This window comes from Bacillus sp. DWP3-1, from assembly GCF_049896565.1.
GTDB lineage: Bacteria > Bacillota > Bacilli > Bacillales > Bacillaceae > Bacillus.
Genome location: NZ_JAFCUN010000001.1, coordinates 400610 through 458280, shown reverse-complemented (window position 1 = coordinate 458280; position 57671 = coordinate 400610). Strand labels below are relative to the sequence as shown.

General features: G+C 40.4%; 55 protein-coding genes (2 of these 55 running past the window's edge). 10 read left to right on the top strand and 45 right to left on the bottom strand.

Annotated features, from left to right (window positions below):
* Together ACP7A0_RS02300 and ACP7A0_RS02295 are read right to left on the bottom strand one after the other, a co-directional pair.
* Positions 1–354: the 5' portion of an undecaprenyl-diphosphatase gene (locus tag ACP7A0_RS02300; protein ID WP_066030866.1), read on the bottom strand. 228 nt of this gene lie to the left of the window's left edge; only the first 354 of its 582 coding nucleotides appear in the window; the start codon lies at positions 352–354; the stop codon falls past the left edge of the window.
* 141 nt (positions 355–495) lie between these two features.
* A complete protein-coding gene (locus ACP7A0_RS02295) occupies positions 496–1038 on the bottom strand; it encodes a GNAT family N-acetyltransferase (RefSeq protein WP_106071501.1) in 543 nt (180 codons plus the stop codon).
* 206 nt (positions 1039–1244) lie between these two features.
* Between ACP7A0_RS02295 and ACP7A0_RS02290 the strand changes: the two genes are divergently transcribed.
* The gene (locus tag ACP7A0_RS02290) at positions 1245–1706 is read left to right on the top strand and encodes a macro domain-containing protein (protein WP_060596379.1); all 462 of its coding nucleotides are present in this window, start codon (positions 1245–1247) and stop codon (positions 1704–1706) included.
* A 271-nt stretch (positions 1707–1977) separates the two neighbouring features.
* Here ACP7A0_RS02290 and ACP7A0_RS02285 read toward each other — a convergent pair whose 3' ends face one another.
* From ACP7A0_RS02285 to ACP7A0_RS02260, 6 genes are all read right to left on the bottom strand, one after another.
* On the bottom strand, positions 1978–2451 hold the full coding sequence (locus ACP7A0_RS02285; protein ID WP_426004107.1) for an antitoxin YezG family protein: 474 nt from the start codon (positions 2449–2451) through the stop codon (positions 1978–1980).
* Positions 2451–4373 (bottom strand): T7SS effector LXG polymorphic toxin, encoded by a 1923-nt coding sequence (locus tag ACP7A0_RS02280; protein WP_426004105.1) that lies wholly within the window; start codon positions 4371–4373, stop codon positions 2451–2453. The genes ACP7A0_RS02285 and ACP7A0_RS02280 overlap by 1 nt, the downstream gene beginning before the upstream one ends.
* 202 nt (positions 4374–4575) lie before the next feature.
* Entirely contained in the window at positions 4576–5724 is a 1149-nt protein-coding gene (locus tag ACP7A0_RS02275) for an MFS transporter (protein WP_375567682.1), read from the bottom strand.
* Positions 5725–6087: 363 nt separating this feature from the next.
* Positions 6088–6366 carry an ArsR/SmtB family transcription factor gene (locus ACP7A0_RS02270; RefSeq protein ID WP_189293827.1) on the bottom strand — a complete coding sequence of 93 codons (279 nt, stop codon included), beginning with the start codon at positions 6364–6366 and terminating at the stop codon, positions 6088–6090.
* Positions 6367–6436: 70 nt separating this feature from the next.
* The gene (locus tag ACP7A0_RS02265; protein WP_106047828.1) at positions 6437–7618 is read right to left on the bottom strand and encodes a CynX/NimT family MFS transporter; all 1182 of its coding nucleotides are present in this window, start codon (positions 7616–7618) and stop codon (positions 6437–6439) included.
* Between the two features lie 239 nt (positions 7619–7857).
* Positions 7858–10191, bottom strand: coding sequence for a molybdopterin-containing oxidoreductase family protein (locus tag ACP7A0_RS02260; protein ID WP_426004102.1), 2334 nt, complete (start codon positions 10189–10191; stop codon positions 7858–7860).
* Positions 10192–10392: 201 nt separating this feature from the next.
* Here ACP7A0_RS02260 and ACP7A0_RS02255 point away from each other — a divergent pair, with 201 nt between their 5' ends.
* Positions 10393–11271: a LysR family transcriptional regulator gene (locus ACP7A0_RS02255; protein WP_426004100.1), complete on the top strand. Its 879-nt coding sequence runs from the start codon at positions 10393–10395 to the stop codon at positions 11269–11271.
* A 639-nt stretch (positions 11272–11910) separates the two neighbouring features.
* On the opposite strand, the gene glnA is transcribed toward ACP7A0_RS02255, so the two are convergent.
* The 5 genes from glnA to spoVK form a co-directional block, all read right to left on the bottom strand.
* Entirely contained in the window at positions 11911–13245 is a 1335-nt protein-coding gene (gene glnA, locus ACP7A0_RS02250) for a type I glutamate--ammonia ligase (RefSeq protein WP_060596374.1), read from the bottom strand.
* A gap of 59 nt (positions 13246–13304) precedes the next feature.
* Positions 13305–13715 (bottom strand): MerR family transcriptional regulator, encoded by a 411-nt coding sequence (locus ACP7A0_RS02245; RefSeq protein WP_106038717.1) that lies wholly within the window; start codon positions 13713–13715, stop codon positions 13305–13307.
* A 91-nt stretch (positions 13716–13806) separates the two neighbouring features.
* On the bottom strand, positions 13807–15087 hold the full coding sequence (locus ACP7A0_RS02240) for an aminotransferase class I/II-fold pyridoxal phosphate-dependent enzyme (protein ID WP_426004097.1): 1281 nt from the start codon (positions 15085–15087) through the stop codon (positions 13807–13809).
* An 18-nt stretch (positions 15088–15105) separates the two neighbouring features.
* Positions 15106–16368: a GTPase HflX gene (gene hflX, locus ACP7A0_RS02235; protein ID WP_060596368.1), complete on the bottom strand. Its 1263-nt coding sequence runs from the start codon at positions 16366–16368 to the stop codon at positions 15106–15108.
* A 121-nt stretch (positions 16369–16489) separates the two neighbouring features.
* Positions 16490–17449, bottom strand: a complete 960-nt coding sequence (gene spoVK / locus ACP7A0_RS02230; protein WP_034662129.1) for a stage V sporulation protein K — start codon at positions 17447–17449, stop codon at positions 16490–16492.
* A gap of 320 nt (positions 17450–17769) precedes the next feature.
* Here spoVK and ACP7A0_RS02225 point away from each other — a divergent pair, with 320 nt between their 5' ends.
* Entirely contained in the window at positions 17770–18528 is a 759-nt protein-coding gene (locus ACP7A0_RS02225; protein WP_060596366.1) for an N-acetylmuramoyl-L-alanine amidase, read from the top strand.
* Positions 18529–18595: 67 nt separating this feature from the next.
* Here ACP7A0_RS02225 and ACP7A0_RS02220 read toward each other — a convergent pair whose 3' ends face one another.
* From ACP7A0_RS02220 to ACP7A0_RS02180, 9 genes are all read right to left on the bottom strand, one after another.
* Entirely contained in the window at positions 18596–19213 is a 618-nt protein-coding gene (locus tag ACP7A0_RS02220; RefSeq protein WP_060596364.1) for a hypothetical protein, read from the bottom strand.
* Between the two features lie 84 nt (positions 19214–19297).
* Complete coding sequence (gene nrdF, locus ACP7A0_RS02215) at positions 19298–20278, bottom strand: class 1b ribonucleoside-diphosphate reductase subunit beta (protein WP_060596362.1); 981 nt, start codon at positions 20276–20278, stop codon at positions 19298–19300.
* A gap of 17 nt (positions 20279–20295) precedes the next feature.
* Positions 20296–22398 (bottom strand): class 1b ribonucleoside-diphosphate reductase subunit alpha, encoded by a 2103-nt coding sequence (gene nrdE, locus ACP7A0_RS02210; RefSeq protein ID WP_066030874.1) that lies wholly within the window; start codon positions 22396–22398, stop codon positions 20296–20298.
* Positions 22358–22750, bottom strand: a complete 393-nt coding sequence (gene nrdI, locus ACP7A0_RS02205; protein WP_008360380.1) for a class Ib ribonucleoside-diphosphate reductase assembly flavoprotein NrdI — start codon at positions 22748–22750, stop codon at positions 22358–22360. The genes nrdE and nrdI overlap by 41 nt, the downstream gene beginning before the upstream one ends.
* Positions 22751–23015: 265 nt before the next feature.
* The gene (locus tag ACP7A0_RS02200; RefSeq protein ID WP_060596360.1) at positions 23016–23228 is read right to left on the bottom strand and encodes a hypothetical protein; all 213 of its coding nucleotides are present in this window, start codon (positions 23226–23228) and stop codon (positions 23016–23018) included.
* A gap of 79 nt (positions 23229–23307) precedes the next feature.
* The gene (locus tag ACP7A0_RS02195) at positions 23308–23634 is read right to left on the bottom strand and encodes a YmzC family protein (protein WP_106030919.1); all 327 of its coding nucleotides are present in this window, start codon (positions 23632–23634) and stop codon (positions 23308–23310) included.
* 161 nt (positions 23635–23795) lie between these two features.
* Positions 23796–24017 (bottom strand): RNA chaperone Hfq, encoded by a 222-nt coding sequence (gene hfq, locus ACP7A0_RS02190; RefSeq protein WP_003211269.1) that lies wholly within the window; start codon positions 24015–24017, stop codon positions 23796–23798.
* 25 nt (positions 24018–24042) lie between these two features.
* Positions 24043–24999 carry a tRNA (adenosine(37)-N6)-dimethylallyltransferase MiaA gene (miaA, locus tag ACP7A0_RS02185; RefSeq protein ID WP_106071503.1) on the bottom strand — a complete coding sequence of 319 codons (957 nt, stop codon included), beginning with the start codon at positions 24997–24999 and terminating at the stop codon, positions 24043–24045.
* Between the two features lie 69 nt (positions 25000–25068).
* The gene (locus ACP7A0_RS02180) at positions 25069–25470 is read right to left on the bottom strand and encodes a YmaF family protein (protein WP_060596355.1); all 402 of its coding nucleotides are present in this window, start codon (positions 25468–25470) and stop codon (positions 25069–25071) included.
* Positions 25471–25574: 104 nt separating this feature from the next.
* Between ACP7A0_RS02180 and ACP7A0_RS02175 the strand changes: the two genes are divergently transcribed.
* The 4 genes from ACP7A0_RS02175 (at position 25575) to ACP7A0_RS02160 (ending at position 27186) form a co-directional block, all read left to right on the top strand.
* Entirely contained in the window at positions 25575–25826 is a 252-nt protein-coding gene (locus ACP7A0_RS02175) for a spore coat protein (RefSeq protein WP_426004090.1), read from the top strand.
* A 113-nt stretch (positions 25827–25939) separates the two neighbouring features.
* Complete coding sequence (locus tag ACP7A0_RS02170; RefSeq protein ID WP_340876015.1) at positions 25940–26482, top strand: TetR/AcrR family transcriptional regulator; 543 nt, start codon at positions 25940–25942, stop codon at positions 26480–26482.
* Between the two features lie 2 nt (positions 26483–26484).
* Positions 26485–26802 carry a DMT family transporter gene (locus ACP7A0_RS02165; RefSeq protein WP_426004088.1) on the top strand — a complete coding sequence of 106 codons (318 nt, stop codon included), beginning with the start codon at positions 26485–26487 and terminating at the stop codon, positions 26800–26802.
* Between the two features lie 15 nt (positions 26803–26817).
* Positions 26818–27186: a DMT family transporter gene (locus ACP7A0_RS02160; protein ID WP_034662159.1), complete on the top strand. Its 369-nt coding sequence runs from the start codon at positions 26818–26820 to the stop codon at positions 27184–27186.
* Positions 27187–27233: 47 nt separating this feature from the next.
* Here ACP7A0_RS02160 and ACP7A0_RS02155 read toward each other — a convergent pair whose 3' ends face one another.
* Together ACP7A0_RS02155 and ACP7A0_RS02150 are read right to left on the bottom strand one after the other, a co-directional pair.
* Complete coding sequence (locus ACP7A0_RS02155; RefSeq protein WP_034662163.1) at positions 27234–27683, bottom strand: OsmC family protein; 450 nt, start codon at positions 27681–27683, stop codon at positions 27234–27236.
* A gap of 77 nt (positions 27684–27760) precedes the next feature.
* Positions 27761–28495, bottom strand: coding sequence for a poly-gamma-glutamate hydrolase family protein (locus tag ACP7A0_RS02150; protein ID WP_034662166.1), 735 nt, complete (start codon positions 28493–28495; stop codon positions 27761–27763).
* A 584-nt stretch (positions 28496–29079) separates the two neighbouring features.
* Here ACP7A0_RS02150 and ACP7A0_RS02145 point away from each other — a divergent pair.
* Entirely contained in the window at positions 29080–30405 is a 1326-nt protein-coding gene (locus tag ACP7A0_RS02145; protein ID WP_426004085.1) for a S8 family peptidase, read from the top strand.
* 90 nt (positions 30406–30495) lie between these two features.
* On the opposite strand, the gene ACP7A0_RS02140 is transcribed toward ACP7A0_RS02145, so the two are convergent.
* From ACP7A0_RS02140 to ACP7A0_RS02130, 3 genes are all read right to left on the bottom strand, one after another.
* Complete coding sequence (locus ACP7A0_RS02140) at positions 30496–31644, bottom strand: Rap family tetratricopeptide repeat protein (RefSeq protein ID WP_260336065.1); 1149 nt, start codon at positions 31642–31644, stop codon at positions 30496–30498.
* 165 nt (positions 31645–31809) lie between these two features.
* A complete protein-coding gene (locus ACP7A0_RS02135; protein ID WP_034662173.1) occupies positions 31810–32559 on the bottom strand; it encodes a poly-gamma-glutamate hydrolase family protein in 750 nt (249 codons plus the stop codon).
* 312 nt (positions 32560–32871) lie between these two features.
* Positions 32872–33345, bottom strand: coding sequence for a CarD family transcriptional regulator (locus tag ACP7A0_RS02130; protein WP_034662177.1), 474 nt, complete (start codon positions 33343–33345; stop codon positions 32872–32874).
* Positions 33346–33913: 568 nt separating this feature from the next.
* Here ACP7A0_RS02130 and ACP7A0_RS02125 point away from each other — a divergent pair.
* Complete coding sequence (locus tag ACP7A0_RS02125) at positions 33914–34312, top strand: hypothetical protein (RefSeq protein WP_034662180.1); 399 nt, start codon at positions 33914–33916, stop codon at positions 34310–34312.
* 125 nt (positions 34313–34437) lie between these two features.
* Entirely contained in the window at positions 34438–34974 is a 537-nt protein-coding gene (bslA, locus tag ACP7A0_RS02120) for a biofilm surface layer hydrophobin BslA (protein WP_426004082.1), read from the top strand.
* Between the two features lie 208 nt (positions 34975–35182).
* Here bslA and mutL read toward each other — a convergent pair whose 3' ends face one another.
* The 18 genes from mutL to ymfI all read right to left on the bottom strand — a co-directional run.
* Positions 35183–37084: a DNA mismatch repair endonuclease MutL gene (mutL, locus tag ACP7A0_RS02115; protein ID WP_106072730.1), complete on the bottom strand. Its 1902-nt coding sequence runs from the start codon at positions 37082–37084 to the stop codon at positions 35183–35185.
* 20 nt (positions 37085–37104) lie between these two features.
* A complete protein-coding gene (gene mutS, locus ACP7A0_RS02110; RefSeq protein ID WP_106038720.1) occupies positions 37105–39681 on the bottom strand; it encodes a DNA mismatch repair protein MutS in 2577 nt (858 codons plus the stop codon).
* A gap of 124 nt (positions 39682–39805) precedes the next feature.
* Positions 39806–40351 carry an outer spore coat protein CotE gene (gene cotE, locus ACP7A0_RS02105; protein WP_003212450.1) on the bottom strand — a complete coding sequence of 182 codons (546 nt, stop codon included), beginning with the start codon at positions 40349–40351 and terminating at the stop codon, positions 39806–39808.
* A gap of 476 nt (positions 40352–40827) precedes the next feature.
* On the bottom strand, positions 40828–41262 hold the full coding sequence (locus tag ACP7A0_RS02100; RefSeq protein WP_003211238.1) for a RicAFT regulatory complex protein RicA family protein: 435 nt from the start codon (positions 41260–41262) through the stop codon (positions 40828–40830).
* A 1-nt stretch (position 41263) separates the two neighbouring features.
* The gene (gene miaB, locus ACP7A0_RS02095) at positions 41264–42790 is read right to left on the bottom strand and encodes a tRNA (N6-isopentenyl adenosine(37)-C2)-methylthiotransferase MiaB (RefSeq protein WP_060596336.1); all 1527 of its coding nucleotides are present in this window, start codon (positions 42788–42790) and stop codon (positions 41264–41266) included.
* A 157-nt stretch (positions 42791–42947) separates the two neighbouring features.
* Positions 42948–44129, bottom strand: a complete 1182-nt coding sequence (locus ACP7A0_RS02090; RefSeq protein ID WP_106071507.1) for a glycine C-acetyltransferase — start codon at positions 44127–44129, stop codon at positions 42948–42950.
* Positions 44126–45190 (bottom strand): L-threonine 3-dehydrogenase, encoded by a 1065-nt coding sequence (gene tdh / locus ACP7A0_RS02085; RefSeq protein WP_066030885.1) that lies wholly within the window; start codon positions 45188–45190, stop codon positions 44126–44128. The genes ACP7A0_RS02090 and tdh overlap by 4 nt, the downstream gene beginning before the upstream one ends.
* Positions 45191–45364: 174 nt before the next feature.
* A complete protein-coding gene (locus ACP7A0_RS02080) occupies positions 45365–48409 on the bottom strand; it encodes an efflux RND transporter permease subunit (protein WP_426004077.1) in 3045 nt (1014 codons plus the stop codon).
* A 202-nt stretch (positions 48410–48611) separates the two neighbouring features.
* The gene (gene spoVS, locus ACP7A0_RS02075; protein WP_003211281.1) at positions 48612–48872 is read right to left on the bottom strand and encodes a stage V sporulation protein SpoVS; all 261 of its coding nucleotides are present in this window, start codon (positions 48870–48872) and stop codon (positions 48612–48614) included.
* A gap of 201 nt (positions 48873–49073) precedes the next feature.
* On the bottom strand, positions 49074–49868 hold the full coding sequence (locus ACP7A0_RS02070) for a TIGR00282 family metallophosphoesterase (RefSeq protein ID WP_034662209.1): 795 nt from the start codon (positions 49866–49868) through the stop codon (positions 49074–49076).
* Between the two features lie 88 nt (positions 49869–49956).
* Positions 49957–51519 carry a ribonuclease Y gene (gene rny, locus ACP7A0_RS02065; protein ID WP_003211958.1) on the bottom strand — a complete coding sequence of 521 codons (1563 nt, stop codon included), beginning with the start codon at positions 51517–51519 and terminating at the stop codon, positions 49957–49959.
* Positions 51520–52019: 500 nt separating this feature from the next.
* A complete protein-coding gene (gene recA / locus ACP7A0_RS02060) occupies positions 52020–53060 on the bottom strand; it encodes a recombinase RecA (RefSeq protein WP_034662211.1) in 1041 nt (346 codons plus the stop codon).
* Positions 53061–53236: 176 nt separating this feature from the next.
* Positions 53237–54487: a competence/damage-inducible protein A gene (locus ACP7A0_RS02055; RefSeq protein ID WP_060596326.1), complete on the bottom strand. Its 1251-nt coding sequence runs from the start codon at positions 54485–54487 to the stop codon at positions 53237–53239.
* 16 nt (positions 54488–54503) lie between these two features.
* On the bottom strand, positions 54504–55085 hold the full coding sequence (pgsA, locus tag ACP7A0_RS02050) for a CDP-diacylglycerol--glycerol-3-phosphate 3-phosphatidyltransferase (RefSeq protein WP_066030887.1): 582 nt from the start codon (positions 55083–55085) through the stop codon (positions 54504–54506).
* A gap of 75 nt (positions 55086–55160) precedes the next feature.
* Complete coding sequence (locus ACP7A0_RS02045) at positions 55161–56072, bottom strand: helix-turn-helix domain-containing protein (protein ID WP_106038724.1); 912 nt, start codon at positions 56070–56072, stop codon at positions 55161–55163.
* Positions 56073–56095: 23 nt separating this feature from the next.
* Complete coding sequence (locus ACP7A0_RS02040; protein ID WP_003211480.1) at positions 56096–56887, bottom strand: DUF3388 domain-containing protein; 792 nt, start codon at positions 56885–56887, stop codon at positions 56096–56098.
* 131 nt (positions 56888–57018) lie between these two features.
* The gene (locus ACP7A0_RS02035; RefSeq protein ID WP_003211590.1) at positions 57019–57276 is read right to left on the bottom strand and encodes a DUF3243 domain-containing protein; all 258 of its coding nucleotides are present in this window, start codon (positions 57274–57276) and stop codon (positions 57019–57021) included.
* Positions 57277–57349: 73 nt separating this feature from the next.
* Positions 57350–57671 carry the 3' end of an elongation factor P 5-aminopentanone reductase gene (ymfI, locus tag ACP7A0_RS02030; RefSeq protein ID WP_106038725.1) on the bottom strand. Its footprint extends 407 nt past the window's final position, so only the last 322 of its 729 coding nucleotides appear in the window; the start codon falls outside the window, past its right edge — the gene reads right to left on this strand; it ends in the stop codon at positions 57350–57352.

Genomic DNA, 57671 nt, shown 5'->3' with positions numbered 1-57671 from the left:
CCAAAAGATCAGACAAACAGAAAAAATAAAGATGGTATGATCACTCGGAAAAGAGTTATTTACTTCCTTTTGAATCAAAAGATTGACATGACTCATTTCGGCAAAGGGCTGCTGGTTGGAATAAAAAATTCCTGCAATTTTGCCAATTAACTCTGCCAATATGAAAGTAAATCCGGCAGATACGACCACCCGCCTATTGGTTCTGCTCCGATTTTGAAACCATATGAACAGACACATGAGCGCTGCTAACAGCACTGTATATTCAGCTAGTCCAATGAATAACGGATTCAAGTAACCATGATCGATACTGAGCTGATTCACCCACCTAAATAAATCTTCATTATATCCCTGCATCTCATTTCATCCCTTTTTCCTCGATTTATGACAAGGATAATTGAAATGAGATGACCGCTCCATCGATCGAACGAACAAACCATGGAATCATATGACATGTTTGTCACTTTGCTGTCACCTGCACATCATTCACTGAGTGCTCTATAGAGAGTGATGCTGCTCCCATTCCTTTTTTAGCAAAGCATATTGATACGTGTTTTCATATTTAGGGGTGCCGTCCTCATAAGTAGTAAATGAAATAAACTCAAGAAAAAGGCCTTCTTTCCGCATGCCTAATCGCTCACATAATGCCTGTGAACGGACATTATCATCTTCTACATAGGCATAAAGCCGCCTTGCTCCCTTTTCTACAAATAAATAGGTCAAGAATGCTTCAGCACTCTCACGTGCATACCCCTTTCCTTCATATGCTGCATTGAAATTCCAGCCGATTGAATACGTATCAGGCTCCTCTTTTAAATGAAACAACTCACCGATAATTTGTTGACTTTCTTTTAAACAAACCGCTACATATGAATGATCTTCTTTTCTCTTTTGCACTTTAGCCACAGCTTCTTCTAATGAAAAAATTCGATCACTAAGAAAACAATTTACTCTTGGATTAGACAAGTACTCCAGCATCCCTGCCGCATCTTCATCACAAAACGGTCTAAGAATTAAACGATTCGTTTCTAATTGATTCATAAATGACTCCTCTTTGCATCATTTCGTGTTTTCTAGTCTCTCCATATTTTAGATGACATGCACCAGCTTTGACAATCAAGTTGTTGTGAAGTGTCTTCAAATAAACGAAACTCATAAAAAGCATTTTTGCTATTAAATAATTTGATCAAAACTGATAAAATAGAACATAAGTTTCTATTTATTTTATTAAAAAGGGGTTACTTGATATGATCAAAACAGTGGATGGTAACATTTTAGAGGCAAGTGAAGACATCATCTGTCACCAGGTGAACTGTAAAGGGGTCATGGGCGCTGGATTAGCCAAACAAATCAAAAGCAAATACCCCAATGTATACAAAGAGTATAAACAATTATGTACAGAACAAGGAGATGACTTGTTAAGCTCCGTTCAACTCATCACAACTAATGACGGAAAAACAATTGCCAACTTATTTGCTCAAACTGGATACGGAAGAAAAAGAATGCAAACTGATTACGACGCCCTACGCAGCTGCTTACAAAGCCTAAAAGACACAGTAACCCATTCACATGAAGAGAAAAACCGAACTTCCATCGCCATTCCTTACGGGATAGGCTGCGGACTGGCGGGCGGCGATTGGACGATTGTGGAAGACATGATTGAAGAGGTATTGGGTGATTGTGAAGTGACGGTTTATTGGTTTCGATAAAGTGAAAAGAAAGATTTAATTAGAAAAGAATATTGTGTTTTTCGATATTTTTGCTTTCGTGAATCGGTTTCTTTGACATGCTAATCAATACACAGTTGATTCCATATGTATTGATTTTTATTTTGTTGCTAAGTGTGTCTGTTTTGTTATTGATTAATAGGGGGCATTATTGAATAAGAGCACCATTTCTGCTTGGAATGATGCTCTCAATATGTTCTCTAGTCTTTATTTCTTTAATCTATCAAAACGAATTTTATAACATCTCTAAAAGTTACTCCAATGTAGAGAAGTATTTTACTAAATGTTTTTTACCAGAATTACTTTTAGGTATAATACCTAGATGATTATATTTCCAAATAGTTTTTCTTTCATGAGGGTTTGTATTCAAAAGGTCATCATAATTAAATTCTATATTAAAATGCCCCGTTTCATCAAATATCATTGTGAAGTTTGTCCAAGGTTCTTGACCATTTTGTTCAAACTCTCTCTTAAGTTCTTGGATACAGTCAACTAATTGATGCCATCTTTCTTTGTATTCATGTTCACTCACTTCAAAAAGTTCAGTGATCTCATGACTATATACCAGTTTACCCTCATTTTCTTTAGATGAAAAATAAAAGTAAACAGTTTGAGAACCTTCAACTACCTCACCATATAAATACACCTTTCCCCATTCAATTGGTATTGTTCCCACTACAACATCAACTATCTCTTTATATAAATGTTCTATTTTTTCTTCATTCATTACTTTTTACCTCCATACACATTGTCGAACCTTTTGATTTCCCATTCATCATCACCGATTTTATATTTAATATCAAAAGTTTCTGGGCGTAGAGAATCCGCTTTATAGTTAGGTGTAATCTTCACTTTAACTTCATCACCATTTTGAAGAGCATCAGCCCAAGTATTTTCAAGCTTTTTCCACTCACCTTTGTTTAAATTCCCATTCATCGGCACAAGATTATCAATATCTCCAGATCCTTTAAAAATTGAAGCAATTAAATGCCCACCATCATCATCTAGTAATCTGTCAGGCTTTCCTGAATTGGATTGAGCGTATTGGTTTCTTTTGATCTCTCCGTATTTTAAATCACTTGCTTCGACTTTGACAATCCTTCCGTAGTGGTCGGTTGTGTAGGTGTACCCTTGCTTTGTTGAATAAACGACATTTGGTTTTAATACTTTTTTACGTTTCCACCTCACATAGTGGTCTCCGTAACTGACAACGGTTGGCGGTGATTTTGGTGCTGGTAATCGTCTGCCTGTCTTAGAGATTCCGTATCCTGAATTGTTGTCTAGACGCTTCGCCATGGAGAGGAGTTTATTTTTGAGATTTTCTCCGTCAAACACGTTATATGGCAACTTCGGGCCACCAGCCATTTGAAACTTTGGTGAATATGGCAATAGGCTAGGTATAGAGACTCTTTCTATTGATTTTGCTCCTTGTTCAAGCCCTTTCTTCACTGTAGTTTTGGCCGCTGTTGTCCCTGTTTTTGTAATGGCTCCTGCCCCTTTAGAGCCAAAGACGATTTCTGCTAAAGAACCAGTCGCATAGGCAAACCAGTGTGACCGAGAATACGCATCACCATCTATGACTTCTTTTTGGAATGAGTCTGAAATTGATTTTCCAATCGCTTTCGATGTTTCGATTGGGTGAGAAACAGCCGTTACGACTGATTCAACGGCACCTCCAGGGTCTGTTACAAGATCGTAGATGCCAACAACTGTATCTTTTGCCACATCATATAGACCAACTGCAGCACCTTTTACACTATCAACAAATACCTCTGATGCTTCTTCCTGCGCTTTGATTTGGAGCAGCTGGCTGTAATACATTTTTTGATCGTAAGAAAGATTTTCATATCCAATTTCGTCTACAATCTCAAAGTATTTCTCTACTGATATACACGAAGGATCATTGAGCTTTTCTTTCAATTCTTTGATTCTTCGTTTCTCTTTTTCTTCTTTTTTCACTTTTAAGTAAGCTTTCACCTGTGCATCAATTTTATCATGATTCTTGTACACATCTGTTTCATGAAATGCTTTTGCATCATAATACATGGGCTGAGCGTTCTTACCTTTTCCTGTAGCAGCCATCATTTTTGTATAAAAAGTTGCAAGATGTTTCTCAATCGCTTCTGATTTTGCGTATTCTGTTTTTAGGGCATGATCTAATGTATGTATAGCCTCAATTGCATCTTTTCTTTTTTTGTTCGCATCATCTAAGTGCTCGTCTACTTTTTTACTGGAAAATGTCTGCAATTCAATCAAATCACTAATATCGTCAAAAATAGCCGTAAGGGCTTCTTTTTGTTCCTTCACCATATCTTTATTGTTCTGAATGCCTTGCTTCAATTGAGCGTCTAAGAAGTGCTCGTCAATAAATGTACTACCGCCTAATGATTCATCATCAAGCTTTCCTTTCACTCCATCTAAAAAAGCCTTTTGCATATCGATAAAATCAAGATAAGTGTCCGTGTATAGTGCAAGATCATTATAAAAAGCTTTGATATTATCTGCACCTTTTCCAGTAAACTCGTCACCTAATCCCGATACACTTTTTAATGCTTTTTTCACAAGTTTCATTTCTTCTTGAAGCTCATGATAGGCCTTTGACCTCTGTTCGACAGCTGATAGTAAAGATGGAGCATCTAATATTTTCATATAAAAAAGACTCCTTTTATGGAATATTCTTTTATTAGAATACCATAAGGAGTCTGACACTTTAATCCACTTTATCGTTTTTTAACCAATTATCCTCCAGAGCTGCCTTTTGATGCGACTGTTTGGACATCATCATGTAGAAGTTGAATCAAACCACTTGATAATAGATTTTTATTTTATACAAAGAGTGCTCTGAGTTTCTTTAGACTGTTTTTCGTTTAGATAGAAAGTTGTCAACAACAGTGACTAAGACAGCAATAGCAAGGGTAAAAGCCCCAATCCAAGGAAGATAATTCAACAAACCATTTTTTACAGCAATACCGCCGATACCAGCTCCACCTGCCATTCCAAGTTGTCCCAAAGCACTGTGTAAACTAAGCACAATACTTGCTGCAGCAGGAGCAAGACTTATTAGCTGAAATTGTATTGGCGAACCGGAAGACCAAGCTGCAAGCGCCCAGAAAATAAGCAATACATAGAAAAGAAAAGCAAATTGACCGATAAATGGGAATAACAATAGTGCAATAGCGTGGAGTACCATTCCTCCAGTTAATGTCCGAAATGCTCCCCACTTATCTGTACTAAAACCTCCTAATTGGGCTCCAATAGCACTAGCAATACCAAATATAAAGAGAGCTGTCGTTACCCCATGGTTACTCATTCCGAAAATGTCTAGGAAATATGGCGAAATGTACGTAAATACAACCGAATATGCACCTAACCATAGAAAAGTGATAAGCAAGTATGCTGCGATACGTGGTTTCATAAAAAATTTAAACTGCTCACGCAAAGGTACGGGTTCTTCAGCGACTGTTTTTGGAATAGCGAACAAAGTTAAGACAGAGAAAAGTAATCCTACTACACCAAGTCCAATGAATATGACATTCCAATCATAATGTGAAGCCACAACTCTACCTATAGGTACACCTGCAACCAAAGCAGAACTTTGTCCCATAATAACTGTAGCAATCGCACCTCCTTGCTTTCCTGGAGCTGCTAAAACTGCTGCAAGGGTTAGAACTGTGACTTGCATAACACCAGCACTAAGGGCAGAGATTATTCTAGCTGCCATTAGCATTTCATATCCTGTAATCATCGCGATAAGAATATTTATGACAGAGAAAACGGTTAAAGCATAGACAAGAAGTTTTTTTCGGTCCATTCGAGCAAACATAGCAATTAGAAAGGGTGTCCCTGCACCAAAAGCTACTGAAAACACAGTGATTAACTGTCCTGCAGATGAAACTGAAATGTGATTGGCCTCAGCAATTTTGTCTAAGATTCCTGCAATCACATATTCTGATGTACCATTAAGAAAACTAATGGCAGCTAATAAATAAATTTTCCACATATTTGACAAAATAATTCACACCTTTTATTTCTATATTTCTAGAACAATAGATTTAAGTTCAAAAACTAACCGCACGTTTAAAAAATTAATGAGAAAGAGCTACTCCTTGCACGTGGGTAGATTGACCTTTATAGTTTTTTATTTAATGTTTTAAAAAAATGACAAACCATGAATTTAAAGCGATTATGATAACGATAGGTGATTGCTTTAGTGAATTTTTCTAAAGTACTAGTAATAGATAGACTTAGAAGTCCCAATAAAAAACCGAAGATAGCATACCAAGCAAATCAGCCATAATCGAGAAAAGTGAAACTATACCTTTTTTGCATATCTCTGTAAGTGCAGAAACACAAAAAAGAGAAATCACGTCATCACATATGGAGCATACTTTCTGATCAACTCACGGTCTAAGATGTAGTATACATATGTGCTCTCTTTATGAGTACTAAGAAGTCCACAATCAGTTAACTGTTTTAAGTGATGTGATAAAGTTGATCCAGCAATTGATTCAAGTCTTATCCCGATATCCGAACAACATAAATTTGCTTCATTAACAAGCAAACGAGTAATTTTTAATCGTGTTGGTTCACCGAGTGCTTTATATATTTTAACCGCTTGCTGTAAATTCGAGTTATTCTCCATTATTATCACCCCCTTTCTGAATAAATACATCATATGAGTACAAGCTAACCTTACAGTTACAAGAATAGATTTATTTCACAGATAACCCCTCTTCTTTAGCATGAGCTGGCTTCGTGATTTTCCATCCCAGTAACATAACAATGAAACCTAAAAGTATAAGAACATATAATGTCGGAACGAAGCTTCCTAGACAATCATGAAGAAAGCCGATTATAAATGGGCCCACTGCACCAATCATATATCCAATTGCTTGAGTCATTGCTGACCAAGTACTTGCTTCCATAGGGGACGATGCCTTATCTATCGGTAATAATAAAGTTAGTGAGACAAGACCACCACTACCAACCCCTAAACATATACTTGCAACAATAGGTGTCACGTTTGTAAAACATAAAAGGGATAAGCCAGTCATTACACTGAGGGTAAAAATTGTAATCCAAAGTCTTCTACTTGGTAGCACCCTCAAGAGACTAGGCAATAAAAGAGTAGCTGGCAACTGTGCAATCATAGCTATTGTACCTACAAGACCACCAAATGCTGACGTCCATCCTTTTTCCTCTATGATGGCTGGCAGCCAAGCTGCAAAACAATAAAACATAAGAGTGACAAGCCCTACAAAAGAGGTTAATAACCACGCCTTTTTATTTTTTAATGGCAAGGAGGCATTTCTCTTTTGTGATGCTGTATGTGTATGAGAATGTTTAATGACCATAAGCCAAAGTGGAACAGCGATTAGAGCAAGAATACTCCAGAATGCTAATCCGTTTTTCCATGAATTATTAAGCCAGTGTTGAAGTGGTGTCGTTAGCCCAATAGAAATGGATGCTCCAACTACCATTGAAGTAGAATATATGCCTATCATGGATGCTGCCTTCTCCGGAAAGTGACTTTTAATGAAACCAGAGAGTAAAGGACTTACAATCCCAATTCCCGCGCCAATGAATAAAGCCGTTATCAATAGATAGACTGACGAATTTGTAAAGACACGCGAAAACGTTACAATACCTATAAAAGCGATAAAGAATGTGATGGTTTTCTCTGATTGATAGCGATTTGCTAGACGCCCAGCGAATAACGAACAAAAACCAAAACATAATAAAGGAATAGATGTAAGTAGACTAGCCGAAGCAGAACTCATACCTAATTCATTTGTTATTCCGTGCAAAACTGGACTAACTGAAGTTATACCAGGCCTAAGATTAAATGCAGCTAATATAAGTGCAAATAGAAATAATCTATTACGATTGATCATATTTGTTACCTCCGATACTTTTCTTGATGTGCAATCCTATTTAATGGTACATGAAGTCACAGCATAAATAAAATGCATATTAATCATATAATATATAACAAAATTGATATGATAATTTCAGTATAGAAGCAATCTGCTGTTATGTAATGCAGATGAAAAAAGCTGAAGCCTCCAACGTTAGGAGTCATCAGCTTTTTAAGCTTACTTTTTTCTATTCTTCAATTAGGGAAAAGCATTTATCATATCCTATGAATCTGGCATCGATAAGATTTTAATGGTTCGGAACCTGATATGAGGTCGATCTCATCTGTACCTATTAATTGATTCACATTTGCACCTTCTACTGAAAATGGATCAAATCCAGCTAATTTTAGTTCATCACACTCATCCCACCAGCCCGCTTGAGTATATACCGTACCCAAGGGTATACTTTCTGTCAGTCGAGCGACTGCCTTCATCCTGCCATGAGGAGAGGCTAAATAAATCCATTCACCTTCATTTAACCTATACACTTGAGCTGTTTGGGGATGGATTTCAACAAAAGGATCGGGATGCATTTTCCTTAGTCTAGCAATATTACGATGCTGGCTATGACAAAAACCTTTTAATTTAAATGAAGAAAGAACTAACGGAAAATCATTAGATTGATTCTGATAATGCGGAACAGTTAATGGTTTTTCAAATTGGGGCAGTGGATCATACCCATGCTCTAATAAAAACTCGGAATAAATCTCCAGCTTTCTTGTCGGGGTAGAAAAGCCTTTGACTCTTTTATTTATTTTTTCTCTATATTTACAATATTTTATTTTTAGGGGCACAGACAGACCTTCAGGATGAGATCGAAGTTGGTCTAATGTTACATTCACTGGTTCAAGATAGTCATTAAACGCTTCCTCAATATTTCCATTCCAAAACTCTTCTTGATAACCCATTTCTAACGCTATATCCATGATTATTTGCAGATCAGGACGAGCTTCCTCAGGAGCCTTTGACATTGCAGGTTTGTATTGAATATGTTGAGCCGTTTGTAAATTCCCCTCAAAACCCGCCAACAGACTCGGGGACTCCCATGCGTGTGCAGCAGGTAACACAATATCTGCAAACCGCGTCATTGGACTATGAAACATATCAACGTGCACATGAAATTCTAATTTTTTTAAGGCTTTTATCATATTCTCGCTTCCTGGGTTTTGAGTGACCATATTACCCCCAAAACTTAATAACCCTCTCATAGAATACGGGGATTCGTTTAATACAGCATGAACAAAATCATACCCTGAAGCAGATATCTTTGGAGCACCTAAAGGTCTCTGATCTAACCCTAGACGCTTCTGCTCTTGTGAAGGTGGTAATAAATCTTGACCTTTTATTAAGTTTACTGGTAAAGATGGGAGGACAATATTCCCCCCTTGCTTATCAAAACAACCAGTCAGACTATAAAGGATACATAATGCTCGATTGGTTGATGAACTATTTACATGCTGTTCTAAGCCATTCCATGAATAATAGGCGATCGGATTTTCTTGGCATAATAAACCCTTAAGTTCCGTTAATTTCTCAGCTGGAATACCCGTTATTTTTTCTACATGTTCCATTGTAAATGAAGAGACTTGTTTCAATAATTGAGAAAAGACGGTTTCTGAAGAAACATTCTCATTTTCGTATTCACCTGAAAGTAAAATATGTTCTGACCATGTCTCGGGATCTTCCCGAGTATCGATTTTAAATGGCTTCTGTTTCTGATCAAGAGCTAAAAATTCATATGGCTGATGATGTTCCGGGCGAAGGAATTTTCCCGTTCGCTTATCCACTAAGAAAGGAGCATTAGTCCAGTGGAGCAGAAATTGCTCATCATATGAATGGTTCTCAATCAAAAACTGAAGACACCCTAATATTAAAGCGATATCAGTTCCATGATTCGGAGCAATCCATAAATCTGCCGCAGCAGCTGTCGTTGTTCGGCGTGGATCGATTACTACTAGTTTACTTCCTCTTTTTTTGGCTGCCATCAGCCTTTTCCAAGTCTGAAGATTCGTATCTGCTGGATTGTGTCCCCATATCAATATCAAGCTAGCATGTTCAAAATCGGGTTGAGGCAATCCAACACCATATGTGTATTTTGATCCCTCGTCCCTTGCCCACTGGCAGACATTGGTATGAGAAATATAGTTGGGGGTGCCGTATAGATTCATCAAGCGCTGCAAATATGGCCCCCAGCTAAAGCTTCCGCTTGCACCAATCGTTGGAAAAGTGTAAGAAACAGTTTCTGCCCCTGTTTCAGAACGAATCTGTTTTAGTTTATCTGCGATGGTTTGGATGGCTTCTTCCCATGTGATTTTTTCCCATATCGGGTCTTGCCCCTTTGGGTTAGTTCTCTTTAAAGGAAAAAGGATACGATCAGGGTGATTGACGATTTGAGGTGCTGCTGCTCCTTTTGGACAGATTCCCCCATTCGGATGATTTTTATCCGGAAGCACCTTTACTAACTGATCATTTTCTGTAATGGATATAACTCCACATTTTGAAACGCATTGCGAACAAAATCCCGCTCTTCTTTTTTCACTAGTACTCATCATACTTCTCTCCTTTTTAAGATTGAAGTCATTGGTCAAAAAACTAGGAATCTTTTCGGGCGAATGATGGAGCATACATGGGATAATTAACCTCACTTATTGTCTCGGATTATATCTTGAAGTTCTATTTTCTTTTATGGTACATTAAGTTTCAATACAATTAAAATGCATATTAATCATATAGGAGATATCAAAAAAGCTATGAATAGATCACAAATTCAACTGATTGTCCAAATTTCTGAAACAGGAAGTTTTACAAAAGCCGGTGAGGAATTACACATGACACAGCCGGCGGTAAGTCGAGCCGTAGCAACAATTGAATCGCAACTAGGAACAAAGTTAATTGAAAGAGATAAGAAAAATGGGTTGTTTTTCACAGATGTAGGGGAGCGTATATTGGTTATTTTCAGAAAGATTCTGAGTGAATTACAAAAAGTAGATGAATTAGTTGCAGCTGAACAAGGATTAGAGATTGGGAAGTTACACATTGGAGCCTACCGAACTGCTTGTACTAGATTTGTTCCTAAAATCATACGTGCAATGGAGAATCAATATCCCGGCCTAGAAATCAAACTTTCAGAAGGGAGTGTAGGTCAAGTTAAAGAGTGGTTACGTTCTAAATGCATTGATGTTGGCATTATTATTCCTCCTGATAAAGATTTTGATACCGTACATTTAATGAAAGATCAACTGATTGTACTTATGCATTCAAGCCATCCTTTATATCAGAAAGAAACAATAGGTATTCCCGACTTACAAGGTGAAGATATACTAATGGGAAAAGGGGGTTATGAGGTACAGGTTCATGATTTATTTAAAAAGTATAACTTGACTCCTAAAGTTCGGTTTGAAATGGAGTATATAGAGACAGGATTAAGTATGATACAAGAAGGTTTAGGAATAACCATTACAACTAAAAAAAATATTTGGTCGCTGCCAGACCAAGTCGTTTTTCGTGAATTAAAACCAGATACGTTCAGAGATATCAATATAGCAGTGCTAGATATGAAAGATATATCAAAAGCAACAGATGCCTTTATTCAAACAGCTCTTACGCTTTTTACTAACAAAGATGTTTAAATGTCGCTCAATATTTTTCAAGAAAAAATTTATAATATAGTACCTAAATAAGTGACCTTTTTCCTTATTTCTGATATTGTTCTATTTCGCTGTGTTAGACAACTTAGCAACCTACAGCATATAAAAAACCAACACTTATTATATAACCAGCTACCCCTTACCTACTTCAGTAAGGGTTCTTTGCTATTTTTTGATTGGACAGGCAAGCTTACTGCAGTAGCTACATAAATTATAGGTTGACCGTCTCTGTTTGAGTAAAATTCAGCATCATGAAGTTTAATTTCAAGGAAACTATCATTTACATTTTCCAACTCAAAATTCCCTAGATTCTCTTTCTCTGCTGCCCTTCAAAGAAAAGATATTGATTTGAAGAATCGAACCATAAAGAAATCACTATTTCCAAAGAAAACCTGGTGAAGAAGCATTCGGGTAACATCTGATATTTATCTCATATCATCAAAAAAATTTACAGGATTCAATGAATAAATATGAAGAGTATATCTCCAAGATCATGGAGTGATTTTTTCATCATTTTTTTGTGGGTGAATTGTGGGTGATGCCTGTTTTATTTTAAAATATAAGAAACACCCACAAAAACAAAAAACCCCTGAAACCAATGGCTCCAAGGGGTTTTTATTATTAATACTGAGACATATACTGATCGCGTTCCCATGGGTGTACTTGGGTGCGGAACATATCCCATTCGATTTCTTTTGATTCGATGAAGTGTTCGAATAGGTGATCGCCTAGTGCGTTGATCATGACTTCGTTTGATTTGAGCAACTCAAGTGCTTCTGCAAGTGTTGCAGGTAGGTCAGAGATGCCGTTTTCAAGGCGCTCTTCTTTGTCCATGACATAAATGTTTCTGTCGATTGGTGCTGGTGCGTCTAGTTTATTTTTGATTCCGTCAAGACCTGCTGCAAGTAATACGCTTAGTGCAAGGTATGGGTTTGCAGATGGGTCTACGCTGCGCACTTCTACACGTGTGCTAATGCCGCGTGATGCAGGGATACGGATCAATGGGCTGCGGTTTTGTGCACTCCATGCCACGTAGCAAGGTGCTTCATAACCAGGTACAAGACGCTTGTAAGAGTTAACCGTTGGGTTTGTGACCGCTGTGAAGCTTGTTGCGTGCTTGACGATACCTGCGATAAAGTGTCTAGCAGTCTCGCTTAATTGTAAATCTGCTTTTTCATCAAAGAATGCGTTTTTGCCATTTTTGAATAATGATAGGTTACAGTGCATACCAGAACCGTTTACACCGAACAATGGTTTTGGCATGAATGTCGCATGAAGACCGTGCTTTCTCGCAATCGTTTTGACAACGAGTTTGAACGTTTGAATGTCATCACAAGAACGGATGGCGCCTGCATATTTGAAATCAATTTCATGCTGTCCAGGTGCTACTTCATGGTGAGACGCTTCAATTTCAAAGCCCATTTCTTCAAGCTCAAGCACGATATCACGGCGGCAGTTTTCGCCTAGATCTGTTGGTGCAAGGTCAAAGTATCCACCTTTATCGTTTAGTTCAAGCGTTGGCTCGCCTTTTTCATCTAATTTAAATAAGAAGAATTCTGGCTCAGGTCCAAGGTTGAAATCACTAAATCCTAGTTCTTCCATTTCCTTTAAGACACGCTTTAAGTTATTACGTGGGTCTCCATCAAATGGTGTCCCGTCCGGCTTGTAAATGTCACAAATAAAGCGTGCAACTTTACCTTTTTCTGCTGTCCAAGGGAAAATAACAAATGTGTTGAGATCTGGGTATAGATACATATCTGATTCTTCAATACGTACGAAGCCTTCAATAGATGAACCGTCAAACATACATTTGTTATCGAGAGCTTTTTCTAACTGGCTCACAGGAATTTCAACATTTTTAATCGTTCCGAGAATGTCTGTAAATTGCAGACGAATGTACTTTACGTTTTCCTCATTTACTAATTTTACGATATCTTCTCTTGTGTATTTTGCCATTTCGTAAAACTCCTCCCCTACAAAAGGTAAAATTGTATAGCAATGCTTTTGCTAATTCGTTAACGGAAGAACCTTGACATATCCCCCTGCCTAAAGGTCGTTCCTTGTTGGAAACGTCCAGCCTGAATGAGTTCCTTCTTCAGTAGCTTCCTGAGTTCATCATCTGTCAAGTTGTGCTTGGCTGTGGTTTTCTCCTCGGTCTTTGTGTCAGACGCTGGATGTTCTGCCTCAGCTTTGGCAAAAAGTTTTTTGATTCCTGCCATGTTTACACCTTGTTCGATGAGGTTTTTAATTTCTAGTAATTTATCAACATCATGGAAAGAAAATAATCGGCGATTCCCATCACTTCTTGCTGGAAATACTAACCCATTTTCCTCATAATAGCGAATTTGCCTTGCAGATAATTCTGTTAGCTGCATGACAATCCCAATTGGGAATAAAGGCATTGAGCGGCGAATGTTATCACTCATCTCAACTGTCTCCTCCTCTTTGCTTAAATTTATTATATGTCATGTTATATTATGTGTCAACGAAATGTTAGGAATATTAACATGGATTTTTTTATCGAGCAGGTATGTCGATAAAACCTTGTTCCAATAAGGCATCTACAGCACTGCAAATCGCATTTTTCACATGGGCATACGTGAGTCCGCCTTGAACGTAGGCTGTATAAGGCGGTCTGATCGGTCCATCGGCTGACAATTCGATACTAGCTCCTTGGACGAAGGTGCCCGCTGCCATGATGACATCATCCTCGTAGCCCGGCATATAGCTCGCATGCGGTGTGACGTGACTGTTGATCGGAGATGCATATTGAATCGCCTGGCAGAACGCAATCATTTTGTTAGGATCGCCAAATTCGACTGATTGAATCAAATCCGTTCTTTTCGCATTCCACGCTGGGTTCGTTTGGAACCCGAGCTTCTCAAGAAAACGAGCCGTGAACACTGCGCCCTTTAAGCTTTGAGCCACAACATGCGGTGCTAAGAAAAATCCTTGATACATTTCCTGGAGCGCATACAGCGATGCACCCGCTTCACTGCCGATGCCCGGAGATGTCATTCGATAAGAACAAGCTTCTACCCATTTTTCTTTTCCAACGATGTAGCCGCCTGTTTTGGCAAGGCCGCCGCCTGGGTTTTTAATGAGAGAACCTGCCATAAGATCCGCTCCCACATGACATGGTTCTTGTAATTCAGTAAATTCACCATAACAGTTGTCCACAAACACAATGATTTCTTCATTGATCTCTTTTACAAATGAAATCATTTGCTCGATTTCTTCTATTGTAAAGGAGGGTCTTGAAGCATAGCCTTTCGAACGCTGAATGCCGATGACTTTTGTTTTCGAGGAGATCGACTCTTTTACTTTGTCATAATCGACGGATCCATCTTGCCTTAAATCAATGGCCTTGTAATCAATCTGGAAATCTTTTAATGAGCCTGTCCCTTCTTTGCCGCGGATCCCTACAATTTCTTCTAGCGTATCGTATGGTTTTCCTGTCATATAGATCAATTCATCGCCAGGTCTCAGCACACCAAATAACGCAATGGAAATCGCATGTGTGCCGGAAATGATCTGCGGACGCACAAGGCCGCTTTCTCCTCCGAAGACATCTGCGTAGATCTTTTCTAACGTGTCTCTTCCCATATCATCATAGCCATATCCAGTTGTCAGGTTAAAGTGAGAGTCACTGACTTTATACTTTCGGTAGCTTTCAAGCACCCGCCACTCATTTTGTTCGCTCTTTTGATCAATTTGCTGATGCACGTGTAAAATGTCTTGTTCTGTTTCTGCTGCTACTTTTTCTAAAATACTGCCGTGTTTTAATGTATGAAACATCTTGATTTAATTCCTTTCTTACAACATATACTTCTTGATTTGACCTAATATGGTCTGCTCCTCACCACTAAACCCGGTGATGTCATAAAGTTCTGCTTCTTTTTGAAATTCTAGTGATTCCACGAGCGTTTCTGATTTTAATGCGGAGATGAGCTTTCCTTCATAAGCTGGAATCTTCACATGATATGGCTTTAAAAAGGTTTTTTTCAGTTCAGCCATGATATCCGCTTTTAACCGTTTCACATCTTCTTCGCGTCTCGCACTGATTAACAGATGACGATGCTTTGAAGATGGGATGAAATCTGGTCTGATTTGATCTTCTTTGTTATAAACCGTCAGCATCGGAATACGGTCTGCGTCTAGTTCTTCTAATAGCTCATGAACCGTCCGTTCGTGACCTTCGTAATCCTCATTAGAAGAATCGATGACGTGAAGCAAATAATCAGCTTCCTTCACTTCTTCAAGAGTGGAACGAAATGCCGCAATCAGTGTTGTTGGAAGGTCTTGGATAAAGCCAACAGTATCTGAAATCAGCACACTGTAGCCAGATGCTAATGTCATCTTACGTGTCATTGGATCAAGCGTCGCAAACAGCAGATCCTCTTCATGACTATCTGCTTCTGTTAATTGATTAAACAAAGTAGATTTTCCGGCATTCGTATATCCGACAATGGCAATTTGGAACACCCCATTTTTCTTCCGGCGTTCCCGGTATCTTGTACGGTGTTCTTTGACTGTAGATAATTGCCCGTTAATTTCGTGAATGCGGTTTCGAATATGGCGTCTATCTGTTTCAAGTTTTGTTTCACCTGGACCTCTTGCGCCAATTCCGCCTCCTTGTCTTGAGAGGCTGATCCCTTGTCCACTTAGTCTTGGCAAGGCATACTGAAGCTGGGCAAGCTCTATTTGCAGCTTCCCCTCTCTTGTACGAGCCCTTTTTGCAAAGATGTCTAAAATCAATTGTGTACGATCAATAATTTTCACATCTAAGGCAGTTGCCAAAGCTTTTAGCTGACTTGGAGACAGTTCGTCATTAAAAATAATGACATCACATTCGAATTCCTCGCAAAGCACTTCAAGCTCTTCTACTTTGCCTTTACCGATATATGTTGCGCTGTCTTGTCTATTTCTCTTTTGCGTCATCACGCTGACAGCTTCACCGCCAGCTGTTTTGGTTAAGGAAGCTAATTCTTCCATTGAGTATTGAAAGCGTTCATCCGTGACATGCGGCAATTGACAGCCGACAAGGATCGCTTTTTCTGTCATTTCATGTTCATTCAACGTCAGTTATTTCCTTTCTGTACTTAAGTTTTCAGTAGTACCATCATACCAAACACATCACACGTATACCACTATTCGGATGGTTTATTTTAGTATCTCTTTATAAAAAGGATACGCCATTTTAAGTAGGCGTATCCTCTTTCATTTGCAGATCGTGACTTTTAATCGTGAGCAAATCTTTTTTATCATAATGATCCACAAGCAGAAGTCTCATCGCTTGGGTTCGAATGGCCTTTTCAATCGTGTTTCGCACAAACCGGCCGTTACTGAATTTTGCAGGGCTTGTGGTGCTTTTAATGTGCATTAAATAATCTCGCAGCTTCCATTCAGCTTCTTGCGTAAATATATATTCTCTGTCAGCCATCATTCGTTTGGCAATGTCCATGAGCTGATCGACAGTATAATCAGGAAAGCTGATATTGATTGGAAATCTTGATTGCAGGCCGGGGTTTAATGATAGAAAATGATCCATTTCCTTGGAGTAGCCAGCAAGAATGAGAATGAATTCGTGCTGTTTGTCCTCCATATGTTTTACTAGGGTATCAATCGCTTCTTTCCCAAAATCCTTTTCGCCTCCGCGGGCAAGAGAATAGGCTTCGTCGATGAACAAAATGCCGCCTAGTGATTTTTTAATTAACTCCCTTGTTTTTTGCGCAGTATGACCAATGTACTCTCCGACAAGATCTCCGCGTTCCGCTTCAATTAAGTGCCCCTTTGAGAGGACATTCATTTCAAAGAAAAGCTTCCCGACAAGCCTTGCAACCGTTGTTTTCCCTGTGCCTGGATTCCCTTTGAACATCATATGAAGCGCTTGTTTGCCTACCTTTAACCCTTGTTCCTGCCTTTTTTGATTGACAAAGATCCAAGCATAAATCTCTTTTATGTTTCGTTTCATTTCATCCATACCAACAAGGCTGTTCATTTCACGCTCTATTTCCCGTAAGATGCTGTGTTTTGCCTCATTTTTCTGCAAGGCTTCTAGGTATTCTGCCTCTGAATCTGCATCAACCAATACTTGCTTTTGTCCGTTAAGTATAATATTGATTTGGCCGTTGTTTTTATATGTGACAGCTCGCTCCAACGTATTCACCTCTCGCTCTTCTCTCTTTATTCTATTCGGGTGGAGCTGTAATCGTGACAATCGCCCGCTTAAGCCCAAGTTTGCTGTCAAAATGACCCGAGATACCGAATATTGTAGGGATTTCTGCGGTTTCCCAGGAAATGATGTGCTATTTCCATTGTATTCATCCAATTTAGGCGGACAAACCAACAATTTGCTTTTTCTTAGAAAAATGTAGCTTTCTCATCACAAATTGTGCAGAAAAGAGTCTCAATGATTTCCGCATATTGTACAGGCAATTCTTCTATTTTCTCATAAAATAAAGACGAGGTGATGAATAGATGGTGAAAATTTTTATTGATCCTGGCCACGGAGGAACAGATTCTGGAGCTGCTGCAAATGGACTTTTGGAGAAAAACATCACACTTCAAATCGCACTTTTACTGAGAGATATCATGATTAGTGAATATGATGGGGTTTCCGTCCGCTTAAGTCGTTCAATTGACCAATCCGTCACTTTGTCCCAGCGTACAAATGCGGCAAACAGCTGGGGAGCTGACTATTTCGTGTCTATTCATATTAATGCAGGCGGGGGCACAGGTTTTGAAAGCTATGTGTATCCTGGCGTTTCAGCACCGACCACCACGTATCGCAATGCCCTTCATGATGAAATTGTTCGCTCGGTGGATTTTGCCAACCGCGGCAAGAAAACAGCGAACTTCCACGTTCTTCGAGAAACTTCTATGCCCGCTATTTTAACAGAGAATGGTTTCATCGATACGACAGCTGATGCCAATAAGCTCCGCAACGCGACCTTCCTTCAAGGCATCGCTCGCGCTCATGCCACTGGATTAGAGAAAGCCTTTCAGCTGAAAAAAAAAGCAGGTAATCTTTATAAAGTACAGGCTGGGGCTTTCAAGGTGAAAGCCAATGCGGATGAATTAGCAGCCACACTTAAATCCAAAGGCTTTGACGCCTTCGTTGTATTAGAGGGCGGTATGTTCCGAGTGCAAGCTGGGGCTTTCCGCACAAAACAAAATGCGGATGACCTCGTCGCAAGATTAAAGCAGGCCGGTCACGACGCATTCGTTTTCCAATAAGCTGAAGCTGTTATAACGAAACAAACCGGCTCAAGTCTGCTGCTGAGCCGGTTTGTTATTGATTCATTTATGCTAAAATGTTCACGACAAATTGAGACCACGTTTCAAGTCGATCGAAGTATTCGGGCTTTTTCAAATCGGATGCTTTCATCCATTTTCCTGAGATTTGATCTGTTTCTTTCACTTCTACATGAGCACCTGGAGATAATTCAAGCGCTGATAACAGGCCAATGTGCACACGGCCAACACTGTTGTCATCATCATTAATTAATCCAAGGGTTTTCATCTCAAGTTTGTCTTCTTCTTGAATAGAAAGTTCCTCGTCTAGCTCACGATCCGTATTTTCTTTTAGAATTTCAGCAAAGTTTTTTCCTTCGATAAAATTCATGTGACCACCAAAGCCAAGAGATAACTTATGATGCAATCGAGTCTCTCCGCCGCCTTGAAGCCTTTCATATACATACACTTCGTCCTCACGCTTAATCACGACATAAGGAATCGGCTGCTTGAAGTCAGGATTTTCTTCCGCATCGCCTCTGCGCATCTGCTTGAAGTGCTCTTCGATTTCTTTCATAATGGTGTTGATTGTTTTCTCTTCACTATTCACACCATTAAACGCAAGCGTTTCGTTTTGGAACACGCGTGCGCGCGGTGCAACTAGTATGATTTCATCCATTTTTCCCATGTTCGGTAACCTCCAGTATGTAACGCATTGTATGAAATGGCAAAAAGCCAAAACGAGTGATGCGTTTTGACTTTTACGCCTTACTTATGATTCATCTCCAAAGAAGAAGTCGTCATCTTTTAACGGCTCAACCGTCGCTTTTTTGTAGCCGTTCCCTTTCATTGAGAAGAAGTCATGCGATTTTGTTTTTGTATTGAGTCCGTTCAATACAATTGGATTGATCTCTTCTTCTTCAAAGTAAGGGGCAAATCCAAGGTTCATTAACGCTTTATTGGCATTGTAACGAATGAACTTTTTCACATCATGCGATAAATTGACTTGGTCATATATATCTTCCGTGTAATGAAGTTCATTTTCATAAAGCTCGTTCAAGAGGTCAATCGAGAAATCATAGAGCTCTTTTTGCACTTCAGGTGTTTGTTTGTTGTAAATTTCTTGCGCTAATAATCCAACGTACACACCGTGAATCGCTTCATCACGCAAAATCAAGTTGATGATTTCACCACTTTGCATGAGCTTTCCTTGTCCATAGAAATAAAGCGGGTAGTAAAAACCACTGTAAAATAGGAAGCTTTCTAAATAAACAGAAGCAACCATTGCTTTAAAGAGGGAAATCGGATCGTCCTTTTGAATCGAACGGTATAAACTGACAATCATATCTGCTTTCTTTTGCAAGAATTTATTTTTCTTGACCCATTCAAACACTTCACTGATCGTTTCAGTTGGCGCGAGGGTCATGAAGATATTTGAGTATGATTTTGCATGTACCGCATTTTCCATCATCGCCATAAAGTTTAATACCGCTTTACGCTGATGGCCTTCTACATGTTCAGCCACAATCGGCATCCCTGTATTTCCTTGTTCTGTATCAAGTAAAGTCAGGCCAGCAAGTACCTTCATGTACGTATCTCGCTCTTTTTCACCTAAATATTTCCATGTTAAGAGATCCCCGTTTAAGGAAATCTCTTCAGGAAGCCAGAACTGCTTCACATTTTGGTTGTAAAACATTTGTGTAAAATCGTCTTCGTGTTTTGACCAGTTGGCTGCATCATAAATTTTTGTCACGTTAAACTCTCCTTTAATCAAACAACACAAGAAAGACAGCCTTCCTGCCCTGTATCCTTCGTTCTTGCATAATAAAGTGTCTTAATGCCTTTATGGTGTGCATACAGATCGATGCGGTTTAAGTCACGCGTTGTCATCGTATCTTTCAGGAATAGTGTAAAGCTGATTCCTTGATCGACGTGCTGCTGAATCGTTGCGATCATATCGACCACTTTAAACATGTCCATATCGTACGCTTCTTTATAGAAGAACCAGTTCTGCGCTGAAAGACCTGGCATCGGGTAATAGGTTTTGCTGTTGCCGTATGTTCTTTCTTCGATACGTTCCATAATTGGCATAACAGAGGCTGTGGCCGATTGCACATAAGAAATGGAACCTGTTGGTGCAATACATAAGCGGTAGCTATGGTACATGCCATTTTCCGCTACAAAGTCTTTGAGTGCTGCCCAGTCTTCTTTTGTTGGAATGTGCATGCCTTCAAATAGAGCTGCTGCTTTTTCTGTTTTTGGTGTGAAATCATTCTCCACGTATTTATTGAAGTACTCACCCGTTGCATAGCCAGAGCCTTCATAACGATGGAATGTTTCTCCTTTTTCTTTTGCAAGCTCACTTGAGCGTTTAATTGAATAATAGTTCACCATCATAAAGAACGTATTCGCGAAATCTCTTGCTTCTTCACTTTCATAGGCAATTTGGTTTTGAGCCAAATACCCGTGAAGGTTCATCGCGCCAAGTCCGATTGATTTCATCGCCTTGTTCGCTTTTCGAACAGCCGGTGCATTGCGAATGTCTGTTGTTTCAGACACAAGTGTTAGTGAGTCTGTTGCAAGTTTGACCGTTTTTTCGATCGATTTGTTTTTCATGACATTCATGATATTTAATGAACCAAGATTACAAGAAATATCAAGACCAATTTCATCTTCTTGGTCATAGTCCGTGTAAGAAGAGACCTCTGAAGCCTGAAGCACTTCTGAGCAAAGGTTTGAGAATTTCACTCGTGAAATATGGTTTAATGCATGCTCTCTATTCACATTATCTTGGAACATGATATATGGATAGCCTGATTCTGAGCGAAGAACAGCCAATTTTTCAAGAAGCTTTCTCGGATTGACTTTTTCTTTTTTGATTTCCGGGTTTTCTACAAGCTCATCATACATTTCTTCCATGTCCATCTCATCAAGATGCTGTCCATATTCTTTATAGACTGTGTGCGGATAGAAAGTGTAAGCTGTTTTATCTTCTCTTGCCAGCTCGATAAATTTGTCCGGGATGACAACTCCGATGGACAATGTTTTCACACGAACATCTTCATCAGCAGAGATTTTTTTTGTATCTAAGAAATCATTGATATCTCTGTGGAAAATATTGAGGTAGGCACTGCCTGATCCTTGTCTTTGTCCCATTTGATCTGCATATCTGAATGCATTATCAAGAAGCTTCATCACGCCGACGACACCTTTTGTCGCGTTTTCAACATCTTTGATTGCTTCGCCTTTTGCACGAAGTTTTGACAGGTTCAAACTGACGCCGCCGCCTAGTTTTGAAAGCTGCATTGAAATATCAATCGCTCTTGAAATATCGTTTAATGAGTCATTCACTTCAAGCAAGAAACAGCTCACAAGCTCACCGCGTCTTTTACGTCCAGCGTTTAAGAATGTTGGTGTACTTGGCTGGTACTCCTGATTGATCATCAGTTCTACAAACTCAAGTGCTTTTTCTTTATCTCCGCCCGCAAAGAAAAGCGCTACAACTGAAATGCGGTCTTCATAGCGTTCAAGGATTTTCTTTTTATCATTTGTTTTCAGTGCATAGTCGTTGTAAAACTTAAACGCACTCATGAATGATGGGAATCTAAATTTCTTCGCATATGCAGCTTCGAATACTTCTTTAATATCTGCCATGCTGTATTGTCTTAAAAATTCTTCCTCATAGTAGTCGTTTTCTATTAAGTAATCAATCTTCTCTTCTAAGTTGTGAAAGAAGACCGTGTTTTGATTAATATAATCTACGAAATAACTATGTACAGCTTCTTTGTCCTTATCAAACTGAAACTTTCCTTCTTTTTGAATCATAATCTCGTTATTTAATTGTATCCACTTTGGAACCTGATTTTGTGACAATTCTTTCTACCTCCTGTGTAAACAATTCAACATCCCTTTTTGTTCCGCTTAGTTCAAAGGTGTGCAAAATAGGAACTTGATATTGTTTAGAAATCGTATCGGCGCTTTTGGCAAAATTATCTCCCCACACTTTGTTTCCACTCACCGCTACACCTAGTAAAAGGTGGGCATTTTTCTCTAAAAAGGACTGAGTGGTACTAGGGACTTGTCCAAATCCTGTCGTAAAGGTGACGAGAATAAACGGCGTATCCAAAAACTCTTCTCCAGTCAATTTTCGTTTGTCTGTAAAAGGGGTCTTGTCCAAAAAGCGTTGAACATTTCCTGTTTTTGAATCAAATACGATTTGAATCAATTCCATCACGACCTAGTTTTTAGTATTGTTGATCATTTCGTTATTCTCTATATATAGTATACTATGTTTTTTCAAAACACAACATATAGATGTTCGAAACGAAAAAAATCAACCAACCCGGCCGAACATTCATAGCCGAACTCGTACGTTCAAATAAATAGAGCAGAACAGGATCTAAAAATAGACTGCTCTACTCCCTATTCAACTGAAACCGAAATCTATCATAACACGAAAAAAAATCGCTTAGTAGACTAGACTTTTTGTTTTATTTTTTGTAGGCATCGCACTGTAAATCTTCTGACACTTCTGTAATTTCCACTTCAACACCTAATTCTTTTAGCACCGCTTCAAGCGCAGAGACGATTGAAGCTTCTCTGACTAATTCTTTCCCATTTACAGAAACGCTTGTTCCATATTCGAAACAGGAGTCGTCTTCACAAGTTTGTTCCCAGTGATTAATTTTAATTTTGTGTGCCATGAACTCATCCTTTTCTGTCTAGATGTCTGATGCATGATTATAGTGTAGCGACTTCACATTCATTTGTAAATTTACGTGCTTACTCTTCAACAGAATCATCATCATATTCCTCGTCCCATTCATCTATGTACTTCGTTTTAACGAGGGTCAGTTCTCCCTCTTTTTCATCAAACCGGTACACATGTACTTCATCATCTTTCACAACAGCAAAGTGATTATTTTTTAGTGCAACAGCTGATTGTAAAAGGCCCTCTATATGTCCATTATCATCTTGATTAGCATAGTTATGCGAGCTTTCCTGTCTCGATTCAATGTTTGAAATGGCGCACGATCCAAATAAGACAACAATCCCAATCAATAAAAGGATCACTCTAATCCTTCTTAATTCAAGCTCTGCATTTTCCATATCGCTTCCCTCACCTTTCTTCATATCCAATAAGGGATTATACGTAAAATAGACAGAAAAGTTTCACGGCATGCAAAATAGCCCCTCTGCACTGACAAAAAACGTAGCGGGTTCCGGCCGGTTTATTCGCAGATGCATGGGGCTATTAGGTCGAACATATCCTATTCTAATTCTAGATTTACATTCTTTTGAGGTGCAAATGTAGAAATGGCGTGTTTATAAATAAGCTGCTGCTTCCCTTCTGTTTCAAGCAGCACCGTGAAATTGTCAAACCCTTTCACTTGACCGCGAAGCTGAAAGCCATTCAGTAAGAATACTGTGACAAAGGTATTGTCTTTACGGATTTGATTCAAAAATTGGTCCTGAATATTAATCGGTTTCATGTTTCGTCCTCCTTGATTCTGATAACTACAGTTTCGCTTTAAGTTCAAGCTTTCCTGCTATATATGCGAAAATTTCCTCTTTTTTGTCTGAAAAGTGGCAAGGCGGTGTCATGTCGAACCAAGTGACATCCATTTTATTACGAAACCACGTGAACTGACGCTTCGCATATCTGCGGGAATTTTGCTTTAATTGCCGGGTGGCTTCATCAAGTGAGCAGTCACCTTGAAAATACGCATACAGCTCTTTATAACCAATCGCTTGAACCGATTGACAATCCTTCAAGCCAGATTGATAAAGTGCGCTCACTTCCTCAATTAAGCCTTCATCTATCATCATATCAATTCTTTGGTGAATGCGCTCGTACAAAAGCTCTCGATCCATTTTCAGCCCAATGAAGGCTGTATCATAAAGAGGAACTTCTTGATGACCGTTTTGCATCTCCGACATTTTCTGACCTGTTGTATGGATCACTTCCAGCGCCCGGATCACGCGGCGGACATTATTCGGATGAATGGCTTTTGCAGCATCAGGGTCTACTGCCTTTAGCTTTTCGTGCAGCTGAAGGGGGCCATGCTGCTGTTCAAACAGCGCCATTTCTTCTCTAAAAGCAGGATCACTTTTCTCGTCGGTAAATGTATAATCATATAAAACAGATTGGATATACAAACCTGTTCCGCCGACAATCATGGGTGTTTTCCCTCTAGCGGCAATCTCTTTGATTTTCAAACGGACCAGCTGCTGAAATTCAGCTGTAGAAAAGGATTCGTCCGGCTCTTTAATATCAATTAAGTGATGCGGGACACCATCCATTTCTTCAGGGGTGATTTTAGCTGTTCCAATGTCCATTCCTTTATAAATCTGCATAGAATCACCGCTGATAATTTCTCCATTAAATGCTTTGGCTATATGAATGCTCAGTTTTGTTTTGCCGACAGCCGTCGGTCCTACTAATACAATCACTGGTTGTTTCGTTTTTTTCATAACATCACTCTCTTTTACAAACTGCCTACAGTATAGCATAACTTCTCATTCTCTCCTATATAGGGCCTATCACCAGCCGAGTGGTTCATTTCCGACCACTTCGTATGTTTTTCCTTTTAAACGGTGCGTATGCGTTGGCCGCTCTTCGTCCGGACTATAGACGACTCCTCCATACGGAATAGGGACAGAATCGTTATAGGCAGAAAACGTGACTTCCTCAATCTCGTGATAGTGCGTACCATCCACTCTCGGTATCGCAGGCCCTGTGATGCCGTAGTATCTGTGGAAATGCCCCCTCTCAAAAGAGGTGATCCCGCGATAAAAATGTGTATGCTGATCTGTATTGCTTCCATTGACAGGCTGAGAAATGCCTTCTATTAAATGATAATGCTCCTCTGTTACATCCGTTCGTGCTTTATAGGCATGAGCATGCGGCGGGCATTTTGCCCAATCAGATGGATACAGGCCCATTTTTTACATTCCTCCTTATAATAGGCGTTCACCCAAACACATATAGGCCAATCGAATACACTGATGTCAGTTACAGTGATTTTATGTGAGAGGAGCCTTTTTTTATGAATTATTTTGATGCACCGCCATTTATGCAAGAAGACATGAGAAGACCTTTTGGTTTTGGACGCCCGGGCTTTGGGTTTGGGAGACCTGGATTCGGTTATGGTAGACCTGGATTCTTCGGACCTCCATTTTTAGGTGGTTTTGCTGGAGGTCTACTTGCTGGGTCTCTGCTTGCGCCAGGATATGGATATGGATATGGGTACCCTTATCCGCCGCCTTATCCGCCATATGGACCATACCCTTATTATTAAATATGACGTTTTAGTGAAAATATCTGTTCATCAAATGAATCGATTGACACACTCGTTTTTGATGGGTTAACATTTACTTTACCGACCGTTCAGTAAAGTAGGTGTTTTTTTTTATGTCTAAAACCAAAAAAGAGCAAATCTTTGATGCAGCTGCCCGCACGATTTTAGAAGAAGGATTAAGCCAGCTTACCCTTCAGCAAGTGGCAGAGCATGCACATATGACCAAAGCCGGCCTGCTTTATCATTTTGCAAGCAAGGAAGAGCTCATCCAAAAAATGAATGAGCACGCGATTCTTTGCTTTCGTCAGCAGCTCGAAACGTATCAAGAAACTTACAAACACGAAAAAGCGCCTTATGTACGTGCATATTTATTGGCCACATTACATGATGTTGATCATCAAAATACGACCCAGCTATGTACAAGTATGATGGCTACCATGTCATTTGATGAAGCGTTATTGAAGCCTTGGCGTGATTTTTATGCGGAGTTCAAAGCGAAAGCAGCTGAGGAAATAAACGACCCTGCATTGAGTCAGCTAATTCGACTCGCATGTGATGGGATATGGTTTTCAGAAATGTTTCAGCTTGAACCGCTGAATCGAGAAGAAAAAACCCTTTTACTTCATCGGATTTTACACCTATTAGAGGAGGGATGATCATGATCCTCGGATATCTTTTTCTGGCTGTGGCCATTTTTTCAGAAGCCATTGGCGCCGTGATGTTAAAACTCTCAAATGGCTTTACGCGCTTTAAGCCTAGCGCTGTCGTTGTTGCTGGCTATACACTTGCATTTTATATGCTGTCATTGACACTTAACATCATTCCGCTTAGCATGTCTTACGCAACATGGTCTGGGGTTGGTACAGTCCTCACGGCTATTTTTGGCGTGCTTTTTTTCAAAGAAACCTTGAACCAAAGAGCAGTCATTGGGATAGTGATGCTTGTCTCAGGGGTTGTACTTTTAAATATGTCATAAAGGATGTGGGAGATCATGAAAGGAATGCTCTATTTAACAGGAGCCATTTTGACGGAGGTTTTTGGCAGTACGATGCTGAAGCTTTCACAAGGTTTTTCGCAACTGCTGCCGAGTATTGGGGTCCTGATCGGATTTGGCTGCGCCTTTACCTTCCTCAGTTTGGCACTTAAAACCATTGACCTTTCGTCTGCTTATGCGACATGGTCTGGCGTTGGAACAGCACTCACTGCTCTTATCGGACTCGTGCTGTTTAACGAAACCATTCACATAAAAGGCTTCATCGGCCTTGCACTTGTGATATGCGGCGTGATTGTCTTGAACCTGTCCAAAAAACAAAAGGAAGAAAACAAAGAACAAATCGATCAAACCGAATGGACGTCATAAAAAAAGTCATTTTCTCCATTTAATAAGAGAAAATGACTTTTTTGTTTTTACCCGCCAACTTGAATGGTTTCTTCTAAGGAAATGGCCACATTTCCTTGAACAGCTCTTGAGATCATACATGAGCTTTCGGCTTTATGCGCGAGCTTGCGGGCCAGCTCAATATCTTGCGGGGAAGCGGATTGTTTGAGGATGATGACAGGCCGGTGAATGATTTTTTCATATGTAAACACACCATTGGTCACATCTACGACAGCCTCAGAACTCATCGTTAGATCCTCTTTCTCTAATTGGCTCCGCTCCATCATAGCGGCAAGTGTAATAATATAACACGTAGCCGCTGCACCTAAAAGCATCTCATCTGGATTTGTTCCAATGCCGGGACCGTCCATTTCTTTTGGAATTGAAATCTTCGTTTTTAACTGTTCACATGAGATTGTACCCACATCGTTACGCAGACCAGGCCAGCTCGCCTGAAGATGAAAATGATGACGCGCCATATTCGTCTCTCCTTTTATTATCACTTTTTATAGTGTAACAAGAATTCACGCTGCTTGTCTTAACATGTGCACCATCTTTATGTATATTCCTCATCCAGCACTGTCCGAATCGCCCTGACATACCGGTAGAACGTCTCGTTTTTTGTACTCGACCGCCGCCGAAAGTCAAAACTGTCAAATAAAGCTTCACGCTGACTTCTACTAATCTCTAGCTGTACACTTTGCCCTGTTTTTGTAAGATTATTAATATTATGATTGCTTGTTCCGCTCAGGGTTGCGTGTGCGACAGCCAGTTCAGCAGAAAATCCGTTCCGCTCTAATGAGTTCACAATTTTTTCTGCACGGTCGTAATCTGTTCCGCCAACGAGAGTATGGTCAATTCCTTCCTCACCTTTGTATCCATGAACTGCTAAGATATAATCGTGTGCTTTTGCCTGCGCGACGCCGACTGGCTCATCAAAGTTTGTGCTTGTAATATGAAGTTCTGACGCATTCTCTCTTAAGCCTTCAAACAAATACGTAGAGAAATCATTATCGAAAAAATGGACGATCTCGCTCACGCCGCCTTCAATCCTCCCGCCATGGGGTGACATCACTAGAAGACGGCTTCCAGGCACTGGGTTGGCTGTAATCTGATAGCTGCTTGTTGATTCGTTTTCTTCCAGTTCTTTAAAATTGCGATAAATATCATTTGAACCGCTTTCGTCTTCCCCACCTGATGACACTGGCTCATCATGTTCCTGTGCTTGCATTGTATAATAAACGCCCCATCCGATCGCAAGCAGGAGAAGCAAAGCAAAAAACTTCTTCATTCCCGTTCTCCTTTAACAGATTTCTAAGCCGTTTCTATGATTTATATTGAATCATCATTTCTTTTCATTTTTTCCACTTTTTCTCTTCAAATTTGATCATAACACTCTAGATCATGAGATTCCTCAAAAATAAGATAATTGCATTTATATACACAGAAACGCCTCTCCTCTTTGAAAACAGAGTTAGAATAGTATGACAGACAAATGAAGTTATGTTTAAAATGGCCTAGTTCTATCCAGTCTGTTTTCTTTAATTCGGCTTGTATTTATATGGATTTGATTTTTTTCCTCTGTGACAAGCCACATTTGTATGAGCATTGACCCTGTTTATCCCCCCCTTTTTTCTGCAAAATCGATTGTTTCACCGGTTCTCTTTGAAGAACTCTCCCACCTATCATCGGCAGATTCTACATGTTTTTCACCTTTTTCTATTATTTTACAAAATGTAAGCGCTTTTCTTTTTAAAGAGAAATCAGTCAGCCGCCAATATAAAGAAAAGGAGGGGCATGAATCCGAACCAAGCAGCTCTCATTCTCATAACGTAATAGTGTACAAGAATGGATAGCTAGAATGGAGGGCATTACATGTTTGGATTTTCTATGGTGCAAATGGTCAGAACACATGCTAGTAAACTGGATCAGCCTTTAAGAGAAACCGTCCTTCACCTTTATAAACCTTTTAAATGGACGCCATGCTTTCTTCATCGTTTCTTTGAAGGAAGATTAAAGAAGAGAAAGAAGCTTCGTGTGATCATTGAATTTAAGGAAGGTGCGGTCGAAGCAGGTATTCAAAGCGCAAAACAGTTCATGAAAAAAAATAGAAAAACAAAAATTAAACGGCACTTTTCACATATCGACTGCTGCGCTGCTGACCTAACACCGGATGCTTTAGAGGAGCTGTTAGCGAATAGTGAGCATATTCGTAAAATTTATTTAGACCGGAAAGTTCATGCACTTCTGGATATGGCCACACAAGCAAGTCATGCTGATGAAGTCATCCGAAACGGTACAACCTTAACAGGGGAAGGTATTACGGTCGCTGTCATTGACACAGGGATTTATCCGCATGAAGATCTAGAAGGAAGAATTCGCGATTTTGTGGATTTAGTCAAGCAAAAAACAAAGCCTTATGATGATAACGGGCATGGCACTCACTGCGCTGGAGATGTAGCTGGAGACGGAGCTGCCTCAGATGGCTTGTACAAAGGACCTGCTCCAAAAGCTCATTTAATTGGCGTGAAAGTGTTAAATAAACAAGGGGCTGGATCACTTTCTACTATTATAGAAGGGGTTGAATGGTGCATCCAGTTCAATGAAGATCACCCTGATGATCCGATTCATATTATGAGTATGTCACTAGGCGGAGATGCCCAGCGTTATGATGACGAACAAGACGATCCGATGGTGCGCGCTGTCAATGCTGCTTGGGATCAAGGCATTGTTGTATGCGTCGCTGCCGGAAACTCTGGTCCTAACAGTCAAACGATTGCGAGCCCTGCCGTCAGTCAAAAAGTTATTACGGTTGGCGCTTTTGATGACCGGAATACACCAGAATCAAACGATGATATCGTGGCACCATTTTCGAGCAGAGGCCCTACTGTTTATGGTGAAACAAAGCCTGATATCCTTGCACCAGGAGTGAACATCGTCTCTCTCAGATCACCAAGGTCCTTTCTAGATAAACTCGATAAATCAAGCAGAGTCGATGACGATTACACGGCGTTATCTGGCACATCTATGGCAACACCGATTTGTGCTGGTATTTGCGCTCTTCTATTAGAGCATTCACCAGATTTAACGCCCGATGATGTCAAAACCCTGTTAAAAGAAAATACAAGCAAGTGGTCTGGAGATGACCCGATGATTTACGGAGCAGGTGCCATTGACGCAGAAAAAGCCATCAAAGAATAAATTAAAAAAGCCCTTTACGTTGATTCGTAAAGGGTGTTGTTTGTCTGTTATTACGTGTGAAGTCTTTCATCTACTTGAGCAGCTGACATGTTATGCTTCGTTCTCATACATCTCATCTCCTTTTTGAATGTGCGTACGCGCTTCGATCACAATCTCAAAAAAAGTGGAAGATTCCTTGTACATGTCGCGTTCCTTATAATAATTAGCCGCATCAAGTGCTAATTCCTCTAAATCAGCAAACATTTTTTTGCTTCGCAGACCAAAAAGGGCCGACCTTAATTGCTCACAGCTGTCTTTTTCTATATAAAGCGCCTGCAAAAATTGGAATTTCAACTGATAAATTTCATCTTCCAATAAACAAGCCTCGTTCATTCCTTTACGTATAGCCTCGCCCGCCCGCTGGATATCTCCGAGTTTAAAACAAGTAAGGGCAAGTGAAAATAATGATTTGATCATCGTGGATGCTTGATCTTTTTGATAAAGGGAAATGGCTTGTTCAAAAAAGACAGTCGCTGTATGATACGTTCCCATACTATAATGACAAGCACCTAAGTTATTAAGAGCCATCGCTTTAAAATAAGATGTGCATTCTTGCCGTTCCATCGCTTCACAGACCTTTAACGCTTTTTCTAAATAAGGAAGCGCTTTTTGGTGCTGACTCACATCAATCCAATTACCTGCCATGACAAAATCACATTGAATGCTTCTTTTTCCATAAAGCTGATGTTTCTTATAAATGTCTCTCGCCTTTTTAGCATAATGCATGGAGAAATAAGTTTGTTTCATATGATAGTATACTTCAGCGATTTTATAGTAAAATTCCGCTTTTTCAATCTCATCTGTCACTAAGATCAGTTGATGTTCCGCATGCTTGTAATAGGAAATAGCCTCGATATACCGGCGCTGGATAAACGCATACATTCCATGGAAAAAATGAAAGTAATAGCCGAGCAAGCCTGTCATCTCATCTTCTCCATCTTCCATTTCTTTCGGAAAAGACACGGCTTGAAGCGTTTCACTCCCTGCATGGACTGGCGTTAAATGCTGAAGCATCATTTGATGGCGAAAATCCATTAGAGAATAATATAGAAGTAAATCTTGATCCTCTTCCATCTCATGAATTTCTTCTTCAACAAGGCGCTTCATATCGTTTGCTTGTTCGACTTCAAATTTGCAAATATGCGTGTACCATTGATTGATCTTTACACCTACTTCGGAAGATGGTATTTTGTGTGCCATCCACTTCAGCCCCATTCTATCATATCAAACTGATAACTATTATTTTACATAATTTATGTTTTTAAGGCAAATTGTAAGTTATTACATAATTTATGTTCATTTCTCATATTTCTATCTTTTTTACCAAGTTTAAATAGAGTACTTTTGCCCATCAAAACGGTTTTTCTACGAAGATGGGTCAAATTCTCTTAATACTTCTTTTAAAGCACTGATATAACGTCTGAATGCTTTTTTCTTTCCTTTTCTCGTATCAAAATTGTCGAAAAAGGCTTCTCTCTGCGCCGTACTAATTTCTAGCTGAACACTTTCACCACTCGCATTTCGATTATTAATATTTTTGGGATCTGTTCCTGAAAGCCGTTCGCCTTCTTGCACCATTTCTGCAGAAAATCCTCGATCCTTTAATTCTCGTACAACTGCTCTTTGCATTTTTTCGTTTGTCCCGCCAACTAGCGTGTGTCTTTTATCACTTTTATAGCCGTGGATAGAAATGGAGAAGGGGTACGTTTTAATCATTTGAACCAATATCGGTTCATCAAACTTGGTGCTTGTAATATGCAAATCACGATTATTGTCTTGTTTTGTTCCTTCAAACAAATACGTAGAGTACTTTTCTTGAAATGCTTCTACAATTTCACTTGTTCCTGGTTCAATTTCCCCTCCATGAGGAGAAAAGACGAGTAAATCACTTCCACCCTTTTCGTGAAATTCTATTTCATAGCCTTCTCTTTCATGTCGGATAAGCTGTTTAAAGCTTTCATATTGATCCCCTTTTTTTCGCTCTTTTTGATACTTTTCTACCTCTTCTTGATATTGTTTTTGCTCTTTTTTTTCTTGAACAGAATGGCTGCATTTCACCATTAAAAGAGCACACAGGATCAGAAAGATGAATCCACATATCAGTAGCCTTTTCATTTCACCGCTCCTTTTCATTCTCTTAGGTGTCATCTTATCGCATTATTTTACTATCAATGGCTAACAGAATTCAAAGGTTGTCCGGCTCATTTGAACGAATCAGGAGAACTTACCTGTTTTTTATGCTGCCCTAGGTATTTCTGACTTCTTTGAATCATTCGTTGCTTGAATAAAAACTGCATCGTATGACCTTATTTTAGCTTTAGTTAAAATCACCTACAAAAATGGACATATTCTTCTGATTTCAAACAAAAAAAGCCGTAAACAAAAGGTATGCCCTTCTGTTTACAGCCAATTACTGTATATCCATCATTAAACTCTTAGTTCATTCTCTAAAGCTGAAAGGACTTCATCTTGCGACAGTCCTTGTGCAAGAGAAATCTCACTCACTAACATGCCTCGTGCATCTTCAAGCATCTTCTTTTCACTTGAATTTAATGCTTTCTTCTGATTGCGTCTCATCAGATCTTTGACAACGTCTGCACCATCTTCGATCGCACCTGTTTTTAGCTTTTTCAGATTTTCATCATATCTTTGCTTCCAAGTAAGCGTGTCGTCGTTTGTTTCTTCTGCAAAATTGTTCATCACAACTTTCAGCGTTGCTTGATCTGCTACCGGACGTATACCTAGTTGATTGATTCTGCCTCTTGGGATCATCATCTGCATATTCGGCATTTGAATCAGAAAATATTCCTCCGTCTTACCTAAAATCTCTTTTTCTTCCATTCCTTCAATCACACCGGCACCATGCATAGGATAAACAATTTTATCACCTATTTGAAACAAATCCGCCACCTCCGAAAGTATTCACATTATGATTATAACACATTTCATCGGTGGATAAAAATTTATATTCTATCATGTTATTTTAGCACTAGTCAATTCTTTTTATTTGAGTTTTTCAGAAAAAGCCTTTTTTTACAAAAAAAGCGCCATCATCCAGTCCCCTTGTCTTATTCTTGCATATACTAGCATTGAGTCACATTTAGGAGGGATGACAATGTGCAAATGCAAGTGCAAACATTCCCACTCAAACTGTTATAAAAAGCATGACGATCATTGCCATGAGGATCCATGTAAAGAAAAAAAGTTTCATCATAAAAAAGATAAATGGTTTGAGAGCGATTTCTGGGATACTTCTAGAAGCTACGATCCCTATTACTGTCCTAAAAGTGTCTGCAGCAGCTGTAAGAAGCGTCGTAGAAGAAGACATGGCTTCTCATATTAGCAATTGACGCTTTCACCTGCTTTTCGTTTTCCCGGCTGAAAAGCCGGTTTTTTTCATATGGATAGGCTCATGAAACGAGTAATGCTCATAGGATATGGCAACCTGACATAAAGGATGAGATATCAAATGAACAATATGAATAGCCCAATGAATCATCATCACCAAGAAAATCCCTATCATACATTTGAGAATGTGTATACAGCCAATCATGAGCATGTGGTCGCGCCAAACATGCAGGATCCTATGAATATGCCAAAGCATGATCATACCGGTAAAAAAGATATGTACAGCGGACACTATCCGCATCATCATTCAACCTATTCGCCGTTTCCAAATCAGCATGATGCCTTTTCACATGTTCCAATGAAAGATCACCATCATCTTGGCCACTATGGTGGATACGGAATGATGCCATATCATCCATACGGATATCAAGATATGCATATGATGATGCCAAATCAGCAAATGACAGGCCATGGTTATGGAATGAACCAACCTAATGCGTTTTTCCCCCGTTATTACTAAACAAAGTGAAAAAATAAGGGTATAATATACCATTTAATACCATATAGGAATATGGTAACCTTATAGGTAAATAATGGGTGTAATCATCTATTATTTGCCTATATTCAACAAGGGGGAAGGAAAAAATGAAAAAAACATGGACAATGATCATGATCGGAATGCTTACACTGGTCATGGCACTATCGGTACCGATTGCCGCATCCGCAGAAGGAGTCAAAACGGAGGAAGACAAAGCATCAACCAATGCAAGACCAGCTGAACTTTATGCAAAAATTACAGGTACAAGTAAGCAGGAATGGTCTTTTTCTGACATTGAGCTGACATACCGCCCAAATTCTATTTTAAGTATCGGTGCCATTGAGTTCACATTGCCTGCAGGCTTTCAAGCGACAACAAAAGACATCTTCAATGGAAAAGCATTAAAAGACAGCTACATTTTGAACAGTGGAAAAACTGTCCGCATTCCAGCTAGAATTGATTTATTAGGAATCTCACAATATAAATTACAACTTTCACATAAAGTACTTCCTGCTGCAGGTACATACACGTTCCGCGCAGAAAACCGTGCGCTTAGCATTGGTTCTAAATTTTATGCAGAGGACACCCTTGATATTCAAACACGACCAGTTGTGATCACACCGCCAAATCCTTGTGGATGCTAAATAAAAAAGCGCTCTAATAAGAGCGCTTCAGCGTGTAGACAAACCCTCGCATTCTTTGTCAGGTCTGTGCTCCGTTACTCACGAATGTTCAATTCGCTCCGTTCCGGTGCTCGCCCTTCCTAGACTGCAAAGGTTTTCTATCACGCTGAAAAGAAGACAAAGGGCCAAAATCAAGATGATTTTAGCCCTTTGTCTTTTTTTCATTTGATCACATGACCCGTTTAAACATTTTTTCCATTTCATATGTCGAGTGATGAATGATGATCGGCCGGCCGTGCGGACAAGTGAATGGGTCCTTTGTCTGCCGGAGTTCATCTAATAAGGCTTTGATTTCATCATGACGCAAATGGCGATTTGCTTTGATAGAACCTTTACAGCTCATCATGATCGCCGCTTCTTCTCTCAATTTTTTGATATCAACACGCTTCTCATCTAGCACTTGCTCTATAATCTCTTCGATCAGTTCAGCCTCTTCCCCTTTTGGAAACCACTGCGGATGCGACCGAACAATGTAGCTTCCTGAACCGAAAGGCTCTAAGAAGACGCCCACTTTCGTTAGTATCTCTTTATGCTCTTCAATAATCAGCATATCGTTTTTCGAGTAGTGGAATGTTAATGGGACGAGCATTTCTTGCACTTCCTGCTTGATCTCTCCTACCTTCTCACGATAATACTCATACTTGATTCGCTCCTGGGCCGCATGCTGATCGATAATATAAAGCCCTCGTTCATTTTGAGCCAAAATATATGTGCCGTGCATTTGCCCGATGGGATACATGACTGGAACACGTTCGTTTTCTGAAATGGTTTCTGCAACATCTTCTCTCAGTACCGACTCTTCATATTCTAGTGAAGCGGCGGATTCCTCTAACTGAACACGCTCAGATGGAGCATCTTCATAAAATACGGGTGATGACGCCTCAGTCTTTTCCTGCTCAGGCGTCCCATATGTACCCGTCTGACTTGTCTCGTATACAACCGATTCGAGAGGCTCCGGCTGATAGGATAGCGGCGTTTCCGACACGCTTGTGTTTATTTTTTTCGCATCAAAGGTTAAGGATTGCTGCTCATTTTTCACTGCTGGCATTGGTGCTTTCTTTGGTACCGAAGCACTTGGAATGAGTTGCTGCTTTTGAAATACTTCCTTAATTCCTTGTTTGATTAGCTCATGAAGTTCCTGCTCTTTACTTAGTCTCACTTCAAGCTTCGAAGGGTGAACGTTCACATCCACTAAAATGGGGTCCATCTTCATCTCAATAAATGTAATCGGATGGCGGCCAATCGGCAGCAGGGTGTGATACCCTTCATGGACCGCTTTCACGAGCGGAAAATGCTTAACATATCTGCCGTTTACAACAGAAGACATATAATTCCGTGATGCCCTTGTCACTTCTGGCAAGGAGATATATCCTTTCACTTCAAAATCAAGTGATTGCACGTGAAGCGGCACCATTTTTTTCGCAACAGCTGTCCCGTAAATGGCCGCAAGCACATGCCGCACATCTCCGTTTCCATTCGTCTGAAGCAGAACTTTCCCTTGATGTCGCAAGCGAATTGATACTTCTGGGTGAGCCAGCGCAATTCGATTGACGACATCCGATATATTGCCAAGCTCCGTATGAACGGTTTTCATGTATTTTAAACGGGCAGGCGTATTGTAAAATAAGTTGGTAACGACAATCTCGGTACCGCGGCGGCCAGAGGTTTTTTTCTCTGAAATGATCTTTCCGCCTTGCAGCACAAGGTGCGTTCCAGCTCCTTCACCAGTACTTGTTTTCATTTCTAGATGAGAGACAGATGCGATACTTGGCAGCGCCTCTCCCCTGAATCCGAGCGTTCTGACACGGAACAGATCATTTTCATCTTTGATTTTACTCGTTGCATGGCGCTGAAAGGCGAGCTTACAATCTTCAGCATCGATTCCAACACCATTATCAATCATTCTAATAGAGGAAAGACCTGCTTCTTCTACATCGATTTCAATCACTGTACTGCTTGCATCAATTGCATTTTCCATAAGCTCCTTTACGACAGAAGCCGGACGCTCGACTACTTCACCTGCAGCAATTTTATTGGATAGGTCATCGGATAACTGAATAATCTTTGCCATTTTGCTCACCTCACCTTATATTATAATTTCTTTTGCAATTCATATAGCTTTGTCATCGCTTCGAGCGGGGTCATGTCCATTAGGTTGAATGACTTTAATTCCTCGATCACCGCTTGATCTTTCTGTTTTAGAACTGGTTTAGTTTGCGGTTTTTCTTCTACTTCAAAGAAAGAAAGCTGCTGTTTTCCCTCGGTCTTTTCTGTTTTTGGGGCTGCAGATACGTGCGGGGTCACTTCATGTGATCCGCTCTCAAGCTCCGTCAAAATGGTCTGGGCCCTATCGATGATGGCATCAGGCAATTCAGCAAGCTGCGCTACATGAATACCATAGCTTTTATCAGCTGCCCCCTCTTTGATTTGATGTAAGAAAACGACCGTGCCTTCATGCTCTTCAGCACGTACATGGACATTTTTCAGCTCGCTTAATTGAGACTCAAGGACTGTAAGCTCATGGTAATGTGTAGAAAATAGCGTTTTGGCACCAATATGATCGTGAACAAATTCAATGATTGCCTGCGCAAGAGCCATTCCATCATAAGTGCTTGTCCCGCGTCCAATTTCATCAAATAAGATCAAGCTGTTTTTCGTTGCATGCACCATCGCATTTTTTGCTTCAAGCATCTCTACCATAAAAGTACTCTGACCAGAAATCAAATCATCTGCCGCACCAATGCGTGTAAAGATTTGATCAAAGATCGGAAGGGTCGCCTTTGATGCCGGCACAAAGCAGCCAATTTGCGCAAGAATTGAGATAAGCGCCATTTGTCTCATATACGTACTTTTCCCTGACATATTCGGCCCAGTAATGAGTAAGGTTTGCCGGCCATTTCCCATATGGCAGTCATTTGGCACATACTCCTGATGATCCATCACTTTTTCAACGACTGGGTGACGGCCATCTATGACATCCACCTCATCCTCTGAGAATTCCGGACGGATATAACGGCGCTTTTCACTGACAGTCGCAAAACATTGGAGGGCATCCAGCTCACTCATTTGTTTTGCGAGCAGCTGTAATCTCGGAATATAGACTTTCACTTGTTCCCTGAGAGCTGCGAATAGTTCATATTCCAGTTCGCTTATATTTGATTCTGCCTCAAGAATCAGCGCTTCTTTTTCTTTCAATTCAGGTGTAATATACCTCTCTGCATTGGCAAGCGTTTGTTTTCTTTCATAACGCCCTTCCTCCAGAAGATGCGTATTCGCGCGTGTCACTTCGATATAATAACCGAACACTTTATTAAACCCGACTTTTAAGGAGCGAATGCCTGTGTATTCTCTTTCTTGCTGTTCAAGCCGTGCAATCCAGTCCTTCCCATTTCGACTGGCATCACGGTATTCATCTAATTTTGCATTGTAGCCGTCTTTAATCAAATTGCCTTCTTTTAACGTCATCGGCGGATTCTCATATAGCGCATCTTCTAATAAATCAAGTAAGTCACCACAAGGGTCAATATCATTCGCTCTTGATTTCGCCATTTCCTCTGGCAATGAATGCACAAGCTCTTTAATGGCTGGCACTTGCTTTAAGGATTCTTTTAACTGAATGAGATCACGGGCATTTACGTTGCCAAATGCGACGCGGCCCGCTAGACGCTCAAGATCATATACTTGCTTTAATCGTTCACGCAGATCCTCTCGTTCAAAGAAATGATCCATGAGAATTTGCACCATTTCCTGACGTTCCATAATTTGCGTAGGACGAATTAACGGCCGGTCGATCCATTGTTTGAGCAGCCTTCCGCCCATCGCTGTTTTTGTTTCATCTAGCAGCCATAATAAAGAGCCCTTCTTGCTTTTTGAGCGGATCGTCTCTGTTAATTCAAGATTTCGTTTTGAGTAAAGATCAATTTTCATTGTTTGTTCGAGCTCAAACACTTGCACTTGCTGAAGGTGATCGAGACTTCTTTTTTGCGTTCTTTTTAAATAGGCATATAATGTCAAAAAGGTCGATCTTAGTTGCTCGTTAAGGGGGGACACGAGTCGCTCAGCTTCATCGATTAACTCATCACTATCTTCGTATGAAATGGTCGCTTGGCACCGTTCCTTTAAGGTCTTGACTGTTTCCTCATCCAGCTGCTTTGACACCACAATTTCTTTTGCACCGACAGAATAAATTTCAGACACGACTTCATCTAATCGATCGATGAAAGCCGCAATGTTTTCACCTGTAGATAAATCGGAAAGTGCAAGTCCGTACCCATTTTCAAACCTTGTAACAGATGCAATGAAGTTGTTTTCGTTTTCACTTAAGCCTTTACCATCCATCACCGTACCTGGTGTAATGAGTTGAACGACTTCTCTTTTGACGACACCTTTTGCCGTTTTAGGATCTTCCACCTGCTCACAAATCGCGACCTTGTAGCCTTTTGAAATCAATTGTTCTATGTATGCAGAAGCAGAATGATAAGGAACACCGCACATTGGTATTGTCCCGCCATCTCTGCTTGTTAACGTAATTTCTAATTCTTGTGCCGCTTCTTTTGCGTCATCAAAAAACATCTCATAAAAATCGCCTAAGCGAAAAAATAAAAAGGCATCTTGATACTCTGCCTTGATTTTTAAATATTGCTGTATCATGGGCGTATAACTTGCCATATTTCTAATCCCTCACTATATTACATTCGAATTCATACCATCTTTCATTATAGCATAAAAAACCCCCTTTTTTCTCCTAGATAGGACACAAAAAAACTAGGGGGATATGCGCCCTAGTCATGAATTATTCTTCTGGATCACCCGCTAGGAATTCTGGATGAATATCCTCTAACTCCTCATCCACCTCTTCTTCCCACTCGTGATCATCTTTTTCTTTCCAGCTTGAATTGACCTCTACAACAATTTTTGTTTCTCCTACCACTTCAGCAATGAATTCACGTTCTGCCTGAACGATAATTTTATTGCCGTTTGGTGAAATGGTCACTTCTAAACAATTCGGCTGCTGCAGCACTTTTGCAATCACTTCATGCTCATCATCAAGGAAATTTTTATCTTTATATCTCAGTTTGATGATGTCTACATATTTCACCCGTTCTGTGACGACTTCTGTTTTTGTGTTATCAGCGTAAGAATACCATACGTTAATATCAAAGGTTCCTTCAATCTCAACAGTTTTACCGACCTTTTCAGCATCATACTTATGATTAATGATCCAACCACCTAGGATGCTGGTTGGTTTTTGCGATGGAGAAATGGTGTGTGTGCTTTGGGTGAATTTCCTCCCTTTTGCAACCACCGCTTTTGTAATAATCTCTCTGTATTCAGACATTCCGGCATGCCTCCTTGTTCTTGATCGTTTTATCTTATGCTGGGCATTCGTCTAGTGTGTCACGATTTTGAACTTCATGTTCAATTAAATTCATTTCTGTTTCAGTGTATGCATGGTCGCCCATAAACTTGCCTTGAAAATTGGAAAAGTTGGAGAGTGAGAGTTTGAGGTTGATTGGAATGGTTTAATTTGATTTAATACAGATAGTAGTCCTTCTTTATATAAGGAGGAGATATCATGAAAGAATTTAATATTATAATAAGTATTTTTGGTTTAAGCGTTGAGTTTCGCTTCAAATCTTTTAATCTGTAAAATCAATTAACCTTCGTTCAATAAGCTTCTTTCTAACATTTTCATATTATTACTTTACGTTAAAAATAAAGGGCTACTGCATCAACAACAAAATGTTGATGCAGTAGCAAAATATAAATTACATATATTCTATAACAAAAAAACCCCGCATCTGCGGGGTTTTCTCATTTAATGGAGCAACTTGGTGATGAGTTTTTCACTTTTGAACCGGTTTCTCCTAATAAGAGGTCACCGCCGGTTGAAAGAATGATTTCATCTGTTACTTGATTAGAAATCGTATGCGCTACGAGCTGAAGCAGGGAATTGACTTCCACTTGTGATTCTTTGAATTCTTGAATCACCGGGATTTCATCCAGTTCTTCTTGCAGGGCATCGATTTTTTCTTCCACTTGCTTTAAGGCTTCATGTTTGCCGTAATGCTTTAAATTCACAGCTTGTTTTTGAAGCGCCTTAATTTGATTAATAATCGTTGAAATTTTTGTATTTTCATTGATTTGCGCTTCTGCTTTCTTGAAGAAATCAACTTCTTCTGTTTCAGAAATCATTTTAGCGAGCTCTCTTGCACGCTCGACAATCTCTTTTTTTGAATAAAGCGTCATTTTAATTCACCTCGATAGCTTCTCCAACCATTTCTCCGTCAAGAGACCAAGTTTTGGCTTGTGTGATTTTCACTTTGACGATGTTGCCAATCGCTTCTTTTGGTGCTTTAAAATTCACAAGCTTGCTTTTACTTGTATATCCGGCTAGGATTTCAGGGTTGTTTTTACTTTCACCCTCTACTAATACTTCGACAGTCTGCCCTTCATATTCCTTCATTTTTTTCGCGGAAATTTCATTCACGAGGGCATTCAGGCGCTGCAGACGTTCTTTTTTCACATGCATTGGCACGTTGTCTTGCATTTTCGCTGCTGGTGTTCCTTCTCTTGGAGAGTAAATGAACGTATAAGCGGCATCAAACTCAACCTCGCGATAGAGGGAAAGTGTTTCCTCAAACTGCTCATCTGTCTCATTTGGGAACCCAACAATAATGTCCGTTGTTAATGAAGCATTTGGCATGGCTTCTTTGATTTTGCGCACAAGATCAAGATAACGCTCACGGTCATATTTTCTCGCCATGAGTTTCAATACAGAAGAACTTCCTGATTGAACTGGCAAATGAATATGATCGAGAAGGTTCCCACCCTTAGCAAGCACTTCAATTAAGTGATCGTCAAAGTCACGCGGGTGGCTTGTTGTAAAACGGATACGCGGAATATCGATTTTACGCAGCTCATCCATCAGGTGTCCAAGACCATATTCCATGTCTTCAAAATCTTTTCCATACGCATTCACGTTTTGACCAAGAAGGGTAATTTCCTTATATCCTTCTGCCGCTAAACGTCTGACCTCTTGAATAATTTCATCCGGGCGGCGGCTTCTTTCCTTACCGCGCGTGTAAGGGACGATACAGTATGTACAGAATTTATCACAGCCGTACATAATATTCACCCAGCCCTTAATTTTTCCTTGGCGGGCTCTCGGAAGGTTTTCAATGACATCGCCTTCTTTTGACCAAACCTCGATGACCATTTCTTTTGAAAGATAGCATTCAGATAACAACTCTGGCAGGCGGTGAATGTTGTGTGTACCGAAAATCAAATCAACAAATGGATGTTTCTTCAAAATACGGTTGACGACAGATTCCTCTTGCGACATACATCCGCAGACACCTAAAATTAAATCTGGCTTTTCACGTTTTAATGCTTTTAAATGACCAAGCTCTCCGAACACTTTGTTTTCCGCATTTTCACGAATCGCACAAGTGTTTAATAAGATGACATTTGCATCTTCCGTTGAGTTTGTTGGCTCATAACCAAGCGCCATAAAGATACCAGCCATCACTTCTGTGTCATGCTCATTCATTTGACAGCCATATGTTCGAATATAAAACTTGCGGCCGTTCCCTAAACCTTGAAACCGCTCGTCAATTTGAAATTGATTGTATTCGACTTCTTCTTTACCCCGTTTTTTTGCTTCTTTTAAGGAAGGCGGAATGTACACAGCTTCAAAATACTGGCTGTAGTCCTTCTCGGATTTTTTGTCCGATGAACTTACTTGTCCGCTCGCTTTTCTCTGCTCTTCATTCATGAATTTGTACTCCTTTCAAACCAAGCTCCACCCTACAGTATAGACTATTTTGTGATGAATTGAAAATAATTCATATACAGTTTTTCTATAAAAAATGCCTATTCAGCAAGAAGGTCACAGCCAATCTCTTTATTAAAAAAAGAGAGCCTGCGCTCTCTCAATCAAGTATATTCAGTTTTTTTGCTTCTTCTTTGATCACCGTCAGTGCACGGTCTAGTTCTTCTTTTGTGTGCTCTGCTGTGATGATGGCTCTAATTCTCGCTTTTCCTTTTGCCACAGTTGGGAAGGCGATGCCTTGAGCAAACACGCCTCGCTCTATTAAAGCCTTTGAAAAGCGGAAAGTAAGGGCTTCGTCTCCAATCATAATTGGAATAATCGGTGTTTCTGTGGGTGCAACCTGAAATCCAAGACTGACGACTTTTTCTTTAAAATAGGCGGCGTTCTCCCAGAGCGTGCCAATTCGCTCCGGTTCATCTAACAGCACTTCAATCGCTTCTTCACACGCTCTAGTCACTGCTGGCGGATGTGAGGTGCTGAATAAAAACGGTCTTGCTTTATGCTTTAAATAATCAATTAAAACGGCTGATCCCGCTACATAGCCGCCGAGCACTCCGACAGCCTTGCTAAGTGTCCCAACCTGAATATGCACTCTGCCGTCGAGTTTGAAATGGTTGACTGTCCCGCGGCCATTTTCACCAAGCACGCCCGAGGCATGCGCATCGTCTACCATCACAAATGCATCATATGCTTCTGCGAGCCTGACAATCTCAGGAAGTGGCGCAATATCTCCATCCATCGAGAACACACCATCTGTGACGATGAGACGCATGCGGTAATTCATAGATTTCTTTAAAATTTTCTCAAGCTGTTCCATATTGGAATGACCGTATACCTTTTTATCTGCTTTTGTTAATCGGATGCCGTCAATGATTGAGGCATGATTCAGTTCATCTGAAATCACAATATCATCTTTTGTCAGGATACTTGATAAGACCCCTTGGTTGGTCGTAAAGCCTGATTGGAACACAAGGGCTGCCTCTGTCTTTTTAAATGCAGCGAGCTTTTTTTCAAGACGTTCGTGCATCGTCATTGTGCCGGCGATGGTTCGTACAGACCCTGTGCCAGCACCAAATTCATCAATTCCCTCTTTTGCCGCTTTCATCAGCCTTGGATGTGAGGTGAGGCCTAAGTAGTTATTTGAGGAGAGCTGTATGACAGATTGTTCATTTAATGTCACAGTGGATGATTGTTTTGAGTCGATCTCTTTCAATGTTTGGTGGGTGCCTTGCTGCTTCATTGTTTCCAATTCATCTTGTAAATACGTGAATTCTTTCATCATTTCTTCCCCCTTTGATTTGATGGCAGCATCAGTACGACCTTTCCGCACGTACCATTTCTCATGAGTTCAAATCCCTTTTCGAACTGTTCAAATGGCAGCGTATGGGTGACAACTGGCTGGACATCGATGGTATTCGTTCTTAATAACTCAGATACTTGACGCCACGTCTCAAACATTTTTCTCCCCGTGATTCCTTGGACGGTTAATCCCCTAAAAACAATTTGATTCGTAATATCAATTGTCACTGGCCGTTCTGGCAAGCTTAGTATATTGACTTTCCCTCCATTTGCACAAGCTTCGAGAGCTTGATTAATGGCAACTGGATGTCCTGACATCTCGCATATCACATCTGCTCCTTCCATCCGTGTGAACTGCTTAATCACCTCAACAGGATCATCTTTTCCAATATCCACGATATGATCTGCCCCCATTTTTCGGGCAAGATCCAGCCTGTATTCGTTTTGATCGACGGCAAACACTTGAACAGCACCGGAAGCTTTCGCGACGGCGATCGCCATTAAACCGATTGGTCCGCAGCCAAAAATCGCCACTGACTTACCTGAAACGGGTGTGTGCAGCACTGTATGAACAGCATTTCCAAGCGGCTCTTGGATAGACGCAAGCTCTACTGGCATTTGAGCTGGATTGTGCCACACATTTTGTTCAGGTACTTTGACATATTCAGCAAAGCAGCCGTCAATGTCTACCCCTAAAATTTTCGTTTCACTGCATAAATGCTGCTGACCGGTTAAACACATATAGCACTGATTACATACAACATGTGTCTCTGCCGATACAAAATCCCCTACTTTTGCACGCGAGACTTGCTTTCCCGCCTTGACAACTTCCCCTGTAAATTCATGTCCAAAAATGTAGGGCGCTTTAACTCTTCCCTTTGCCCAGTCATCCCAGTTATAAATATGCACGTCTGTTCCGCATATCGAAGTGGCTTTCACCTGAATCAATACTTCATGATCATTGATTTCTGGAATCGGCATTTCCATCAGTACCGCTCCGTAAGCGCTTTCTTTTTTAACAATTGCTTTCATCGTTCCACACATGACGTACAACCCCTTTGTTAAAAAAACTTCTCCCAATGAGATTTTAACACGTCTTATTTTAGTCGTAAATACCACTGTCTACTGTAAAAAGACAAATGAACACTCCACATATTTTTTTGGATATTTTTCTAAAAAAAAGCAAATCCCCGTAGAGAAGGAGATTTGCTTTTTGCGTCACCGTCTTTTTGAAACGGCAATATATAAGGCTGGCACAATGAAGAGTGTGAGAATCGTTGAGAAAAAGACACCCGAAACTATGCAGATTGCCAGCGGCTTAAAGAGCGGGTCATTACTTAATGCTACAGGCATAAGGGCAACCAGTGCTGTAAAGGCTGTTAGTAAAATTGGCCTAATCCTTGCTCTTCCAGCTTCAATGACAGCTGTCTGTTGATCGAATCCTTGCTTACGCCGCTGCTCAATAAATTCGAACAAGACAACCGCATTTCGGACCACGATACCAGCTAATGAGACAATTCCCATTGTTGCCATGAAGCTGAACGGTGTTTGTGTGACAAACAGTCCTATAACAGCTCCAGATATCGCTAAGTAAACCGTACCTAGAACTAACAATGGAAGCATCAATGAATTGAACTGAAAAGCGATGGTCACATAAATGAGCAGCAAGACAACCCCAAATAAGAGACTAATTTCAATAAAGAACTGGGTTTGATCTTCATTTTCTCCACCTTGAGAAATGGTTAGCTCCTTCGCTGCATCCGTTTTTCCTACTTGATTGACGACTTCTTTCATGTCATCTTTAAACGACTCTGACGTGCCAGGGTACGCCTTCAGCGTAATGGTCGGAATTCCATTTTCATGTGGAATGCTTTCATACTGCTCTGTTTCTTTTTCTTTTACATATCGGCTAAGCGGCTCGAGTGAAGGCATACCACCTTCATTTGAATTGACAGGCACTTTTATTTCTTTTAGCTTTAATCCATTTTGGTGTGTAGCCATATCCTGTTTGACCACTAGGTCGATATCTTTTGTTCCTTGTTTAAAGCTGCCTAATGGCATGCCTTCTGTCACTAGACCGAGCTGTCTGCTGACAAACTGAGCGCTGAGTCCATCCTCTGCCATTCGGTCACGGTTTAATTCAAAGGAGATGGTTTTTACCGGCTGATTGACATCGTCAGTGATCAAGCTCGCTCCTTTTTCTTTCATTTCACTTGTGAGCGTTTCTTTGATATTAATGAGCTTTGCAAAAGAGTCACCCGCAATGGTTACAGTCACAGGCGCACCGGTTGGCGGCCCTTGAACAATGGTTTTCATAAAGATATCAGCATCTTTGAATTTCTTACGCAAAGGCTCTGTCATACGATCTATCAATTGTTTACTGGCCATCTGATCATTGTCTACTCTCACAACAACCTGACCAGTATGATCACTTGCATTTGAGATACTTTCATTAAACAGGTTCGGTACACCGCCGCCTGCAAAGATCGCCGTCTCTTCAATGCCTTTCTGCTGTTTCATCTCTTGTTCTATTTTCTCTAATGTTTCATTTGTTTTGTCTAATGTTGTTTCACTTGGAAGTGTGACAGTGACAACCACTTCTTTCTTATTCGCTGCAGGGAAAAATTCAAATGGTGTGACGAAAATCAGTAAAAAGGCAAGCGTTGCAACGAGCAAACCACTTAGGCCAATAAGCAGCGGACGCTTCACAATATTCGTCAGCACACGGTCTGCATAAAAATCAGCTAATTTTTTTAACGGTTTGCCTAGGAACCCTGGCTCTTTTTGAATTTTCTTGTTCTTTCTTTTTCGGTTCACGGTATATTGATAGACTGGCACTAGTGTCAGAGAAATCACCATAGACGCAAGTACAGTCGTGACTAGGACAGACGGTAATGCTCGTATAAATGAACCGTTTGCACCTGATAAGAAAACAAGTGGCAAGAAAGCAAACACAACCGCAAGTGTTGAAGTCAAAATAGACCCTGCAACTTCTTTTACACCTGCAATCGTTCCTTTAAGCGGACTTTCGTATTTTTTCATCTGCCTTAAAATATTATCGTTGACGACAATGGCATCATCGACAAGTATTCCTAGGGCAATGATAAAGCCGATAATCGAAATCTGATTGAGGTCCACTTGTAAAAATGGCAGCGGAATCGTTCCGATTGTGATCGATAATGGGATGGCAAGTGAAACGATGAACGCACCGCCAATGGTAAGACCAAGTGTGGTGACGATAATGACAGCGATGACCGCAACAATGGCTTCTTTTATTAAATCATTAAAAATGGCATCCACATCACTTTTTTGTGAATAGTAGTCTACCCACTCCACACCATTTGGAAGCTGCTTCTCTTTCTTAATAACATCACTGACTTTGTCATACATTTTAGGAATATCAAGCCCTGGTTTGATATTGACTGTAAATGAATAGGCGGGCTTTCCGTTATACGACACAATGTCACTTTTCTCTTTTTCTACTTCTTTTAAGCTGCCAAGCTGACTGATTGTGACCGGCTCACGGTTCGTTTTGGAGAAAAGCTCAATCTTTGTCACTTGATCCAAACGGTCATAGGCATCAATGGACAGCTTAACCTTCTCGCCACCTGCCCGAATGTCGCCTAGTGGAGATGTGTCAAATTCCTGATTGATGGCATTTGTAACATCCGTTACATTTAACCCTTCATCCTCCAGTTTACTCGAGTCTAAGTTTAATACCGCTTGTTTGTCATTGAATCCTTTGATGACGACACTGTCTACCCCTTTGATGTCCTCAACCTTTTCCTTCAACGCACGCAGCGATTCCTGACTTTTTGCCAAGTCCGTTAATTGACTCGCCACAACCATATAAGAACCAACCGGCACGTTGCCGAACTCATCCTTTACATCCGGCTCCATCACTCCGTTAGGAAAGGACGACGCAGCACTCGTGGTTTCATTCTTAATCTGACTTGCCACCTTTTGAAAGTCGGCTTGATCATCAATTTCAAGCACAATATTTGAAAAACCAATGGCAGAAACAGAGCTCGTTTTCTCTACACCATTGATATCAGATATGGCTGATTCGAGCTTATTGGTTACATCACTTTCCACCTGTTTTGCATCCGCACCAGGAAACACGGTGGAAATCGTGACGATATTCGCTTGGAATTCTGGCAGTTCTCGTTTAGGGAGCTGCGCGAATAAATAGCCGCCAGCAATGAGAACAATAAAAAATAAAATAAAAACAAGCTTTCCTCTTTTCAAAAAAGCTTCGAACATTATTTCACCTACTTAAATATTTATTTTTGATGAAGTATTTTTAACTTCATCTTAATTTATCATCCTGGTGAAAAAATGCAAGCTCTAATATGTCATTTTTATCTATTTCATGAACTGAATATGTTATATAAGAAATGTATAGTGGTAAACAAAAACAACCTGCTCACATGATGTAAGCAGGTTGAAAATAATAAAATTAGAATTATCGTGGTTCAACAATCAATTTGATTGCTGTTCTTTCTTCTCCATCGATAAGAATGTCAGTAAAGGCTGGAATGCATATCAAATCCACTCCGCTTGGTGCAACAAATCCCCTTGCTATGGCTACAGCCTTGACCGCCTGATTCAGCGCTCCAGCGCCGATTGCTTGTATTTCCGCTGCACCGCGTTCACGTAAAACGCCTGCTAATGCTCCTGCTACTGAATTCGGATTTGACTTTGCTGAAACTTTTAAAATTTCCATTTCTGCTCCCCCTTAAATTTACAATGGATAAGTGAGTGTTCATTAGAACAATCTTTGTTAGATGATGCTATTTTTTGAAAATCCATCCCCAAAATGTTTTTCAAAAATAGCAGGCTACCTACCATTTTTACTATATTCACGATAGAGGGCGCATATTCCTTCTTTCTGATTAATATTTTTCTGAAATAAATATGTGAACATTTATTCAAAGAAAATATGGTCATCATTTATCAAAATTCGATCAATTTTGACAGCTTTTTTCGACTGTTCGTCAATTTCTACGATTACTGCACTTAATGTTGTGCGTCCTTCTGCAATCTCAAAACGGACTGGAAGACTCGTTTTGAATCGTTTAATAATCGTCTCTCGATCAACACCTAAAATGCCATCATAAGGTCCTGTCATTCCCACATCTGAAATATACGCAGTTCCTTTTGGCAAAACGCGGTTATCTGCTGTTTGAACATGTGTATGCGTTCCAACGACACATGATGCACGGCCGTCTGTATACCAGCCCATCGCTTGCTTTTCACTTGTGGCTTCACCATGAAAATCAATAAAAATGAACGGTGTACGTTTGGATGCTTCCGCAATTAACTCGTCTACTTTTTGAAACGGGCAGTCAATTGGCGGTAAAAAAGTGCGTCCTTGTAAATTGATGACGGCCAGTTCTTTTCCTTGTTTTTTTATAAACGTAAGACCTTTACCAGGTGTGCCTTCTGGGAAGTTCGCCGGACGAACCATGTTGGCTGCGTCATCGATGAAATCAAAAATGTCTCTTTTATCCCATGTATGGTTGCCCATTGTAAGCACGTCAGCTCCTGCTTGCAGCAGCTCATGATAGATTTTTTCAGTTATCCCTTTCCCATGAGCAGCATTTTCTCCGTTGACAATGGTAAAGTGGGGCTGATATTTCTTCTTTAGCTTTGGCAAGTATTCTTTCAGTGTGTCTCGTCCAGGTGAACCGACGATATCTCCAACAAATAATATTTTCATGCGCTTTGAACCCTTTCTCTTATAAATTGACTTCTTATCAGTGTTGCATATTTACACAAAAAAATAAAGCGGCGCTAAGCGCACCGCTCTATTTTGCATACTCTACTGCGCGAGTTTCTCGAATGACCGTCACTTTAATGTGACCAGGGTAATCGAGCTCGTCCTCAATCCGCTTACGAATATCCCTTGCTAGACGGTGAGCTTCAAGATCATTAATTGAATCTGGCTTCACCATAATACGTACTTCACGTCCAGCCTGTATCGCAAACGATTTTTCAACACCTTCATAAGATTCAGAGATATCTTCTAATTTCTCAAGTCTCCGAATGTAATTTTCAAGCGTCTCACTTCTTGCACCAGGGCGTGCTGCAGATAATGCATCTGCTGCCGCAACAAGAACAGCGATAATAGATGTCGGTTCTTGGTCACCGTGGTGAGAGGCAATACTGTTGATGACAACAGGATGCTCTTTATATTTCGTCGCAAGCTCAACGCCAATTTCTACGTGGCTTCCTTCTACTTCATGATCAATGGCTTTTCCAATGTCATGCAGAAGACCTGCTCGTTTTGCAAGCTTTGCATCTTCTCCAAGCTCTGAAGCCATGAGACCTGCAAGATGTGCAACCTCAATTGAATGCTTCAGGACATTTTGTCCATAACTTGTACGGAATTTTAAGCGACCGAGAATTTTGATGAGATCCGGATGCAGACCGTGAACTCCGACTTCGAATGTCGTTTGCTCACCCATCTCACGGATATAATCATCGACTTCACGGCGTGATTTTTCCACCATTTCTTCAATTCGTGCAGGATGAATGCGGCCATCCTGGACTAGCTTGTCCAGAGCTATCCTCGCTGTTTCACGTCTAATCGGATCAAAGCCCGATAGGATAACAGCTTCAGGTGTATCATCTATGATCAAGTCAATACCTGTTAACGTTTCTAACGTACGGATATTTCGTCCTTCACGTCCGATAATACGACCTTTCATCTCATCATTTGGAAGATTGACTACAGATACCGTCGTTTCAGCTACATGATCAGCTGCACAACGCTGTAACGCAAGTGAAAGAATGTTTTTCGCCTTTTTATCAGCCTCTTCTTTCGCTCGGTTTTCAGATTCTTTCGTCATGACTGCAATGTCGTGGGAAAGCTCATTTTCAACTTGATCCAGAATGATTTGTTTCGCTTCATCTCGAGTTAAACTAGAAATGCGTTCTAACTCGGCTTTCTGCAAACGAATCATATCATCCACTTTGCTTTCCATCTCTTCAATATGTTGTTGTCGTTCATTCAGAGAATGATCTCTCTTCTCCAACAGGGACTCCCGTTTATCTAAAGATTCGTCTTTGCGATCAAGATTTTCCTCTTTTTGAAGTAAACGGTTTTCTTGTCTTTGAAGCTCATTACGTCTTTCACGAACTTCTTGCTCCGCCTCTACACGAAAGGAATGAATTTCATCTTTCGCTTCCAAGAGCGCTTCTTTCTTCAATGCTTCCGCATCACGCTTTGCATCCTCAACAATTTGTTCGGCCATGTTTCTTGCGCCGGATATTTTTGCTTCTGCAATGGTTTTACGAACAAAGTAGCCAACAACTAAACAGATTAGGCTCAGCAAAATGGAGATGATCGTAAACATCGTAGGCGACATATTTTCACCTCCTCTTGCTATGAACTTGGTTTTACAAATAAAGTGTCGGCATGTACATTGTTTTGTGTCTCAACATACAGGGCCTTCACAGGGAATGAGATCCTCACTGCCCTTGTCAAGTTTAAATTAGTTATCAATCATGTTAAGAAAAACAAGTGATACATTCCCATTGTAATTGTGTCGGAAATACTTGTCAAGCTAGTCAGACTGAGGCGTAAGTCGTTATTTCAAGCAAAGACAGAACTTTTGACCTGCTAGCTGTCATGTAAATGTAAAAAAAAGACGCTTTTCAGCGTCTTTAGCGTGTAGACAAACCCTCGCATTCGGTGTCAGGTCTGCGCTCCGGTGCTCACGAATGTTTAATTCGCTCCGCTCCGGTACTCGCCCTTCCTAGACTTCAAAGGTTTTCTATCACGCTGAAAAGAAGACAAAGGGCTAAAATAAAGATCATTTTAGCCCTTTGTCAACCATCTAAGACGCTTTTCAGCGTCTTTTAGTCTTTAAATTTCCAATTCCTCTTGTCCTTCTTCTTCTTCAGCTGCTTTCACTCCGTTTGTGTCCAAACCGTAGTGCTCTCTAATTTGTTCTTGAATCATGAGAAGAATATCTTTGTTTTCTTTAAGGAACTGTTTCGCATTTTCGCGGCCTTGCCCAAGACGTTCCTCTTGATAAGAATACCAAGCACCGCTCTTTTGTACGATATCTAGTTCGCTTCCAAGGTCGATGATTTCTCCCTCTTTTGAGATTCCTTCACCGTACATAATGTCTACTTCTGCAATACGGAATGGCGGTGCTACTTTGTTTTTCACCACTTTAATTCTCGTTTTATTCCCCATAATGTCATTGCCCTGCTTCAGCTGTTCAGCACGGCGCACTTCTAAACGAACAGACGAATAGAACTTAAGCGCACGTCCACCTGGCGTTGTTTCAGGGTTACCGAACATGACCCCAACTTTTTCACGAATTTGGTTAATAAAGATGGCAATTGTTTTCGATTTATTAATGGCACCTGATAGTTTACGAAGTGCTTGGGACATCAAACGTGCTTGTAAACCAACATGTGAATCACCCATGTCCCCTTCAATCTCTGCTTTTGGTACAAGAGCAGCTACTGAGTCAATAACAACAATATCAACTGCACCACTGCGGACAAGAGCTTCTGCAATTTCAAGTGCTTGTTCTCCTGTATCAGGCTGAGAAAGTAACAGCTCATCAATATTGACACCTAGTTTTTGAGCGTAAACTGGATCGAGCGCATGCTCTGCATCGATAAATGCAGCTTGTCCTCCCTGCTGCTGAACCTCAGCAATGGCATGAAGTGCTACTGTCGTTTTACCAGAACTCTCTGGACCATATACTTCAATAATACGGCCGCGAGGATATCCACCTATTCCAAGTGCAGTATCAAGTGCTAACGAACCACTCGGTACTGTTGAAATGCGTGTATCTGTTTGCTCTCCTAGTTTCATAATAGAGCCTTTACCAAACTGTTTTTCTATTTGTTTAAGAGCCATATCTAAGGCTGCTTGACGATCACTCATTCTATTGTTTCCTCCTTTATCAATTCCACTATCTATACTATACCTTGTTTTACGTCATTTGCCAAGAAAAAAACGAACACATATTCGATTTTTTCTTGGCAGATTTTTAAGAAAAGAGTGATTTCTATTAGAAAAAACACTCTTTTATAAAGGAGTAAACCTAACAAAAAACAAAATTAACTCTCTTTTAATAAATTGAGCAAGTGATGCAGACCGTATTTCACAGCGCGCTTTCGAATGCCCGACCGGCTTCCTGTAAACATCCATTCAAACACGTCTGTATGGTCTTTCGTAGATAGCCCGATGAACACTTTTCCGACAGGCTGTCCCTCGTGGGTATCAGGGCCTGCTACACCCGTAAAACTAATGCCAATATCACTTCCCGCGAGCTTTCTAGCACCTTCAGCAAGCTCTAGAGCACACTCTTTGCTGACAGCACCATGAGAAGACAACGTTTCCTCCCGGCAGCCAAGCACCTGCTGTTTGACTTGATTTGTATAACAAACGACACTGCCGCTTAAAATCGACGATGCACCTTCAAGATCTGTCAGCCATTCAGAAAACATTCCGCCAGTCAGGCTCTCAGCCGCTGCCACTGTTTTCCCGTGTTCGTGCAAGGCCTTGGAAGCTTCACGGACTAGTGATGTATCACCATACCCGTAGAAGTACTCACCTACCCGCGCTAAAATTTTCGCTTCTGTTTCTTTTAACAGACGCTCCGTTTCTTTTTCATCCTCATGCTTAGCCGTGAGCCTAAGTGTCACTTCACCGTCAGATGCGAGAGGTGCAATCGTTGGGTTGGTTTGAGCATCAATTAAATCTTCTAGGTCTGTTTCAAGCTGTGATTCACCGATTCCGAAGAAGCGGAGAACAACAGACACGATTTTTTCCTTTAAACCCAGTTTCTCAGAAATCAGCGGCTTCGCCTCGTTCTCAAACATCGGATGCAGTTCACTTGGCGGTCCAGGAAGCAACATATAAAATGTATCGTCTTCTTGAATAAACATACCTGGGGCCATCCCAAACCGGTTTACGAGCACATCAGATCCTTCTAGAACGAGTGCCTGCTTACGGTTATTCGGCGACATGTCTCGTCCAGTCTTTCGAAAGTAGTCTTGAATGGATTCAAATGCTTCTTCATTTAGCACGAGCTCTTTTCCGAGCGTACTCGCAATGGTTTCTTTTGTTAAATCATCTTTGGTTGGTCCAAGACCACCTGAGAAGATAATAAAATTCGATCTTTCCTGCGCCACTTGAATGGCCCTTTTTAAACGCTCTGGATTGTCACCAACTGCTGTGTGGTAATAAACATTCACACCAATTTCAGCTAGCTGTTTGCTGATAAATTGTGCATTCGTATTCGTAATTTGCCCTAGCAAAAGTTCGGACCCGACTGCAATAATTTCTGCTTTTCTCTCTGACTTCAAAGCGTACACGTCCTTTTTAGTTAGAATTCTTTAAAGCTTCCCAGTTTTTTGCAAAGTAATCCCAGCCTGACACAACAGTGAAGAACACTGCTACCCACATCGCAAGGTCACCAAACGGGAATGATACAAGTTCAAATGGCAGGTTATGCAATAGAAGTGCTGAAATCGCAATGATTTGCGCCCATGTTTTCACTTTTCCAAGCATATTAGCTGCTACCACTTCACCGCCTCCGGCTAATACAAGCCTTAGACCGGTTACAGCAAATTCACGGCTAATGATCACAATCGCCATCCATGCCGGTGTGAGGTTGTATTGAACAAGTATAATTAAAGCAGCTGAAACAAGCAATTTATCTGCAAGCGGATCTAAAAATTTACCAAAGTTTGTCACTAAGTTAAGTTTACGCGCATAGTACCCATCAATCCAGTCAGTTGTCGAAGCGACAATAAACAGGATTGCTCCAACAAGATGCGTCACTTCGATGCTGACGTGACCAAAACGCGCAACACCCCAATCTAAAGGTGCAAGCATAATGATCATAAAAACAGGGATCAAGGCGATCCTAGAAAGAGTTATTTTATTCGGTAAGTTAAACATGAAATTCAATCCTCCAATAAGCCATTTTTTTATGTATATATAATAGTAGGAACAAAAGAAAAGTCATCTACTTGCTTAAGATGACTTTTCCTTTCCTTTATTCACAATCACAATGTTTTGTGTCATGGTGTTTTTAGGGTCTAATTCGTACTTAAGCGTTTCGTCATTCACCTTGATATCAATTCCAGTCGCATTGCCTAGACGGATATCGACCTGAGAGAGCTCAGACAAGTCTGTTTTAAACGATTCGCCATCTTTTAGTTCACCCATCTTCAGCACTTTTCCAGATTCGTCTCTGACGCGCAGCCATGAAGCTTTTGTTGCAGAAATGATTAACTCCATCTCATCTGCACCTGACACTTCATACGTTGTCGTTGAGCCTTCCGTATTCGTTGCCTTCAAAGAGACCGTTTCATCGTCTTTGGATGAATCCTTTGATGAGTCATCTTTTTTAGATGATTTTTCTTGATCATCTGACGAAGCTTTTTCTTTTTTCTTTTGATCCTTTGCGAGAGATGAATCCTCAGATACTTCATATTTAGATTCTGACTGCTGAGGAGCCGCCTGATTGTTCTTCTGCCCGCTATCATGATTGACCGCCTGCACAATTACATAAATGATCGCGATGACCACAAGGACGCCTCCAATAATCAAGATGGTCGGCAGCAGCTCAAGCACCTTCGAGGCAGGCTTTGGCAGCTCTCTTTGCGGCTTAATATTTGATAATTTATCAGATACTTCATCGTTATACGTGCTCGGTACATCTTTACGAAATTCTTCGAACAATTGTTCAGGATTTAGTCCAACGGCTTCGGCATATTGTTTAATAAACGCTCTGACGTAAAATTTACCTGGAATAATATCATAGTTTCCTTGTTCGATTGCTAGCAAGTAGCGCTTTTGGATTTTGGTCACCGTCTGAAGATCCTCCAGCGACATCCCTTTTTCCTCTCTGGCCTCAATGAGCCGTTTTCCCAATTCAGTCAAAACAAACACCTACCATTACCATATTAAAAATCGAAGCCAGAAAAACCAGAATGATCAAACACTTGTGGTTCTTCAGCGTGCTCATATGTAATCTCTTCATCTGCACTATTACGCAATTCAATGATATAGTCGAAATCATCCATTGTATATTCTGAATTTTGAATAAAGATGTCTGGATGCTCAACCACCTTCGTTGCCGGCAGTCTCATAATTTCTCTTAAAAGCTGCAAGTGCTTCTCAGAACCTCTTCGCGTCGACACAATCCCATCAATAATAAAGACGTTATCTGGGCTGTATTCATCCGCAATCAGCTGACTTCGGATCGTCTGTTTCAAAAGAGTGGACGATACAAAAAGCCATCTCTTGCTGGCACATACACTTGAAGCCACAATTGATTCTGTCTTTCCGACACGCGGCATCCCGCGAATCCCAATCAATTTATGTCCTTCTTTTTTAAATAGTTCAGCCATAAAATCAACAAGAAGACCAAGCTCGTCCCTTTCAAAACGGAACGTCTTTTTGTCATCCGCATCACGCTGAATATATCTGCCGTGACGAACCGCTAAGCGGTCACGAAGTTTTGGCTGTCTTAATTTCGTTACTTTTATCGTTTCCATTGTATTTAAAATTGATTCAAGGCGCTTAATTTGATCTGTGTGGTCACAGCGCAAAAGCATTCCGCGTCTTGATACATCAACACCATTAATTGTCACAATATTAATTGAAAGCATCCCCATTAGAGAAGAAATGTCTCCTAATAGTCCGGGACGGTTTACCTGTATCTCATATTCAAAATACCATTCGAGCTTTGCCAAATGATATTACCCCCTTCATTGTGGCAAATTTTTACCTTCCTTTATCATAAAGCATTTTCACATTTTTAGAAAGCACAATGTTGCTAAACGGTTAAAATAAAAAGAGAGGCACAAACGACCCCTCTTTTTGTTTAGTGCGAGCTATTATTTTCAACCAGCTTGACCATCATATTGGCAATAGCGCGCTGCTCATCTTCTGATGCAACGCTCCAAAGGTCAGCAAGTACTCTTTCTTGCTCGTTCTTTGCTTCAACTTCGTTAGCTAAATATCCGCCAATTTCATACGCAAGGTTATTGATGGTATCATCTTTTAAACCTTTATCCTGCGCATGATTTAAACGGTCACCTAAAAAGTTTTTCCAATGGTCCCAGTTCTCAAGTACTGACATGTCGATTCCTCCATTCGAAAAGATGAATTACAGCCATAGCTTTTGTCATGGAGAGACGAATTATACACGTTTTTTAACAGTACCAGCCGCCATTAACGGATAAAATTTGACCTGTCATATAACTTGACTGCTTTGAGGCGAGAAACCAAATGACATTTGCAATCTCCTCAGGTGATGCAAGCCGGCCAAGCGGGATTTCTTCCTCAAGCATTGCAATATCTTCTTGTGTGAAGCTTTTCATCATGTCTGTACGGACAGCACCTGGCGAAACAGCATTTGCTCTAATTCCACTTGGGGCAAGCTCTTTTGCCAGACCTTTAATAAACGCATTTTGCGCCCCCTTCACCATGCTGTACAGCACTTCACACGATGCACCTGTTTCTCCCCATATCGAG

Excerpts from the sequence above, each read along its gene's own strand:
- ACP7A0_RS02275 (WP_375567682.1), bottom strand. The coding sequence starts at position 5,724 with ATGTGGAAAATTTATTTATTAGCTGCCATTAGTTTTCTTAATGGTACA.
- pgsA (WP_066030887.1), bottom strand. The coding sequence starts at position 55,085 with ATGTTTAACTTACCGAATAAAATAACTCTTTCTAGGATCGCCTTGATC.
- mutS (WP_106038720.1), bottom strand. The coding sequence starts at position 39,681 with ATGGCAAGTTATACGCCCATGATACAGCAATATTTAAAAATCAAGGCA.
- ACP7A0_RS02260 (WP_426004102.1), bottom strand. The coding sequence starts at position 10,191 with ATGAGTACTAGTGAAAAAAGAAGAGCGGGATTTTGTTCGCAATGCGTT.
- miaA (WP_106071503.1), bottom strand. The coding sequence starts at position 24,999 with ATGAAAAAAACGAAACAACCAGTGATTGTATTAGTAGGACCGACGGCT.
- recA (WP_034662211.1), bottom strand. The coding sequence starts at position 53,060 with ATGAGTGATCGTCAAGCAGCCTTAGATATGGCTCTTAAACAAATAGAA.
- ACP7A0_RS02255 (WP_426004100.1), top strand. The coding sequence starts at position 10,393 with ATGAATAGATCACAAATTCAACTGATTGTCCAAATTTCTGAAACAGGA.
- ACP7A0_RS02155 (WP_034662163.1), bottom strand. The coding sequence starts at position 27,683 with ATGGCGCGTCATCATTTTCATCTTCAGGCGAGCTGGCCTGGTCTGCGT.
- ACP7A0_RS02100 (WP_003211238.1), bottom strand. The coding sequence starts at position 41,262 with ATGACGCTTTATTCAAAAAAAGAGATTGTCGAGCGTGCAAGAGAGCTC.
- cotE (WP_003212450.1), bottom strand. The coding sequence starts at position 40,351 with ATGTCTGAATACAGAGAGATTATTACAAAAGCGGTGGTTGCAAAAGGG.
- ACP7A0_RS02080 (WP_426004077.1), bottom strand. The coding sequence starts at position 48,409 with ATGTTCGAAGCTTTTTTGAAAAGAGGAAAGCTTGTTTTTATTTTATTT.
- ACP7A0_RS02245 (WP_106038717.1), bottom strand. The coding sequence starts at position 13,715 with ATGAGTGATAACATTCGCCGCTCAATGCCTTTATTCCCAATTGGGATT.
- ACP7A0_RS02280 (WP_426004105.1), bottom strand. The coding sequence starts at position 4,373 with ATGAAAATATTAGATGCTCCATCTTTACTATCAGCTGTCGAACAGAGG.
- ACP7A0_RS02180 (WP_060596355.1), bottom strand. The coding sequence starts at position 25,470 with ATGGGCCTGTATCCATCTGATTGGGCAAAATGCCCGCCGCATGCTCAT.
- ACP7A0_RS02240 (WP_426004097.1), bottom strand. The coding sequence starts at position 15,087 with ATGTTTCATACATTAAAACACGGCAGTATTTTAGAAAAAGTAGCAGCA.
- ACP7A0_RS02175 (WP_426004090.1), top strand. The coding sequence starts at position 25,575 with ATGAATTATTTTGATGCACCGCCATTTATGCAAGAAGACATGAGAAGA.
- miaB (WP_060596336.1), bottom strand. The coding sequence starts at position 42,790 with ATGAATGAAGAGCAGAGAAAAGCGAGCGGACAAGTAAGTTCATCGGAC.
- rny (WP_003211958.1), bottom strand. The coding sequence starts at position 51,519 with ATGTCGCCTACGATGTTTACGATCATCTCCATTTTGCTGAGCCTAATC.
- ACP7A0_RS02165 (WP_426004088.1), top strand. The coding sequence starts at position 26,485 with ATGATCCTCGGATATCTTTTTCTGGCTGTGGCCATTTTTTCAGAAGCC.
- hfq (WP_003211269.1), bottom strand. The coding sequence starts at position 24,017 with ATGAAACCGATTAATATTCAGGACCAATTTTTGAATCAAATCCGTAAA.
- ACP7A0_RS02070 (WP_034662209.1), bottom strand. The coding sequence starts at position 49,868 with ATGAAAATATTATTTGTTGGAGATATCGTCGGTTCACCTGGACGAGAC.
- ACP7A0_RS02285 (WP_426004107.1), bottom strand. The coding sequence starts at position 2,451 with ATGAATGAAGAAAAAATAGAACATTTATATAAAGAGATAGTTGATGTT.
- ACP7A0_RS02170 (WP_340876015.1), top strand. The coding sequence starts at position 25,940 with ATGTCTAAAACCAAAAAAGAGCAAATCTTTGATGCAGCTGCCCGCACG.
- ACP7A0_RS02295 (WP_106071501.1), bottom strand. The coding sequence starts at position 1,038 with ATGAATCAATTAGAAACGAATCGTTTAATTCTTAGACCGTTTTGTGAT.
- ACP7A0_RS02150 (WP_034662166.1), bottom strand. The coding sequence starts at position 28,495 with ATGAAGAAGTTTTTTGCTTTGCTTCTCCTGCTTGCGATCGGATGGGGC.
- ACP7A0_RS02125 (WP_034662180.1), top strand. The coding sequence starts at position 33,914 with ATGAACAATATGAATAGCCCAATGAATCATCATCACCAAGAAAATCCC.
- ACP7A0_RS02035 (WP_003211590.1), bottom strand. The coding sequence starts at position 57,276 with ATGTCAGTACTTGAGAACTGGGACCATTGGAAAAACTTTTTAGGTGAC.
- ACP7A0_RS02145 (WP_426004085.1), top strand. The coding sequence starts at position 29,080 with ATGTTTGGATTTTCTATGGTGCAAATGGTCAGAACACATGCTAGTAAA.
- spoVS (WP_003211281.1), bottom strand. The coding sequence starts at position 48,872 with ATGGAAATTTTAAAAGTTTCAGCAAAGTCAAATCCGAATTCAGTAGCA.
- tdh (WP_066030885.1), bottom strand. The coding sequence starts at position 45,190 with ATGTGTGGAACGATGAAAGCAATTGTTAAAAAAGAAAGCGCTTACGGA.
- ACP7A0_RS02220 (WP_060596364.1), bottom strand. The coding sequence starts at position 19,213 with ATGGGAAAAATGGATGAAATCATACTAGTTGCACCGCGCGCACGCGTG.
- ACP7A0_RS02160 (WP_034662159.1), top strand. The coding sequence starts at position 26,818 with ATGAAAGGAATGCTCTATTTAACAGGAGCCATTTTGACGGAGGTTTTT.
- ACP7A0_RS02225 (WP_060596366.1), top strand. The coding sequence starts at position 17,770 with ATGGTGAAAATTTTTATTGATCCTGGCCACGGAGGAACAGATTCTGGA.
- ACP7A0_RS02200 (WP_060596360.1), bottom strand. The coding sequence starts at position 23,228 with ATGGCACACAAAATTAAAATTAATCACTGGGAACAAACTTGTGAAGAC.
- ACP7A0_RS02270 (WP_189293827.1), bottom strand. The coding sequence starts at position 6,366 with ATGGAGAATAACTCGAATTTACAGCAAGCGGTTAAAATATATAAAGCA.
- ACP7A0_RS02135 (WP_034662173.1), bottom strand. The coding sequence starts at position 32,559 with ATGAAAAGGCTACTGATATGTGGATTCATCTTTCTGATCCTGTGTGCT.
- bslA (WP_426004082.1), top strand. The coding sequence starts at position 34,438 with ATGAAAAAAACATGGACAATGATCATGATCGGAATGCTTACACTGGTC.
- ACP7A0_RS02290 (WP_060596379.1), top strand. The coding sequence starts at position 1,245 with ATGATCAAAACAGTGGATGGTAACATTTTAGAGGCAAGTGAAGACATC.
- ACP7A0_RS02090 (WP_106071507.1), bottom strand. The coding sequence starts at position 44,129 with ATGATGAAAGAATTCACGTATTTACAAGATGAATTGGAAACAATGAAG.
- ACP7A0_RS02140 (WP_260336065.1), bottom strand. The coding sequence starts at position 31,644 with ATGGCACACAAAATACCATCTTCCGAAGTAGGTGTAAAGATCAATCAA.
- ACP7A0_RS02265 (WP_106047828.1), bottom strand. The coding sequence starts at position 7,618 with ATGATCAATCGTAATAGATTATTTCTATTTGCACTTATATTAGCTGCA.
- glnA (WP_060596374.1), bottom strand. The coding sequence starts at position 13,245 with ATGGCAAAATACACAAGAGAAGATATCGTAAAATTAGTAAATGAGGAA.
- mutL (WP_106072730.1), bottom strand. The coding sequence starts at position 37,084 with ATGGCAAAGATTATTCAGTTATCCGATGACCTATCCAATAAAATTGCT.
- ACP7A0_RS02195 (WP_106030919.1), bottom strand. The coding sequence starts at position 23,634 with ATGGAAAATGCAGAGCTTGAATTAAGAAGGATTAGAGTGATCCTTTTA.